Origin of the sequence: Paracoccus aminophilus JCM 7686 (assembly GCF_000444995.1) — a bacterium.
Classification (GTDB): Bacteria; Pseudomonadota; Alphaproteobacteria; order Rhodobacterales; family Rhodobacteraceae; genus Paracoccus; species Paracoccus aminophilus.
This window is the reverse complement of sequence record NC_022049.1, coordinates 396,728-438,126: the sequence shown is the minus strand read 5'-3', so window position 1 is coordinate 438,126 and position 41,399 is coordinate 396,728. Positions and strand designations below refer to the sequence as shown.

Here is a 41,399-nt window from a genome sequence, read left to right as displayed (position 1 = left end):
CGGGGAGTTGGTAGGGCGCAATCCGGTTGGAGCGGTTGATCTGCACAGATGACTTTTGAAAACAAAGAGATATCTGTGCGGGTCGCCTTGTGGCACGAAGGTGGCTCGGTCGTTCCGACACGCCCTCTCGTCAAGCCGCGATGATCTGCGGGCGGACGCGGGGCAGTTCTGAACCAAGGCCGCACGTCCCGCCGGGTTTCCCGAAAAATACCGACAATCTGAGCGGGTTTGAACGGTCACGATTTCGCGCGAGGCGAATCAAAGATCTGTGATAGGATGAAGGGCATCTTCACTCAGAACTCCCTGAACACGCCTGCCTTGTTCTCATCGGCTGTGAGTGCTGCCATGCCTATTCCGGATGATACTTCGCTGGACAAGATTTTCGGCGCGCTGTTGCCGGGAGTTTTTCGGAATATTGTCAATGGGTTGATGACGAAGGATGTTGTCTCGACGCCCTTCGGGACTGCGCCCGGACCTCACGGAACCCAGCATGTGGGCGTGCTGAAATCCGCGACCGACAAGCCGATGGATCTTGGTTTTGGCGAGCTTGATCTGCCGGGCGTGACCTCGGGCATTCCCTTCCGGCTGGCGGAATTCGACACGCCGCCCGGGAAATGGCACCTCGATCTCGTGGTTGATGGGCTGCAACTCAAGCTCAAGGATTTGCAAGGCGCGGATCTGGTCAAGGAGCAGGGCACGACGCCACGCCGTCTCATCCGCAAGGTCAAGGATACGGCGGTGGTGATCTCGGGCGAGGCGGTGATCCGCTTTGCCAAAGCCTCGGATGCCGATCCGGTCGTGCTGATGTTTGTCGACAACCCCTCGGCGCAGGATCCGCTGGCCAAGACCGGAGCCGTGGTTAATCTGCGCTGCAACCCGCCGAGCTTCTTCTTCGGCAGCTCGCAATTCGCGATGACGCTGAACCAGCTGATTTTCGACTTTTCGGACAGCTATTCGCCGCAATTCATCACCAATCTCGGCCATGGCGGCGAATGGATCGGCTTTGCTCTGGCGGAGGGCACCTTTTACGCGCCGCCGAATGCGCTGGGTCAGGGCGGATTTTCGGGCGGGGTGCGCAATCTCTTGATCGGCTCGCCGCGCGGGCTTCAGGGCGAATTCGAGGTGCAATGGGGCCGCGCGGCGCTCGATCCCGCGACCTTCCGCTTCACCCAAGACGGGATGAGCGCGATTGGCGCGACCGGCAGCGGCAACACGCGGCTGGTCGCGATCACGGCGGGCCAAGAGGAGGCGGTTCAGATCGCCGTCGGTTTGCAAAACCCGGCCCCGCCCGAGGGCGGCGCGGTTTCGGATTGGCAGGTTACCTGGCGCTGGCCCGATGGCAGCGAGACCACCGGCGACACGGCCACGGGCCGCGTGCGTCATGGCCAGATCCTGCGCGCAACGCCAGAGGAGCATCTCGCGGGCCGCCCGGTTCTGCTCCATCCCGAAATCAGCTTCCGGTTTGTGGCCTCGGGCGAGGTGCCGCTGATCGACATCACCACCGGCGCGGGGACGCTGCCCGATGCGATCCATGTGGCGGGCGGGGCCGGTGATCTGGCCGCGCTGACCTTTACCGCGCGCTCCAGCGCCCCGGCGCCCGGCAATTTCGTCTGGAAACTCGGAGAGACGGGCGCGGATCACCCGGGCGCGAGCCTGACGCTCGCCACCGCTGATCTCGCGGGCGACACCAGTTTGACGTTGAGGGAAACTGGCGCGAACGGGCGCGAGCGCGTCTCGCGCATCCGCTTGCAGGTCGCCGAGGGTAAGCCGCTTTTGATCGGCACGCGTCAGGGCGTGGTCGCGGCGAGCGCGCCCGGCGTCGCGCTGGATCCGGCGGCGGTCGAGGGCACTTTCGATCTCGTCGATTTCCGCGCCCGCGCCGCTTATCGCCCGCTGAGCGACACGGCCAAGCTCGACGCGAGCATTGCCGCCAAGGTCGATGTGCCCGATGGGGCGCTGGCGCTCGTCACCTTGTCCGATGGCGGCGCGTCTGCGACGGCGGAATATGACCGTCATGTCCAGATCGTCTTTGAATATGCCAATGGCACGCCGCTTGGCTGGGGCGGTTTGCGCCCGGCGGCGGTCGCGTCAGCCGGCAGTCCCGCCGATTTGCAGCGCCAGCTTCTGGCTTGGGCCGCGAATTATCCCGGCGCGAATTTCCTCGTCATCGGGCGCTGCGACGACATCGGAAGTGACAGCTATAACAAGACCTTGGCCCAGACCCGGCGCGACACCGGCTTGCGCTTTCTGACCACCCCTGCCCCGGGCAGCAGCCCTAGCGCGCTTGCCCAAAACCGCGTCAAGGCATGGGGCGAGCAGGATGCGGCGCTTGATGACCCCGGCACCACGCCGCTCACCCCGGCAGAGCGTGCCGCGCAGCGCCTGATCACCGCTTCCGTCGGCGGTCAGCCTTTGGTCGATCGCAGCAATTGGCCGACCGCGCCCAATGCGACGCCGCCTGTGCGCGACACCAGCCACCCGGCCGAGGCGGTGCGCGCCAGCTATCGCCGCGTTGACATCTACGCGGTCGGCGGCACCCCGGTGGAGGCCGCGATCCGCCAGCAACTCAGCCCGGCCCGCGCGCCCGAGCTGCGCCGGATGCTCGTGCCCGGCGCCAATGCCGCGCCGGTGCCCGCCGAGGCTTCGACGCCCGCGATGGATTACCGCGTCAAGCTGCTGGTCGCCTGGGACAAGCCGACGGGCGAGGGGTTCAAGGATCTCATCCCCTCGAAGGCCGAGTTCGAATTCGCCTGGAGCCCGGACAAAAACCCCCTGCCCGATCTTGGCGGCCAGCCCGTGCCGATGGGGCGCGAGGTCTATACGATTTACGGAAGCTGGGCGCATGACGACAAGACCGGCTTCACGCGCTCGCTTGTGGGGATGCGCTCGGATGGCGATCCCGAGGGGCTGGTCAAGGTCGATCAGCCCAATCTCGTCGCGACCTTTGCGCTGGGGCCGGTGCTGCTCTCGGGGGTGAATTCCACCAGCGGCACGGTCGAGAAAGCCGCGCGGATCTCTGCCATGGCGGCGGGGCTTGGGGTGGCTTCGGTGATTGTCGCGCCGGGCTCGAAAGCCATTCTCAAAAAGCTTGAGGCGATGGCCGAGATCGGCAATCTTTCCGCGCCCGGCGACGGCTACAAGATCGCGCTGCGCAGCGATTACACGACCGTGCTGCATGTCGATACCAAGGCGCTTGGCCTCAAGACCGATCCCGACCATCCCGTTGTTTTCAGGTACAAAAACGTCGGCGTGAAGTTCGATCAGGCGAAAAGCAACTGGTGGGACAAGCTGGGCATCGAATATCCGACCGATGCGATGGAGATCGAGGATCCCGGCAAATGGAAGATCGACGGGGTCTTGGGCAAGCTCTTGCGCGCGGTCGAAACCGCGCTCGGCAAGGGCTCGCTCTGGGTCGAGACCCGCTTTGCCTTTGCTTTGACCATCGGCGTCGTCGAGATTTCCGAGGCCGCGATCCGCGTGACCTTCGACGGCGCCAACCCGATCCCGACTTTCTCGCTGCGCGGGCTGGTGGCCAAGATCGACATCCCGAAAACCGTCAAGGGCGAGGGGCGGCTGCGCATCGAGGATCCGGGCGGGATGATCAAGGCCGGGATTGATCTCGAAATCATCCCGATCAAGCTCTCAGCCTCGGCGGCCTTTGCCATGGCGCAAATGCCCGGCCCGCCGCCCTTCACCTTCATCAACCTCTTCGCCAAGGTCCAATTCCCGGTCGGCATTCCGCTGGGAAGCACCGGCTGCGCCATCCATGGCTTCATCGGCCAGACCGTCATCAACGGCACCCGCGCGCTGCCGGGCGAGACCGATATCGTCAAGCGCGAGATCGGCTGGTGGATGAAAAAGCCTGAGGACAAATACACGCCGCAAAAGGACCAGCATGCGCTCGGGATCGGCGCGGTCGTGGGCACTTTGCCCGATGCTTCGTTCTGCATGTCGGCGCAGGGCATGATTGTCGTGGCCTTCCCCGACCCCGAGGTTATTTTCGGCGTCGAGGTCAAGCTCTTGAAAATGCCGGATAAAGGCGCGAAGGAAAAGGGCGGAGACCAGAATGCGACGATCATCGGGCTGATCGTGATCGACGACAGCGCCGTGACCATGGCGGTCGCCGCGCGCTATGAAATCCCGAAAGTGCTGAAGGTCACCGCGCCGATTGCGGCCTATTTTCCCTATTCCGGGCGCGGGATTTACGTCCGCATCGGCTCGGACGGGCAGGCCGGACGCGCGGGCGAGCCGGTGACGCTGACGCTTCTGCCCGAGACGCTGAATCTGCGCGCCTTTTCCTATCTGATGATCGAGCAGGACGGCCTGCCGAACCTTGGCGGGCGGCCCGATTTCTCGTTCCAGGGCTTCTCGGTCGGCTTTGGCGCAGGCGCCGAGCTTGGCTGGAGCGCCGGGCCGATCAAGCTTTCAGCCTCGGTCCTGCTGCTTGCGGGCTTTGGCACCGATCCTTTGCTCATCAAGGCCGGGCTTTTTGTCAAGGGCGAGCTCGATCTCGTCGTGATCTCGATCGAGGCGCGCGGCCAGATCATCCTGACCTATCAAAACGAGCAAATCTCGCTCGACGGAGAGTTCTGCGGCAAGGTCGATCTCTTCTTCTTCTCGATCGAGGGCTGCGTCAAACTCCGCATCGGCTCGGTCCCGGCAATCAGCCCGCCCGCCCCGCCCCCGCCGGTCGCCTCTGTGGTGCTGACCGACCGCGCGGCGCGCATCATGGGCGAGGCCGCGCCCGAGGGCACCGGCCTGCAAGCGCGCGCGATTTTCGAGATGACCGAGGTTAACGGCAAGCTGCAAAACACCGGCGCCGCGCCGCGCGACAACAACACCGTCTGGCCCGATACCGCGCCGGTCATCAACTTTGCCCATGCGGTGGTCAATGCCGCGCCTAGGGCGCAATTCGACTTTGCGGGCCAGCCCTCGGGCGAGCCGTGGTTTGGCTCGAACCGGCTGCAATATCGCTATCGGCTCGACGATGTGCGGCTGGTCCGGGTCTCGAATGGCGCGCCGGTCAGCGGGGCGAAAAAGCTCCTCTCCGCTTGGATCACCTCGCCCGCGCGCCAGCCGACCGGCGGCGACAGCGCGGCCTCGGGGGCCGAGGTGCAAAGCCTCAAACTGCTCGACTGGGTGCCGTGGGATTGGGCGCTGCCGATGTCGGATGGCGGTGCGAGCCAGCCCGGCGATCCCGCCGAAACCGTCGCCAATCTCTGCACCCCGGTGCCCGCGCCCGCGCGGTCCTGTCTCTTTGGCGAAACCGCCCGCGACGGCGGTGTGAATCGCATCCGGCTTTTGCACGAAACCCCGCCGCCCGGCCCCTATCCCAGCTGGTTCACCCTGACCGGCCGCCCCGCGATTTTCCGCGCAACCGGCCTTGTCGAGACCGCCGCGCTCTCCGCCATGGTCGCGGCGAGCGGCGGCATGGTGCTTGCGGGCGATGTCACCGATCTGCCCCAGCCGGTGGCGGGGCCGACTGGCCCGCTCACCCGCGGCTATCGCCTGCCCGCGGCGCAGCTTGCGAGCGCCTCGGGCATGACCCAGACCGCCCTGCCCTGGATCGCCGATTTCGACCGCAGGGTCCGGCGTGGGCGGCTTTTGCTGCTGATCTGCGACGGGCGCTACGCTTTGCCGTCGAACGAGCCGAAAAGCTGCGTGAGCTTCGACGGGCTGAAGATCGGCGGCGATTATACTGCGCTCGATCTGCCGGGCTACCGGCTCGAGGCGATCGAGCCGAGCCGTCCCTTCACCGTCAGCGATGATGTCGATCTGTCGCAGGCAAGCCCGATCGCGGGCGCGGACCGCCGCCCCGATCTGCTGATCCGGATGCCCGGTCTCGTGATCCTGCCCAGCACCGGCGCGACGGTGATCGAGCTCTCGCTTTTCCGGCGCGAGGCCGCAGGCACGATGATCGAATGGAGCGACCAGAGCGGCAAAAGCTACAGTTTTCTCGAGCCCGGCCAAGGGGTTGGCAGCGTGACCGTCCGGCTCGAGGCCGAGGCGCCGATCGAGAAAATCGCAATCCTGCCCCGCGCCAAGCTGATCTGGCTTTATCGCATCTGCGCCTTGGGCAGCGATCAGCTCGAATGTTTCAGCTTCGCCAAAGCCAACCCGCGCGAGGTCGCTGCGGGCCGCTTCAGCTATGGCGGGGCGAGCTTCACCGCGCTTGATCCGCAATTTGGCCTGCGCCTGAGCGATTGGGTCGATCAAGGCGCGGTGCCGCCCAAACGCGGCGCCGATGGCACGCCAGAGCTGCAATTTCCCGGCAAGGGCCTCGAAATCATCCCCGATCAGCCTTGGGGCGCGGTCAGCCTTGGCATTTTCAGCGGCGGCGGTCCGGTGACGCTTTCGGCGTTCGACGCGCGCGGCAATCTGATCGCGCAGGCGCAAGAGGCGGCGAAAGACCCGGTCGAGGTCCATCTGTCGGGCGCGGGCATGGCGCGGCTGATCCTGACCGGCGGCTCGAATGAGGCGGTGCTGTGGCGGGTCTGTCATGGCAGCGCCAGCGGGCCAAAGCGCAACGACACCGCCCCCGATCCGCGCCGCGCGCCCACCGATACGCCGACCGGCGCGCCCGAGGTGCAAAGCCGCGTCGAGGGCGCGCCGGTGGCCTGGGCCGCCAGCGAGATCGCGCGCTTCACCGGCCCCGATGGCCGCCTCTGCCGGGTCATGGCCTATGACCAGCCCACCAGCCTGCCCGATACCTCGGGTCTCGAGATCCTGACCCCGCAAGGCAGCCGCGTCACGCTTTTGGCGCTGTGCGGCATCGATAGCCGCGCCGAGGAGGCTCGCGCGCAGGATCAGGCCGCCCGCGATGCGCTCAAGGCCACGACCGGCGCGGCAGCGGCCCCGGAAAGTCCGCCGAGCCTGCGCGAGATTCTGCTTGATCCCGGGCTTGATTACCGCATCGAGATCGACTGGTCGTGGCAGGCGTGGCTCTCGAATGAGGCGGGGACGAATACGCCCTATGACAGCCCGCCGACCCTGCCTTGGACCACGGGCGGCACCCAGAAATTCAGCTTCCGCGCCGCGCGCGAAGAGCTGCCCTCGGCGGCGCCCGATGATGGGCTGAACGAATACCGTTTCGATCCGCGCGACATTGCGCGTTACCTCGACCGGACAGAGCCCGCCGACGGGCGCGATGTCGTTTTCACTGAAGATCCGCTGTGGGTCCATTTCACCGCCGGTCATGTCGAGGCTTTGCTGGACCGCTATAACCGCAAGCTCGCGCTGGAACTCAAGCGCACCGATCCGCCGCCGCAGCCCAGTCCCGCCGCCTTGATCGCAGCGATGAAAGTCAAGCAGATCAAGATCTTGAAGGCAAAGGCGCCAAGCGATCTGCAACGTCCGGCGGAAGCGCGCATCAATGCTGCCGTGGCCGCCGCGCCCTGTCTGCCGGATGGCCCGGCGCTTGGCGGGCTCTCGCTTGGCGGCACGTTCAAACTGGAACGCAATGCGATGTATGACTTCAACCTGATCGCGCCCAAAAAGACCCCCGCCGGTCAAAGCCCGGTGCAGGTCCATGCGACGCGCTTCAAGACCTCGCGCTATGCCAACCCGCGCGAGATGATGGCGGCGCTTGGCTTCCCGACGACCACGCTTTGGCCGATTTCGCCCGCCGAGATCATCCTTGCCGATACGATGGTGCTGCCCTCGGGCGCGCTCTCGGTCTCGGATCTCGACATGGGCGCGGCGCTGGCGGCGATTGGCGCGGACACCTTGCCATTGCCCGGCGAGACCGGCCGCACGATTGCGCTGTGGAAGCGCGTGGGCACAAGCTTCCGCGTCGCGGGCGTGCTGATCGACGCGCCCGAGCCGTTGCGCCGCGTCACCGGCGTCTTGAAAAACCAGCAGGTCACCGAGATGCTGCGCTGCGATCCCGAAAAGCTGACGCTTGGCACGGCCTCGTTCCTGCCGGTGCGGGCGACGCTCAATTGGACGCGGGTGCTTTTCGTGCCCCCTGCCCCGGTTTTGCCTGCCGCCACTGCCGAGCTGAAATTCCGCCTGAAAGTCGCGCCAAGCGGCACGCTGATCGGCAGGCGGATGATGGCCGCGCGGCCGGTCATCTTCGAGACGGAGGGTTTTTGACATGGTCAGCCTCGTATCCCCTGCCCTCCTGAACCTCGCGGGCCTGCCCGCTTTGCCGCTCGAGCCGCATGTCCAAAGCGGCAATCATCTGCGCATCTCGCACCACCCGCTTCTGGGCCTGCCGGTCGCGCCGTTCATCTTGCAGCGGCTGACGCTTGGCGGGCGCGGTCCGGTGGTGGCGGGGCCTGCCGCGAGCCCGGCGGCCCTGCTGCGGCGCGACGCGGTCTTTCGCAACCGCGCCGGTCAGGTCCTCAGCCTGCCGATCACGCTGAGCAAGGGCGAGGAGATCCGCGCGACGATGGCGCAAAGCGGTGAGGCGACCTGTATCTGGGTCGGCATGGTCGCCGCCGAGGCGCCGGTCGTCGTGCGGCCGGGGTTGAATCTGGCTGGCGTGAACTTGGGCGGCTCGATCGTGACCGGCCCGCGCATCACCGACACAATCGCGAAACTCGACCCAGTCAAATTGCGCGATCTCTTTGATAACAGGGCAAATTCGCTCAAGGATCTGCTGCCGCGTAAGACCGCGCTGCGGATGCAGGCCTATGGCTCAGCGATGGCGGGCGCGCCTGCGCTGCTGGCCGAGCGCCGCGCCGCGCCTTATCTGATCGCCGCCCCGGCGATTGCCGAAGTGGTCATCACCGGCACCGGCGTCATCACCGATTTCGCTTGGCTCGCGGCGCAGGATCTCAATGCGGGGGCTTGGGAGAGCATTGCCGTTCTGAACCTGCCGCGCAAACCGGGGCTGCGCTATCTCTCGGTCAGCGATGCCCGCGACCGCGCCGAGGCGGCCTTGCGCGCGCAGGCCCCGAAGCTCTCGCCCCTTCAGGAAACCAGCGGCGCGACCCCGCCCGCCGCCGCCCCCGCCTTTTCGCCCGCGCTTGAAAGCGACCGGGTCCATGACCTTGCTTGGCCGCTCGACGGCGATCTCGACGCGCTGATCGACAGCGCGACCCCGCCCCTGCTCGCGGTCGAGACGCTCGCGCTCACCGATGCCGCGGGCCAGCCTTTGGCGCAAGGGCCGGGCGAGCAAAGCGAGGTCTCGATCTCGCATCTCGCGCGGGTCTTGCAGGGCAGCCTTGATCCCGGCGTGGCGGCATGGCTGGGCTATAAGGGCTATGACAAGGATTACGGCCAGAACGAGGGGATGACGCTTTATCGTGTCTTGGGCTTTTTCCGTAATCCGCTGGCGATTGGTGCGCGCCCCGAGCAGCTTCTGACCCTGCCGCTCGCCCAGATCCCCGCCGCTGACCGCAGCCTTGGCGATGGCGAGGTGGCGAAACTTGTCACGACCTTCGCCGCGCCGGTCCTGCGCCCCGAGGGGCGGCAGATCGAGGGCGCGCTTGAGGCGGCGAGCGATTACATCGCCATTGCGGCGATTGCGGCGGTGGATCGCAGCGCGCCGCCCGCGCCCCCTGCCCCGCCGGTGATGCTCGCGCCCGAACATGTCTCGTGGCTGCCCGAAGTGCCGCCGATCGCGCGGCGCGAGGTTGAATGTCCGGTGAAAGGCGTGCTGACCGGCGCGACGCTCGCCGCCGAGCGTGAACAGCCCCCGGGCAGTTTCAACCCGATCAACCGCAAGACCGCTGGCGGCTGGCATCTGCCGCTGACTTTGGGGCTCAATGGCGGCAACAGCGGCGCGCTTCTCGCCGATCAGGACGGGCGTCAGGGCTTTGTCGCCGACCGTTTGGCCGGGCCGGAGGCCGCGCGCTATCACATCGCGCAGCAGGACCGTTTCGGGCGCTGGTCGGGCTTTGCCGCGCAGGATGCGGCGGCCGGTCCGCGTCCCAAACCCCCGCGTCCGGTGCTGCAGGGCAATTACCTCCAGCCCGCGCCCGCCGACGCCGGGATCACCGGCGGCACGCTCAAGCTGCGCGTGCCGATGCCAGAGGCCGATGCGCTCGCGCCCGGATCCTATCCGCTCTCGCATCTGCGCTTCAGCTTCGCCCATGAGGGCGTGGCCCCGCCAAGTGGCAGCGTGGCTTTGCCCGACCAGACCGCGCCGGTCTCTGCCGCCGTGGCAATCGACAGCCCGCCCGCCGGGACGGCGCCGCGCCGGGCGGTGCCGCTGGTCCTGACCGGCCCGGTGCTCCAGCCGACCGAGCAGCGCCGGATGATCGTCACTGCGGTCTGGGTCGACAGCTTCGGGCAGATCTCGGCCCCGTCCGAGCCCTTGCGGCTGATGATGACCGACCCCCGCCCGCCCGCGCAGCTCTCGATCCCGGATGTGCTGCTTTACTCCGCCCGCCCCGATGCAACCGGGCTTGCCTATGTCGAGCGGCGCTGGCCGGTCCCCGCCAATCCGCCGAGCTATGCGGTCTATTACACCGACGAGATCCGGCTGCTGAGCTGGCTGACCGAAAGCGGCCGCGCCCCCGAGGCCCAAGCGATTGCCGCCACCGCCGACCGCGCCGCGCGCGCGGGCAAGCTGCGCGCGATCCAGCAAGATTTCCCCGACCACCTCTTCGAGCGGCTCGCCGATGCGGTCGAGCCGGTCGGCACGGGCGAGCGGCGCTTTCGCCATGCGCTCTCGGGTTCGACCCGCGTGCTCAACGGCTATAAGATCGCGGTCGAGGCCCCGATCAGCGGCGCGCGCCCCGATCTCGCAGCACTCGATACCGTCTTTTACGGCGTGCCGAATTCCGACCCGCCACCGCGCCCGATGGTCGATCTGCGCATGGTCGCGCCCCTGCCCGGCGAGCCCGCCCTTGTGGCCGAGGTCACGGTCAGCGTCATGCCGGGCGTGACCCCGGCCCGGACCGCGCGGATCTATCGCACCCGCGGTGGTCCGACCGATCCGCTCTCTGCGCCGGTCGTCGGGACGATTGCTCTGCCCGCGCCCGATCCGGTCACCGGCCGTCAGGTCGCGAGCTTCCGCGACATCGGCACGGCCGAGATCGCGCCCACCGCGCGGCTGACCCCCTATGCGCGCTATCAATGGTTCGCCGATGTGCAAGGCGCGCCCGAATCCGGCTCGGCGGTGCCCGGCCTCTGGAGCCAGCCCTCCGATCCGAAAAGCCTCGCCACCGTCCCGGCCCTGCTGCCGCAAGCCCCGAGCCTGACCTGCAGCGGGACCCCGGCGGCGGGCGGCTATCGCGCGCTTGCGGTCCATGTCACCCACCCGCTCGGCCCCGCCCCGACCATGCTCGGCTATTGGCGCTATGACCTCGCGCGCGCCGAGCCCGGCGCGGCTTGGGTCGCGCTTGCCTCGGGCGAGGTGCAGACCCTGCCCCTGGCCATCACCGATCCCGAGCCCACCGGCCTGACGCTTCTCGGCTCACGGCTGCGCCTGACCCTGACCGACCCAATCGGGCGCCCGCTGCCTGCGGTCGAGCTGGTCGTGACCTGAGGGAGCGGTGGTTTTCGGGGCGGAGCTGGGTGGTTTGAGGGGCGTGTTTTAGTTATATATAATAATAACAATGTGTTATCATGTTCATGTTCTTGGTTTAGGAGTGCATGCCCCCTCACCCACAGATGGTCTCACCTGTTGCGCTGTGACGAGGCAAACCGCGCACGCTTGGGGATCGGCATCGCGTTTGGGGGGCTCGGCGCCAAGGTCTGCCCCCTCCCCTCGCCGTCAAGAAATCTCTGCCGCGAGCGCCTCGCAGCCACATCATCAAGATCACGGAAATTTTGCCGGTGAAATTGGTTGGGTTCGAGCTTCACGCCATTCCTCAGCGCTGAACCGTTTTTGCGAATAGAGAGATCAGCCGTGAAACCGAATGGGCTGCTGAGTTCCGACCTGTGTCTGGTCCATTTGCGGAGTATGCCGCGCCGCGCCGCTCGACCAAGACTCATGTTTCGAGGGATTTGATCTGGGCGAACCCCCTCCGCGCGCCTGTCAGTATCATCGAGATAGCTTAGCTGGCGCGGTGGCATCCCATTCCGACGAGCGCGCGTCCCGCCACTCGAATGAATCTTATGGCACGAGGTGCCCAACATAGAACCCGACCTCCTGCCGGCCCGCGGCGACTCGCGCACAGGCCATGCTCGCGGCGTGGTCAGTCCTGCGGCGAGTGTGAGGACGGGTTGTTCCTACACAGTGAATCACTTCGCACCGAATCCGTCGTTTTCCGTCTTATCCCAGAGAGCCCGAAACCGCCGTGATCAGAAGCCCTCAAGGCGGCCCGAATACCGCGATGCCGGCCGCTCGATGGTTCCTCGTGGCCGCATCTTCAGGCCACCTTGTACATATGGGTTTTGAGTTAGTACCGGCGAGATCATCCTTCGCCAATGACCCGATCAGAGCCGCGCGACGAGCACATACCGCGCTTCCGTTTCGGATCTTCGGTCGGCGAGAGTTTCTTTAGCGGCGATGTCTCATTTCGTTGCCGCAGTGTTTTGATAGGTGGTTCTTCCTGAGGTGGTCGTTCCATCCGTTTTGGTATCGTGAATAGCGTTGGGTTCGCGGCAATCGGCGAGTGCTTCTGCAGCCTTTCGTTAAGTTGAACTCTCAGCCACCAGCGCGGGTGAGCGGAAAGGTCCGGCAGTTTGTCACGCGAGGGCACATAGCCAAATCTGTCGCGAGCCAGCCCGAGTTGACAGCTGTCAACCGAGCTCTCTTGCGGTGTCGGGCTGGCCGAACTTCGGGTCCTTCGTTTGCAAGTTGTGATGCCTTCGACAGTTGAACTCATGCTTTGTGCCGAGGCGGTTTTGCGAGTGCTGCCGCGGAGAGATTGCGCAGAGAGGGGGAGGCGCATTTGCGGTTGTCGGATTCCGTTCACCAGCCTCGTTGACAGCTGTCAACTCGTCGCCGACGAATGGGTTCTTTAGAGTTTTTTGGCTGGGTCACAGATTGTGCGGTCGCGTGTTGGATCTCAGGCTGAGCTATGGTGTATGCGGGAGCCGCTCGCCTTGGTTGGATTGCGAGGGATGGATGCGGGGCCAGGGTGACGGCATTTGGGTTCTCATGGGTGTGGACATAAATTTAATAAAATATGATTATATCAGTATATTAGTGGTAATTATCTTTTTTATAGCGACGCTTCAACACGAGTTGACAGCTGTCAACAGCGGCGATGAATCCCATAAGACCCGCAGAGCAAACCGCCGCGCGCAACAGGGAGTGAGCTCCAAATTCCCCAATCCCCAAAATATGCGCGTATCAGAATTCCACGAGCTTCTGGAACGGGCGTTCATACCAAAACCGTGACGCCTGTTTCTCCAGTAGGGCAGGGGAGCGCGGCGGCCTGCGAGGCTAACGCCGCCAAACCCACTGCCGGGTTCGAGAGCAGCGCACGCGGACAATCATGCCAATCCCCGCAACCCACAGCCAGCGCCGTTTCGCGACGGTCAAAAACGCGCATGTCATTTACGGAAAAACGTCGATCAACCGCAGCTCTGGCGCGGGATCTGGGGCAGGCGGCCGGGTGTTCTCTGACCGGCCGCCTGCGAGATTACTTGCCGACCCAGGGCAGGAAGCGGCGTTCGATCCAGCGCAGGATCAGCTCTGAGACTGTGGCGAGCGCCGAGATCACCAGGATGCCCGCGATCACCATATCGGTGACCAGAAACTGCGCCGCGGACTGGATCATATAGCCAAGGCCGCGCGTCGCCGCGACCAACTCGGCGGCGACCAGCGTCGTCCAGCCCGCGCCAAGGGCAATGCGGATGCCGGTGAGGATCGACGGCAGGGCGGCGGGCAGCATGACCTCGCGGATAATCTGCGCGCGGCTGGCGCCGAAGCTCTGGGCCGCGCGGATCTGGCTTTCACCCGCCGCGCGCACGCCCGAAACCGTCGAGATCACGATTGGCGCCAGCATGGCGATGGAGATCACCAGCACTTTCGAGGGCTCGCCAATGCCGCACCAGATGATGATCAGCGGCAGATAGGCGAGCGGGGGCAGGGGGCGGATGAACTCGATCAGCGGGTCGAGCAGGCCGCGCCCGATCCGCGAGGTTGCGATGATCAGCCCGGCGGGGATGGCGACCGCCATGGTGAGCACGAGCGCCGAGAGCACGCGGCCGAGGCTTGCCGCCATATGCTGCCACAGCGTCGCATTGGCGTAACCGCTGGTCGAGGCGGTCACCAGCGCGCGCCAGACCTTCGCGGGCGGCGGCAGGAAGACCGGCGAGACCCAGCCAAAGCGCGAGGCGAGCGCCCAGAGCGTCACCAGCGCGCCCGCCGAGCCGAGGCCCAGAAGCAGCCCCAGCGGCAGTTTGCGCGGCTGGCTGCGCGCGGGCTCGGTCAGTCTGTTGTCGTGAAGCGAGGTCTCTGTCATCACGCGGCCTCCTTGAAATAGATGGCGTCGTTCAGCCGCTCGCGGGCGGCGATGAAGCCGGGCTCGGATTTGAGCTGGCGGGCGTCCTCTCCGGCGAGGAAGCGGCGACCGAAATCGGCCTCTTCGACATAGACGATCCGTCCGGGATTGGGCGCCAGCACCACGACCCGGGTCGAGAGAAAGAGCGCCTCTTCGATGCTATGGGTGATCAGCATCGCGCCGGCATGGCTTGCCTGCCAAAGTTGCAGCAAGAGCCCGTGCATATGGTCGCGCGTCATGGCATCCAGTGCGCCAAGTGGTTCATCCATAAGGAGAAATTCAGGATCGGCGGCAAGCGCACGGGCAATGCCGACGCGCTGGCGCTGGCCGCCCGAAAGCTGCCAGATCCGCTTTTCGGCCTCGGACCCCAGCCCGACCGCCTCGAGCAAGGCGCGCGCGCGGGTGCGGCGGGCGGCGCGGGTTTGGCCCGCGAGCTTCAGCGGCAAGGCGACATTGTCCTCGACCCGCTTCCACGGATAAAGCGCGTCGTCTTGAAAGACCACGGCGCGCTCGCGCCCGGGGCCGGTGATCTCGCGCCCGTCGATCAGCGCGCGCCCGCCGCTGGGGCGCAAAAACCCCGCCGCGAGGTTCAGCAGCGAGGTCTTGCCCGAGCCCGAGCGGCCGATGATCGAGATGAACTCGCCGCGCGCGAGGTCGAGCGAAATGCGATGAAGCACCGGCGCGCGATCCGGTGCTTCATCATAGACCAATGAGACATTTTGGAGGCTGAGAAGCGACATGGCGATCCCCGTAAGCAAGGGCCGGGCAGGGCGCCCGGCCGTCAGGTCATTTCGCCGCGGTGACGCTTTTCTGCGCCTCGGCGGCATAGGCGGGGTTCACATAGGCGCTGTAATCGGCAAGCGCCTTGGCTGCGCCCTGCTGCTCCAGAAAGCCCGCGGTGGCCTTGATCGCCTTGGCGGTGTCGCCGCCGAGATAGGCCTCGCTGGTCTGGTCCTTCAGCCCGGCGAAGGTATAGCCCTTCAGAAGCGCGGGCACGTCGGCGGCGGGGGCGCCGGTCAGCTTGGCGATCTCTTTGGCCTCTTCGGACTCGGGCCCCCAAGCCTCGGGATGGGCGAGATAGGCGTCGGTCGCCTCGCCGGTCACCTTGACGAAAGCGGTGACGAGATCGGGATGGGCGGTAGCGAAATCCTTGCGCACAATCCAGGCGTCAAAGGTCGGCGCGCCCCATTTGGCGACATCGGCGCTGTCGGCCAGAACCGTGCCGCCGGTCGTCTTGATCTGGTTCAGCACCGGATCCCAAATATAGGCGCCGTCAATATCACCACGCTCCCAAGCGGCCGCGATTTCCTGCGGGCGCAGGTTCAAGAGATTGACCTCGGAGGGTTTGATGCCCCAATGCTCGAGCGCCGCGAGCAGCGAATAATGCGCAGTCGAGACGAAGGGCGTCGCGATCTTCTTGCCCTTGAGATCCTCGGGCTTGGAGACGCCCTTGACCGCAAGCGCCTCGGCATCGGCGATATTGCCGACGATATAGATCGTCTCGATCGGCAGCTCTTGCGAGGCCGCCGCGGTCAGGGGCGCCGAGCCGACATAGCCGATGTCGATCGAGCCCGAGGCAATCGCCGCGACCACATCGGCGCCGCCGCCAAAGAGGTTCCAGGTGACATTGGCGCCGGTCGCTTTCTCATAGGCGCCGCTGGCTTGGGCCACGCGCGAGGGTTCGACGATCTGTTGCCAGCCGATGCGCAGGTCTTCGGCAAAGGCAGGGACGGCTGCGGCAGCCGCGAAGGCAGAGGCAAGAAGCAGGGAACGCAAAGACATGATCGGCACCATTTGATGAGGGGCCCGGAGCGCCCGGGCGATATACACGATCAATCTAGGCGAGATTTATTTTCGCGCCATTCCGTAGTTTTGGCGAGTCTTGGCAAAATATTTCCCCGCTCTGGCGGGAATGCAGGCGAAATATTCTCTGGTGGCGATATGTCTGTTTTCCGCAAGCGGGCAAATGGGGAAGGGCGCGAAACTGAAAATGCCCGCCAGGGGCGGGCAATCGGGGCATTTCGCTTGGGGTCTATCGCTTAAGGATAGATGAAACCCTTGACCGGATAGACCATGCCAAGCGTGTTCGGCACGCTTTCCAGACGCACGGCCGACCAGTTGTTCGCGGGCGAGACATCGACGACGCGCATCCCCAGCGACACCTTGTTGCGCGACCAATTGGCGTGATCAATGCGGATCTCGCGCGGGCTGACGACTTTCGAGACGACTGCGACATGACCTTGCGGCAGTTTGCCGGTGGCTTGGAAGGTCATCACGGAGCCGACGCGGGGCTTGTTGCCACGGCCATAAAGGCCTTCCGCTTTGCCCCACCAGGTCTTGGCATTGCCCTGCAGCTGGACGCCGCTGGCATCGCGGGCGAAGGGCACGCACCAGACGCGCTGGCCGCGGGCGTGTTTGGCGCTGGCTTCGCGCAAAGCCATGGATTTCAGCGCCGGATTGGGCGCAATCGCGGCGGCCTTGGACGAGGCTTTCGGCGCCCCTTCCCAGGTGCCCCGGGCCTCGGCTGCGAAGGCCGAAAAAATCGAAATCGCGCCGAACATGACCAGAGGCCGCGCAATGCGTGCAATTGCCTTGAAGACCATTCGTCCCTCGAACCGCTTTATTTGCGTTGTGTCGGGAAACTCCCTGATTGTTGCTAAAATGCAAAGCGCTTTGATTTTCGCTCGGCGGGAACCCGCCTAAATCTAGGCTTAAAACCAGCGGCATCCCACCAAATCCGGGGTATTTATGGCGTTGAACGGGCGGCGGGCTGTGTCCGATTTTCCCTATGGGCACAGTAATTTGGTGGCAGTTGAACAAGATTTTTTTCGCCGCGGCGGAACTTTTGCGAAACTCTGCCCGGATCCGTGGCACCGGGCGGGCGAGATCGCGGGAAACCGAGCCCCGCGCGCCGCCTCACGACCCCGCGCGATCACAATCGCTCGCGCGAATCTGATCGGATGAGAGCGGGGTCTAGCGGCGGCACAGCCATCCGCGCGGGCAAAATCCGCCGCCCCTTTCGCTCTCTGCGCGATGATCCGGCCGATCACAGAGCGCTTGCCCTGCGCCGCCCGCCCTTGCAGATTGAGCGCGACAGGCGCGCAAGCGCGACCCGGAACGCCACGATGCAGAAAGAGATGGCATGGCCGAGACGCCCAAGTTGATTATCCTGATCCCGACGCCGGGGCAGGTCGTGACCGAATTCATGAAATCTCTGATCGGTCTGACGCAAGAGCTGCAACGGCGCGGCATCACCTTCGGCATCAAGACCTATGAGTTTTCCGATATCGTGATGTCGCGGAATTACCTGCTGTCTTATTTCCTGTCGCAAAAGCCCTTCACTCATGCGCTGTTTCTCGACTGCGACCTGTCCTTCAAGCCGCCCCAGTTTTTCCGCCTGCTCGATTTCGACGCCGATTTCACCTTTGCCGCCTATCCCAGCCGCAAGATGGCCTTCCGCGATTACTACGCCGCCGTCTGCGAAAACGAGGCCCGCCCGGAGGCCGAGCGGCTCGATCCGGTCGCGCTCGCGAGCCAGAATTTCCGCTATGTCGTCCAGCCCCGCGACCGGCGTGGCCACGTGGCGCGCAAGGTCTCGGGCGATTTCGTGACGATCACCGGCGGCGGCATGGGGTTCGTGCTGCTCAAGCGCCGCGTGCCCGAGGAAATGGCGCGGCTGGGCGTGGCGCGACCCCTGCCGGTTCAGGGCCGCCTGCCGCTTTACCGCGATGCGCCCGAGTTTCACGATTTCTTCAGCCATCAGCCGGTCGATGGAACCGAGGGCGGGCTTTACGGCGAGGATCAAAGCTTTTGCCTGCGCTGGACCCATGGCGTTGGCGGCGAGATCTGGATGGACAGCAAGGCCAAGCTTGGCCATCACGGCCAATTCGGCTTTCCCGGAGATTACGGGCTGCGCGCCGCGCGCGACGGGGATTGATTTCCGCGCCAGATTGGACTAAGTCTATCGGACTAAGTTTGACCCACCGAGATCAGGAGGCGCGCATGAAGACCGTGAATATGCATGAGGCGAAGACCAATCTCTCGAAGCTGGTCGAGGCCGCCGCCAAGGGCGAATCCTTCGTGATCGCGCGGGCGGGCAAGCCCTTGGTCAAGGTCACGATGCTCGAAGGCGAAAGCCCGCGGCGGCTGGGGTTTCTCGCCGGGCAATACAGCATTCCCGACGATTTCGACCGGCTCGGCGAAGAGGAAATCCAAGGACTCTTCGACGGTGCCGAGGATGAGGCATCGGGCGCTGAGGTGATGCGGCGCGTATGAATCTGCTGATCGACACCCATCTGCTGCTCTGGTCGGCTTTCGCCCCGGAAAAAATCCCGGCGCGGGCGACGGCTTTGATGCTGGACCCCGGCAATCAGCTGTGGTTCAGCGCCGCCTCGATCTGGGAGGTCGCGATCAAGCGCGGCCTCAATCGCCCCGATTTCCGGGTCGAGCCCGGCGTTTTGCGCGCGGGGCTGTTGGCGAATGACTATTCGGAACTCTCGGTCGATGGGCGTCATTGCCTCGGGCTGGCGGCTTTGCCCGCGGTCCATGCCGATCCCTTCGACCGGATGCTGATCGCGCAGGCGGTGTCCGAGGGCATGGTGCTTTTGACCGCCGACAGCCGCATTGGCCAATATGCCGGGCCGATCGAGCTGGTCTAACCGCGAGGCTTAACGCCGCCTCAACGCCGCCGTGCGCCGAAGGGCAGGGGCAGCACGCGCGTCTCGCAACAGGCGAGCGCCAGACCCTCGGGCAGCAGCGTGCCAAGCGGCGGCTCTTCGGCCAGCATCCCGCCGGTATAGGCCCCGAAAGCGGGCAGGATCAGGTGATCGGCGCCGAGCAGAAAGGCGCGGCGGCGCAATCCGCCCAGCCGAATAGCCGGGTGATAATGTCCAGACACATCAGGACCTTGCCCGATTTCATGGCGCAGCACCAGCCCGTCGAGCGCAAGCTCTGGGCGGACCGCACCGGGCAAGGTTGCGGGCAGGGGGCCGGGATCGTGATTGCCGCTGATCCAGAGCCAGTCGCAGCCCTTGGCCAAAGCGGCGAGATCGGGGCCAAGCCTCGGCGCGAAGGCCTCGGCGGCGGCGAGATCGTCGAAACCGTCGCCCAGACTGATGATGCGGCGCGGGGCAAGGGCCGCGATTTCCGCGCCGAGACGCTCCAAAGTGGCGCGGTTTTCAAAGGGCGGCAGCAGCGCGCCGCCGCGCCGCGCCATGCGCTCGGATTTGCCGAAATGCAGATCGGCGACGATGAGCCAGCGCTCGCGCGGCCACCACAGCGCGCCCGAGACGCGCGCCTCGAATTCGACGCCGTGAAAGGCAAAGCCAAGCCCGCTCATGCCGCGCCTTGGGTGAGGTCGCGGCCAAGGTCGGGCTTGAGACTAAGCCCCGCCTCGGCCATCAGCCGCGCGGCCTCGGCCTCGGCCAGACGCTCGCGCGCTTGGCCCTTGATCGGCACCTGCCCGACCTCCAAAAGCAGCGGCGCGGCCATCGGCGGCACGCGGTCGAGCAGGCGATGGCTGCGTTCGGGCGAGCGGGCGAGCATTTCCTCGATGCGCCCGAAATCGACCAGCCCGCGTGCGGCCTCGGCCCGGGTGATGCGCATCAAGAGGTGGTCGGGGTCGTATTTGCGCAAGGTGTCGTAAAGAATATCGCTCGAAAATGTCGCCTGCCGACCCGAGCGGCGCAGCCCCGGATAATTGCGCTGAATGAGCCCGGCGACCGTCGCGATATTGCGAAAACTGCGCTTCATTACCGCGTTTTCGCCGAGCCAATCGCCAAGCCCGGCCTTGAGCCGCGCGGGGTCCAGAAGGGGGTCGATCTCGGTCACCGGATCGAGCGACCAGACCAGCAAAGCGTAATCGGTCGCGAGAAATCCCAAGGGGCCGAGGCCCGCCTCTTCCATCTCGCGCGTCAGCAAAAGGCCAAGCGTTTGCAAGGCGTTGCGCCCCGCAAAGCCGTAAAGCGCGAGATGCCAGCGGCCCTGAAACGGGAAGGTTTCCGAGAGCAGCAGCCCCGGACGCGGCAGCGCGCTGACCTCGGCCTGAAGCGCCAGCCAATCCTGCGTGTCGGGAGGCAGCACGACATGGCGCGCGGGCGTGCCGATGATGTCGAGCACGCGATGGGCGAGCTGCGTCGACATCGCGAGTTTCAGCCCGCTGAAGACCGCGATTTTCGGCTGTTTCGCGGGATTGGGCGAGACCTCGACCACCATTTCGCGCAAGGCGTCATAACGCACGGTCTGGCCGCCGATCAGGAAAGTATCGCCGGGCACGAGGGTCGCGGCAAAGGCCTCTTCGACCTCGCCCAGAGGCGCGCCGCGCCCGCGCAGACGCACTTTCAGCATCTCGGCCTCGACGATCGTGCCGATGTTCATGCGCAGATCGCGCACCGCGCGCGGGTCGCGCAGACCCCACATCCCGTCGCGCTCTTTCAGGCGTTGCCAGCGGTCATAGGCCTTGAGCGCATAGCCGCCGGTTGCCGCGAAATCGAGGCAATCGTCAAAGGCCGCGCGCGAGAGATCGCGGTAGGGCCCGGCGGTCTTGACCTCGCGGTAAAGGCTTGTCGCCTCGAAAGGCCCGGCGCAGGCGGTCAGCAGGATATGCTGGCAGAGCACGTCCAAAGGCCCCGGCCCGCGCGGCTCGCCATCCAGATCGCGGGCATGGACGGCCTCGAGCGCCGCGACGCATTCGATCTGCTCAAAGCGGTTCGCGGGCACGATGCGCGCGACCGAGGGCGCACCCCAGCGGTGATTGGCGCGCCCGATCCTCTGGACCAGCCGCTTGACGTTTTTCGGCGCGCCAATCTGGATCACGAGATCGACCGCGCCCCAATCAATGCCGAGATCGAGGCTGCCGGTCGCGACCACCGCCTTGAGCTGACCCGCCGCCATCGCCGTTTCGACCTTTTCGCGCGCCTCGCGCGCAAGGCTGCCGTGGTGAAGGCCGATCGGCAGATTTTTCTCGTTCGCGGCCCAGAGCGCCTGAAAGAAAAGCTCGGCCTGCGCGCGGGTGTTGATGAAGATGATCGTGGTTTGCGCGGCCTCGACCGCCGCGAGCACCTCGGGGATGGCGTAATGGCCGCCCGCGCCCGACCAAGGCGCGGGCCGCGCGGTGGCGAGCATGGCGATATCGGGGGCGGGGCCGGGATCGGCGAGGATGATCTGCGGCGCGGTCTCGGGCGGCGCCTCGGCGCGGCCCATGAAGGCGGCCAGCGCGGGCGGGTCCTCGACCGTGGCGGAAAGCCCGGTCACGCGCAGATCAGGGGCGAGCGCGCGCAGCCGCGCCAGCCCGAGCATCAGCTGATCGCCGCGTTTGGATTCGGCCAGAGCGTGCAGCTCGTCCAAGACCACGCGGCGCAGGATGGCGAAGATCTTCGGCGCTTCGGGGTAGCTCAGCAGCAGCGCGAGGCTTTCGGGCGTGGTCAGCAGGATCTGCGGCGGATCGGTGCGCTGGCGCTGGCGCTGCGCTTGGCGGGTGTCGCCGGTGCGGTCCTCGATGCGGATCGGCAGGCCGAGATCGGCGACGGGTCGCGCCAGATTGCGCCCAATATCGGCGGTCAGCGCCTTGAGGGGCGAGACGTAAAGCGTGTGCAGCCCGCTCCAGCCGCCCGCAAGCTCAATGAGCGAGGGCAGAAACCCCGCCAATGTCTTGCCGCCGCCGGTCGGCGCGATCAGAAGGCTGTCGCTCGGCGCATCCAGCAGCGCGAGCTGATGGGCATGGGGCGACCAGCCGCGCGCGGCAAACCACTCGGCGAAGCGCGGCGGCAGGCTCACAGCAGCGCCTCAAGGGTTTCCAGCCGGTCGGCCTCGGCGGCGGGCTTGTCCCAGCGGATGCGGCTGATGCGGGGGAAGCGCAAAGCCACGCCCGATTTATGGCGGGTCGAGCGGTTGATGCCCTCAAAGGCCAGCTCGACCACCAGTTTCGGCGCGACGGCGCGGACCGGACCGAAACGCTCGGTCGTATTGTCGCGCACGAAGCGGTCGAGCTCGCGCAATTCCTCGTCGGTGAAGCCGAAATAGGCCTTGCCGACCGGCACGAGATCCGCGCCCGACCACAGGCCAAAGGTGAAATCCGAATAGAACCCCGAGCGTTTGCCGTGACCGCGCTGCGCGTAAAGCATCACCGCATCGACCACCATCGGATCGCGTTTCCATTTGAACCACGGCCCGCGCGGCCGCCCGGCCTGATAGCTCGAGGCGCGGCGCTTGAGCATCACGCCCTCGATCACATCCTGCGGCGGCGCGGCGCGCAACTGGGCGAGATCCTCCCAACTGGCGAAATCAAGCAGCGGCGAGCGGGTGAAACGGGGCCCGAGATCGAGGCTTTCGAGAAGCGCGCGGCGGGTGGTCAAAGGCTTGGCGCGCAGATCACGGCCCTGCCAGAGCAGGAGGTCGTAAAGACAAAGCCCGGCCGGATGGCTGGCCAGCAGCGCCTTGCTTGCGGTCTTGCGGTTCAAGCGGCGTTGCAGATCGCCAAAGGGCGCGACGGCGCCGTCGCGGATCACGATCAGCTCGCCGTCAAGCGTGCCCTCGAAATCCATCGCGTCGAGAAGATCGGGAAAGGCCGCCGAAATATCCTCTCCGGTGCGCGAATAGAGCCGCCGCGTGCCCTGATCGGCGACCGCCTGCACGCGGATGCCGTCCCATTTCCATTCTGCGAGAAACTCGGCGGGATCGAGCGCGGCGAGCTCCTCTGGCGTGATCGGGGTCGAGAGCATGACCGGGCGAAAAGGCGCGCGCGCCGCCTGTTCGGGCCGCGCGCCGCCCGCGATCCAGTCAAACAGCGCGGTGTAAGGCGGGGCGAGCCCGTGCCAAATTTCCTCGATCTCGGTCAGATCCGGGCCGCCCATGTCAGCCAAGGCGGTGCGCGCCAGCCGGGCCGAGACGCCCACGCGCAGATTGCCGGTCGCGAGCTTCAGGAAGGCCAGCCGCTCAGAGGGCGAAAGCCGGTCGAGCACGCGGGCGATCGCGCCCGGAAGCGCGGCCTTGCCGGTCGTCTGCATCAGATGAACCGCCTCGGTCACGGTGATTTCGTGCTCCTGCCCCATGGCGTCGGGCGCGTCCCAGATCAGCGCCAGGGTCTCTGCCAGATCGCCGACGAAATCATAGCTGAGCGCGAAAAGCTGGGCGTCGATCCGGGTGGCCGCGATGCCGCGCAGAAGGCTGGGGCTGGCTTGGCGCAGCTTCAGATCGTTGGTCAAAGCGGCCAAGGCCCAGCCGCGCTCGGGGTCGGGCGTGATTGCCAGATAATGGCGCAGGATCGTCAGCTTGGCCGCGCGCCCCGCGGTAAAGGCCAGCCGTTCGAGCAAGGTGGCAAAGGCCCTCATTCGAGCACATCCCCGTCATAGCCGACCAGCCGCAAGGGCCGCGCGGGCAGTTGCGCCAGTTCACACCAGCGCAAAAGGCCCTCTTCGGCGCCATGGGTGATCCAGAGCTCGCGCGGCGCAAGCTCGGTCACGGTCGCGGTCAGCGCGGGCCAATCGGCGTGATCGGAGATGACCAGCGGCAGCTCGATCCCGCTTTGCCGCGCCCGCGCGCGGATCTGCATCCAGCCCGAGGCAAAGCCCAGCACCGGATCGGCGAAGCGCTGGACCCAAGGGCTGGCAAAGGCCGAGGGCGGCGCGATGATGAGCTGCGCCGCGAGCGGCTCGGCGGCCGCGCGATCGACCGTCGCTGGCACCAGCGGGCCAAGCGCGATGCCTTGGCTGGTGTAATAATCGCAAAGCCGCACCATCGCGCCATGAAGGGCAATCGGCGCGTCATAGCCCGCCTCGCGCACAAGGCTGATGACATGCTGGGCCTTGCCCAAGGCGTAAGCGCCGATGAGATGGGGCCGGTCGGGAAACTCGGCCATGCTCGCCAAAAGCCGCGCGATTTCCTGCGCCGGATCGGGATGGCGAAAGACCGGCAGGCCGAAGGTCGCTTCGGTCACGAAGACATCGCAAGGGACGGGCTCGAACGGGGCCGCGACGCGCGAGGGGCGGCGGGTGTAATCGCCCGAGACCACGATTGTCGGCCCGCCCTTCGCGGCAACCGCGATCTGGGCCGAGCCGAGAACATGGCCCGCCGGATGAAAGCTGACCCGCACGCCGCCCAGATCGAGCGGCGCCTCATAGGCCTGGATCTCGCGCGCGAAGCCCTCGCCCATGCGGATCGCCATAATGTCGAGCGTCTGCCGCGTCGCCAGCACCGCGCCATGTCCGGCGCGGGCGTGATCGGAATGGCCGTGGGTGATCAGCGCGCGGGCGACCGGGCGGGTCGGGTCGATGTGAAAATCGCCAAGCGGGCAGTAAAGCCCGGAATCGGTGGGAAAGAGAACATCATCGGGGCGCATCGGCCCAATATGCGTTCTCTCTCTGTTCCGATCAAGCGGGCGCGGCGTTCCTTAATGCGAGAAACGCCGCGTCAGAGGGGTCAGCAGGCGCTCGGGCAGGAACATCACCAGATTGCCGCAAAGCGCGAAGACGAGCCCCAGAACCGCGCTCGGATGCCAGTGATAGCCCTCGTAAATCGTCGACAGCGCCAGCGCGACCACCGGGAAAAGCACCGTCGCATAGGCGGCCTTGGCCGAGCCCAGACGCGCCACCATCATCAGATAGGCGGTGAAGCCCAAGACCGAGCCAATGAGCGAGAGATAGGCCAAAGCGCCCCAGTAAAGCCCCGAGGGCGGCGCGACGATTCGCGTGCCGGTGACGGCGATCAGCGCCAACAGCACCACCGCGCCATAGCACATCCCCCAAGAGGTCGCGGTCACCGGCGAAATCCCGGCCGCGCTGTTGCGCCGCGAGATCATATTGCCAAGCGAGAAGAAAAGCGTGCCGAGACAAGCAAGCCCGATCCCGGTCATCACGCCCGCGGGATGGGAGGCGGCAAGCTCGGGGCCGAAGAGCAGGACCACGCCCAAGACCCCAAGGGCACTCGCCACGACCACCCGCGAGGTGATGCGGTCGCCGAAAAAGATCCGCGCATTGACCGCATTAAAGAGCGTCGCCAGCGAGAAGATGACCGAGATCAGCCCCGAAGGCACATAGGCCGCCGCATTGTAAAAGCAGATGAAATTCAGGCTGAAGAGGCAGATCGCCTGTGCCGCGATCCACGGTTGCTGGCGCGCGCTTGGCCACGTCAGCCGCCCCAAAGCGGCCAGCACCGCGAGATAGACCAGCCCCGCCAGCGCGAAGCGGTAAAAGACCGAGACCAGCACCGGCACCGGGCCGACCTGAAAGGCAATCGCGATCCAGGTCGATCCCCAGATCAGCACGGTTGCGGCGAAAAGCAGAATATTCATGACAGGCGTCCTTCTTAGACCCCCGTCCTAGCCCGCGCCGCGCGGCGGCTTTTGCACAATCTTGCGGCAAAATGCGCGGCGGGTCTGGGCCGAGGGTGTGTAAAAACCTGGCGGCGGTGGCTGTTTGTTGGTGGTTTTCTCTGTTGCCCGGAATACCTGCGTCAGATCGTGCCTTTTCGCGCGGATTATGGCCCACCAATAAGCCTTGCCGGACGCCGTGCTGCGTCAGCAGTGAGGCGGCCGAGCCCTAGTCAGGCCGAAAATGCCTGCATCAAGCGCCGGATGCCGATCAAGGAGATCAACCGCTTGATATTATAGGCCAGAACGTTCAGTGCCATCTCGGTACGGACGTTCTTCAGCCTTCGCGTCAGCAAATGGGTATGCCCCATCCAAGCCTTGATTGTGCCGAAAGGATGTTCGACCGTGCAGCGGCGGAGCGTCATCGGATCGGTGTCCCTGCTCAGCCTTTCGTGCATCGCGTCGATCAGATGCTCATGTTCCCATCGGGTGATCCGGCGCTCTGTGCCAGTGGTGCAGCGGCTTTTTAATGGACAGCTCTGGCATGCGTTGATCCAGTATCGCCGGACCTGAAGGCCACCTTCCTCGCGGGTGTAGCGGTAGATCAGTTCCTCGCCAGCAGGACAGACATAGACGTCGCGTTCCGGATCATAGGCGAAATCGGCCTTCACATACATGCCCTTGGCCGCATTGCCCGAGGTGGCGGGGCGCGGCACGGTCGTGGTGATGCCCGCCTCATGGCAGGCGAGGATCTCGGGGCCGCTGAAGTATCCCTTGTCTGCGATGGCGTGCAGGTCTTCATGCTGAAGGGCATCCTTTGCCGAGATTGCCATCGGGCTGAGCTGGTCGCGATCAAAGCCCTGGTTCGTGACTTCGTGGGTGACGATGATATGGCTCTCGGTATCGACGGCGGTCTGGACATTATAACCAACCATACCGCTGTGGCGGGCGCTGGTCGCCATGGCCCGAGCGTCGGGATCGGTCAGGGAGATCTGCCCGTCGGGGGTATCGGCCAGGGCTTTGTCCATCGCCTTCAGCCGATCAATCTCTTGGCGGATGCGACCATAACGCCGAGCCAGATCCCGGACTTTCCGGGTATGGGTCTCGCCTTCCTCCTGCCGGTCGATGCGCACCATATCGTCGATATAGCGCTCGACATCAGCTTCGAGATGGGTGAGGCGGCTGGCAATCTTGTTCTTCGTGAAGTTGCGATCACGGTTGTTCACCGCCTTGAACTTACTGCCGTCGACCGCAACGCAATCGCCCTTCAAAACGCCAATCCGACGACACAGGTCGACGAACTGTGCGCAAGTCTTGCGGATCGCCAGGCCGTTCGCGCGGCGGAACTCGGCGATGGTCTTGTGGTCGGGCGCGAGCCGGCCAATCAGCCACATCACTTCAACATTGCGCTCGGCCTCGCGTTCCAGCCTGCGGCTCGACGGGATCCAGTTCAGGTAGCCATAGATGAACAGCTTCAGCAGAACGGCGGGATAATAGCCGGGTCGGCCGGTGCGCGCCGAGGTCGAGCGGATGAAACCCAAGTCTGCCAGATCAAGCTCATCGACGAACAGGTCAACCACGCGAACAAGATCATCCTCGCCGATCCAGTCTTCCAGCCGGTTCGGGAAAAGCACCGTCTGGCTTCGCTGAACTCCCTCGATGAAACCCGCCATGCCGCTCCTCCCGCCATCACGGAATGGTAGCACTGCAGCCAGTTTTGACACACCATCGGCCGCGCCTTGTCTGTCGTTGGGAGAGGCAGGGCTGACCGCGCCAAACCTGCCGGTTGCCGTGTCGCGGCATGTCGATCGGAGCCCCCAGCTGACGGTGGCTCCCGGTCGCAGCGAATGCAGTTGCAACGTGAGTGTCCGGTCCACCGCTCCGGTTACACCTAACGTAGCGCACTGCGGCTTTAGGGCTCGTCGTTGGGTAATCCTCCCCATGGTTAAGGGGCTGCATAAGTAGAATTTTCTCGTAGCGTGAGCTGAGGAGATTCGAATGAGAAAGAGCCGTTTCACCGAGCCGCAGATCATGGCCGTGCTTCGTCAGGCCGAGAGCGGCGTGGCCGTGCCTGAACTTTGCCGCGAGCATGGGATCAGCACAGCGAGCTTTTACAAATGGCGCTCGAAGTATGGCGGCATGGACGCGTCCATGATGAGCCAGATGAAGACGCTTGAGGACGAGAACCGGCGGTTGAAGCGCATGTTTGCGGACCTGAGCATGCAGGCCGAACTGCTCAAGGAAGCACTAGGAAAAAAATGACACGGCCAGTTCAACGCCGGGAGCTGGCCGAGAAGGCTGTGGCGACGAAGGGGGTCAGCATCGCGCTGGCCTGCCGGGCCTTTGGCGTGAGCGAGACCTGCTTTCGCTACAGCCCGAAGCGCGATGCCGAGAACGAGTTTATCGCGGACCTGTTGGAAGGGCTGACCAAGGTGCACCGGACCTGGGGCTTTGGGCTATGTTTCCTGCACATGCGCAACGTCCAAGGGCATCCTTGGAACCACAAGCGCGTCCATCGGATCTATTGCGAGTTGGAACTGAACCTGCGGATCAAGCCGCGGCGGCGGATCAAGCGTGACAAGCCTGAAGAGCTTAGCGTCCCTGACGCGCCGAACACGGTCTGGTCAATGGACTTCATGGCTGATCGATTGGCCGATGGCCGTCAATTCCGCCTCTTGAACGTGCTGGACGACTTCAACCGTGAGGGCCTCGGCATTGAGGTCGACTTCTCGCTCCCGGCCGAGCGGGTGGTCCGGTCCCTCAATCAGATCATCGAGTGGCGCGGAAAGCCCCTGGCCATCAGGGTAGACAATGGCCCTGAATACATCAGCTCCACGCTGATGATCTGGGCCGAGAAGCAGGGCATTGCCCACAACCACATCCAGCCTGGGAAACCACAGCAGAACGCCTACGTCGAGCGTTACAACAGGACAGTCCGCAATGAATGGCTGGACCTATACATCTTTGAAACCATCGAGGAGGCGCAGGAGATCGCAACCGACTGGCTATGGACTTACAACAATGAGCGCCCCAACATGGGCATCGGCGGCATCACACCCGCCCAGAAACTGAAGATGGCTGCCTGAAGTCTACTTCTGCACCCCGTTAAAACGGGGAGGATTACCCGCCGACGCGGGTTGTAGAAGCGTTCTATGTAATCGAAGACATCGGCACGTGCTTCGTTTCGGGTGCGATAGACCTTGCTGGCTGTCCGTTCGGTCTTCAGCGTTGAGAAGAAGCTCTCCATTGCGGAGTTATCCCGGACTTTACCCCCGCGGCTCATCGAGCAGGTGATCCTATTGTCGGCCCAAAGCCGCTGGAACTGCTCGCTGATGTATTGCGATCCCTGGTCCGAATGATGAAACAGGGTGTCGGCCTTGCCACGACGCCAGACCGCCATCATCAATGCGTCCATGATCAATGAGGCATCCCGATCAGCCTTCATCGACCAGCCCACTGCGCGCCGGGAAAAGAGATCCAGTACGACAGCGACGTAAAGCCAGCCCTCAGCGGTCCAGATGTAGGTAAAGTCGGCCAGCCACTGCTGGTTTGGCCGGTCGGCCAGGAAGTCACGGTCCAGAATGTTATCGACGATGACCGAGCGTTCTCCATCATCCTTCGGCTTCCCACGGCGCCTGGGTCTTGCCCGCAAGGCACTGGTCCGCATCAGCCGTTCGATCCGGTGAAGCCCGCAGGCAAGCCCCTCCTCGAGAACATCGCGCCAGACGCGACGGGCACCATAGGTCCGGTCACTGGTCTTGAAGCTCGTCTTGATCGCTGCAACGAGCTTCGCTTCATGGATCTCGCGGGTGCGGGGTGGGCGGCGGAGCCACGCATGAAAGCCGGACCGCGAAACCTCAAGAACCTCGCAAAGCCAGATGACCGGCCAGATGTGGCGGTGTTTTACAATGAAGGCGAACCTCATATCGCCTCGCGCGCGAAAAAACTGATGCTTTCTTCAGAATATCACGCTCCGCCCGCAGCCGAGCGACCTCTTTTCAGCGCTGCAATCTCGGCCAGATTGGCCCGCATCTGACCGTTGCCGGGAATCGCCGTGATGGGGTCGCTGTCAGTTCCTGCATCCAGCGACGCAGCACGCTCTCCGCAACGTCAAGGTCTCGGGCCGCCTCCGCTACTGCAAGCCCCGGTCCGTCACCAGCCTCACGGCCTCGACTTTGAACTCGCAGCTGAATTTGCGTCCCGTCATATCTGCACTCCAGTTCCTTGGTCACAATCTTATCTTCGTGTCCACGAAACCAGCAGCAGCTCAAGCACGGCGCCTATGAGCCGCATGATTGAGGCCTCGCTGGGGAAGATCCCCACGACATCAGCCCGCCGTTTCGCTTCTTTGTTGAGGCGCTCGATGGGCTTCGCGCTGTAAGCTTGGTCCGATGCTGGTGCAGAAAGGTCATGTAACCGGCTCACTCTCAAACCTGAATCCGTCTGCAGAAAGAATAGTGCGACAAAGCCCCCAAAAGGCAAAGGGCGCATCCCAGTTCTTGCGGTATATTGGCTGTCGCTTTACGTTTTCCTGACTAACTGTTCGGTCTTCGACTTTATTTTTCTTGATTTGTGGACAGGTTTTCGTGGTTCGATGGTTTGATGACGAAGTTGAAACGATATGGTTGAAAAACCTAACTCCTTCTCGCGAAGGGGAAATTCCGGACGCTCTTGCAGAACATATTTTCGGCGGGCCGCAACGAACCTATGCCATTTTCGACATAGCAATGCTCCGCGAAGGCCTTGCCCTTATTGAAGCAGAGCCCGGCTACCACGGATCTTTGCTCGAGGGGGATGCGGCTCGAGGGCTCGCCGACGTTATGCCCTCCCTCGTGGAGCTATCTCCGGATGCAAGACTGACCCGAAAACTGTTTCGCGAAGTCCCCGGTTATGATGCCGCATTGGGCACGCTGCACTTATGGCCCGCAAATCCCGCGCTCTTCATTCGCAGCACCTTCGACCCAGCCACGCTGCGCAATCACCTTCGCCGTTTCCTGAAGCCGATGGATTTCAAGGGTCAGCGTAGATATCTGCGGCTTTGGAACCCTTCGGTCGCTTACGACTATCTTCACAACAGCAGCGAGGTCACCCCGTTCCTGCGACTATATCTCGGCTTGCCGGGCGACAATATGATCCTGATCGCACGGAACGGGAGCGCCGCAGTCATTGCACGCGCCGTCTCACCGCCACGACGTGACGATCGGCCAATTTTGTCGCAAGCCGATCTTCATGCACTGACGTTTAGGGTAAAACGTGATTTTCACGAGAAGCTGGTCAATCGTGTCATCTCTCGAGCACAAAGTCGCGGCTATGCGTTCGAGCTTGCTCGGGTCGGACATGTTGCCGGCCTTGTGATGGCGGTGATGGAAGACCATGAACCGGGAGACGTGCCCAAAATGAAAGATCATGAAAGGCTTACGTTGGTGCTCTTGATGATGCACGACGATGCCGCCCCGGTTGTACTCTCCGGACCTGTGATCCGAAACAAGTTGCTGCCGTGGTCGACCAGGGTGGATGTCGTGGCAAAATCCTATTTGACCGGCTTGCGTCAGATCTATGGATTGGAGGTGGTATAATGGCGGGACCAGCTGTTGCTGCAGCTCCTCTCTATGTCGGGGGGGCCGCACTTGCTTATGGTTTGATGTATGCCGTCAGCCCCGATTTTCGCGCAGCGCATACAAGCCTTGGCAATGCCATGGCTCAAGGAGTAAGCGATTCTTATGGTCAGATAAAAGACCTGATCTTTGGCGATGAAGAAGAAACTTCTGCACCGGCCACCGGGACGAATACCAAAACTGGTGCTAGCACAGATACCGCTACTGGCGAAGCGAGATGCCCGGCCGTCCCCTATTGGCATTTCACCGATCCTGCGGCAGGAAAAACCATTCTCGCGGTCCGGGCATTCTATAGTGCAAAGAACCATTTTGCAGACCGACCATGGGGGCCGCGCACGATTTTCCATTCCGTGTTCATCAGCAATCCGCTCTATGTGGATAAACCCCATTTCTTCGTTCAGATCATGGCCGATTGCACAGTACCGCTCGCGCCGGGGCAAAGCTGGGGTTTCGTTCAAGAGTTCATCCACGCCGGGCGCTTGAACGAACGCCCGCCCCACGTCACCATCGTGGCTGCGGGGCCCAATATATTTCCCGAACAACCGGGCTGGGAGAATTTTCCAATAAGATGATTACATTCACACTCCTCCCCCAGATCAGTCCTGCTGAGACCGTCGAACTGGCGCGCATGTTGTTGGTGCGCAAACTTATGCCTGAAGATAGGCGCGGGACTCTAAGCCCAATGATAAACGCGCCCCTTGCGCAGTCCGTAATTCTGCAACCAGCCATCCCTTTGCTTCTGGCTGATTGGTTGCCACGGTTAAAGCACCAGTTTTCTGAGGAGATGGCGGATGCAAGCGCGAATCCCTCGCTTCGCGGCCACCTTTACGGAATGCAGGACGAAGGCGCTCGGCAAAACCTGATATATCAGTATTTCCTGCCTTTTCAGGCCCATAAAAAGCCAGACACGTCTTCGGCAGATACGATCTCCGCCGCCTTCGACGCTCAGGCGGCTGCAGCGACGATGACCTTAGATCTGGGGCCGCTTTATCCGGCGACCCCAGAAAATGGCGCGATCAGATTACCAGTGCCGTTTCTAGGTATGATCTTCGACCAGATCCTGGTCGGCCGACATAGCCACCTTTATCTGGAAACGCGACGGAGGGGGAAGACGAACGCAGCAGCGTCAGATGCCGTCATTCATGTCTGGATGGATGTCATGGCCGCAACTGACGCCGCGCTCACGCAGCCTCCATTTCGCGCTCGCAGACTGAAACAGCGCGATTTCGCGCAGAGCTTTGCCTATACTCAGATGATGGAATTGGGATTCTCTCGGGACGACATGATAGAAGCATTGACGCCGTGGGAACTGGTAGATTGACCCGTTTCGGGTCTACACAGTCCGGGAACTGACTGAATTGGCGAGCTTTGCGCTTCCCAAGCTCTAAGCGAAAAAGCGGCGCGGCACTGCGAAAGATCAACCCTATCGGATGTCTTCGCATCCGCGTCTGCGCGTCGCGAACGGGCCACCTCAACCCAAGTCGCGAACCGCGATGCACAGCCTGATCACCTCGTAGCGCGGGATCAAATGATCGGGTCAAACAATGTTCGCGCTCCCTACTGCCAGCCTCTTTCCCGTTTGAGTTCAGCCCGCGCGTTCGATCTCGGCGGTCCCGGGGGCATTGAAGCGGTTCATGAGGGCGACACGGATTTGGACCTCGGCGGTTTGGCGGTCAGGGTCGCGTGAGGCGATGCGTTCGCCAAAGGACTTGAAGCACCGCATCCTGGCCTCGATCCGACTCCGCAGGTGGTAGCCGGACCATGTCTTCCAGTTCGCGCGGCCAAAGCGCTTGCTCGCCCGGAGGATGTCGTTTCGGGCCTTGGCTGCGGGGTAAGCTTCCTCCCAGAGGCGAGCGTTTCGACGGATCGGGAAGATGGCCGTGCCGCCGCGATCCAGGATCGCAGCATGGCAGCGACGGGTGTCGAAGGCACCGTCGTCGGTCACGGTACCGATCTGCTCAATGGGCGGGATCTGGTCCAGAAGGTCTGGCAGGACGGGGCTGCCGCCCTTGCGGCTGGCAGTGAATTCCACAGCCCGGATGTCATCAGTGGTACTGTCCATGGCGAGATGGACCTTGCGTTATTGGCGTCTGCGGTGGGTGCCGTGCTTTCTCGCCAACCATTCGCCATCGCCGAGAAACTCGATCCCCATACTGTCCACGAGCAGGTTCGGAGGCCCCGGATCACGCCGATGCGTGATCTGAACCGTGATGGCCTTTTGCCTGCGGCTGAGGGTCGAAAGGTCGGGAACCGGCCAGTCGAGGCCGGCCATCTGCAGGATGCTGGCGACCATCCCCGTCGTTTGCCGCAATGGCAGGCCGAACAACACTTTCACCATCAAGCAAAATTGCACTGCGGCATCGGAGAACATCGGCGGCCTCCCCGGCCGACGGGCCTTCGGGGCACGCCACACCATGTCCTTGTCCAGCCAGATCAGCAATGACCCACGCTGCTTGAGTGCCTCATTACAGGATTTCCCGTTCATCATACAGTAGCGGGTGGGCGCAGGCTTGTTCATGTGGCCTCTTAAGCCACTGGATTCCTCGTGTGAATCCCGCCGGAGGGAGAGTTGCGCAACAATGCCCTTTCAATGCCCGCTTTCGCGATGAAATGCTGAACGGGGAAGTCATCTACAGCCATAGTGAAGCGCAGATCCTGATCGAGCAGTAGAGAAGGCGCTATAACACGAAACGACCACACAGCGCTTCGGACTATCGCCCACAGGTTCCAGAAGCCATCGTCCCGATGGACCAAAGGCCGGTCGCGCACTAAATTTAAAAACGGATCACGCAAGTGGGGCGGATCAGACGCGTCCGGGACGCCGATCTACGATAACACGATGCAATATGCCATCCTGCGAAGGGAGTGGCGGGCAGCATTGGAGCATGAGCAAAGACGTTGAGCCGCGTGCCTCGTCACGGGGCCGGTCCCTAACGCCTGCGATCGGTGCCTGCGACTTTCTTGCAGGCAGCGGACCCTTCATCGGCATCTAAAGATCCCCACCGACCCAGTCTTAGAGCTGTTCCGTGCACAGGCTCCGCGCTGAAGCCCCGAAGATTCAGCGCCCGCAATGTCAGGATTGAACCAGAATTCCATCTGCTTCGGGCCTTGCCGCCCTTGGCTTGCGGCCCGGAGACCGGTTTTGCGCTAAAATCAGCTCCTCCAGCGACAGCCCGGTCTGCGCCTCCGCTCGCAACACGACCATGGCCGCGGCCTTCGCATCCTCGCCCGCATCGTGATGTGCGAAATCGAGCCCCAGTGCCTTCTTCAGATGGCCAAGCCCATGCCCGCCATTGCCGCGAAACGCGGGCCAGGCCCGGCGCGCAATCGTGACACTATTCGCCCAACGCCAGCTCGGATCGGGCAAACCATTGGCCCGGCACGCGCCAGTGATGGCCCTGCTGTCAAAGGTGCTGTGCTGGATGATGAGATGCCCCTCGAGCAGCGGCGAGATCAGCGACAATATCTGCGGAAATCTCGGTGCGCCGATGACGCGGTCAGGTCCGATACCGTGGAGTTGCACGTTGAAGCCCGAGAATCTCTGCGCTGGGTCAACCAACGCGCTGAACACGTCTATCGAGCCGTTATCGGCAACACAGGCGATACCGATCTGGCAAATGCTTGCGGGATCCGAATTGGCCGTCTCGACATCCAGAGCGACAAACCGAAACGGGCTGACCGGAACGATGAGGTTGAGGTCAGGCAATCGCGGCATCTCTCGCTCGTCTGGCGTCCAATCGCATGACGCGGTCCCTGTGCTAGGTTCATTTTCCGGCATCCCCCATTTCTAAGTGAAATACCGGCCCAAGAACAGAGTATCGCTTCCGCCGCAGGGGCTGGTCTACCGCGCCGTTGAACTGCCTGGCCTTCGTTATCGATTTTGCGCTGTTGGCCCAGAAGGGGCTGGGTCTGGCGGCATTTGCGGACGGAACGCTCACTTCGCCCACCAGCGTGAGCTTTGCCGTCACATCATCACGCGGTTCGACAATAGCGCAGTTTCAGGAGGTGTGGGGGTTGCGCCCGTGGAACGATCACGATTGCTCCCTGCGTTCCGGCCGGGGCCGCGAGATATGTATGGTGCCGAATAACGCTAATCTAAGCGCTGTTGGGGGGCTGCCAGGCGGGATTCCATACAAAATACTTGCAGACATATTAACCATATTGCAAAGATACCTGTATTTATCTGCTTGTGGAGTTTTTAAATGACCGGAAAAGCGAAGACCATTATTGCAATCGGCGGAAGCGGAACTGACTATATAAGGGGGCTGCTCGGGGTCAATAAATGGGGCGGTGAGATAAAATACGCGTTTCCAGAAAACGGAGCCGCCTATCGGGACGGGGGGCCGTATCCGCGGGGGAAAGCGGCTAATGGCACGACTTTACCTGACGAAACATCGAGCTTCAAGCCGGTAAACGACACAATTAAAATCGCCACAAAATTTGCGCTTGAGGGGACCAATCAAGGCAATGCCGGATTCTCGATAGAGGGATTAACGAACGCCAGTATATCTGTGGGGTCAGAAAAAAAACGCAAATATTAGAGTCGGAATGGCCGATCTTGGGAAAGATCCAGCATATGCAACACTTCCTTCCGGATCTACTAGATCAGGAGATATTTGGATGAGATCCTCCACCAGTACAGACGCCAGAATTGGTAACTCAACGTGGTGGTCCGTTCTACACGAAGTCGGCCACGCCGTTGGCCTCAAGCACCCGCATGATGGCAGCGGTTCTAAAATAATGCTGGCCAAATATGACTCATTAGAATTTACTGTAATGTCATACAAAGCCTACGTTGGGGCTGGAGGTCGTCCAAGCAATGAACAGTGGGGATTCCCCCAAACATATATGCGAGCAGATATTGCCGCTTTGCAACATATTTATGGCATAGACTGGACAACAAGGTCAGAGAATAATGAATACAAATGGACCCCAGGAAGCGGGAACACAATCATTAATGGCGTAGTTTCAATAGCGCCGGGTGCAAATAAGATATTTTTGACCATTTGGGACGCTGGAGGAAATGACACTTACAATTTGAGCGCCTACAAAACCCCGCTGCTTATCGACCTGAGAGCAGGAGCGTACTCTCATTTTGGAACAACGCAGATCGCAATTCTTGGGGCGGGTCACGAAGCTAGCGGCATGGTGTATAATGCATACAAACCTGTCGATGGAGACATTAGATCTCTAATCGAAAATGCAATTGGCGGGTCTGGTAATGACAACATAATTGGCAACGAAGTCGCGAATAAACTGTCAGGCGGTGCGGGTAATGATACGCTCATTGGCCTAAAGGGTAACGACACCCTGGACGGTGGCGACGGTAACGACATTCTTTACGGAGTTGATGGCGGGCAAGGATTGGGAAGAGATGTTATTATAGGAGGGGCTGGAGCAGATCTTGTCACCTATATAACAGCGAACATGGCTGTAGAGGTCGACCTTAATACTGGACGAGGAACATCTGGCGACGCACTAGGAGACACGTACTCCGGCGCCGAAAACGCTCAAGGATCAAACTACAACGACCTCATCACGGGGAGCGGCGGTGCGAATGGGCTATATGGCGCGAATGGCAACGATACACTTGTCGGGATGGGTGGTGACGATCATTTGTACGGTGGAGATGGGGCGGACAGATTCATCTTCGGGCCCGGGAAAACCGGACGCGACACGATTTATGATTTCAACGTAAATAGCGGAGATGTCATCTCATTTAAAGGGAACAGTCAATTCGCCAGATATGCTGATTTGGCGGGCTCAATGAAACAGTCTGGGAGCGATGTTTTTATAACGTCCAGCGATGGAGATATCATCATCTTGAAGAACGTTCTCCTCGCGAGCTTAAGCAGTAATGATTTTATCTTTTAGACGAATGGTTTCGCTTGCGGCTTAGCTTTGCGGCCAAGGTTGCATTTACTTTGGCCGCAATTTAATTAATTTTCTGGAGGCCCGATTTGGGTTGGCGTGTATACGAAAGATGGAAAAAAAGCTTTATACCATACCTCAGGGTAAGTCGACGCACATGCGCAGTCGGAACGCGATGGCTGCTCAAGCTTCACGCGCCCGAAAGAGAAATTAGCTTCCTTGTAGGAGCCGGACTTCCTATAAAGGGATTTCGGGCTCAGGTTCGGAGATGTCGAATTTATGGATATTACCAAGTTGTATAGATTTTCCATGGCGCCAGGCATTGATATGATTGTCGCGGTCGCTGACTTGCAGTCCAGAAGGGCATACCGCACCTCTTGCTCGCCTCCTTTCTGTACTATTTGACTAAATAGGGAAACTTTATTATTGCCGGAATCATACACTTGGTATTCGTACTTCGTGTAATCGTCGCCCTTTTCAATAGATGCGCACGGGTCGGTCATCTCAAACTTTAATACGAGCGGCAACTCATTGGCAGCCACCGAAACTGTTGACAGGAGGCAAGTCGTAATTGCAATGAGCAGAGGTTTTGTTTTTCTCAATTGCGTTCTCCGAGAGTGAAGATTGACTCTATCGTATATCGTACTTTTCTATTATTGGTAAGCGTCATGCGCTTGCGTTCATAGGTGGATTCTCCCCGTTGCATTCGGGTCGCGATCGGTCCTCAGGCAGCCGTTATCAATTCTTAACCAGCAGATATACCGTTATCGCTTATAATGGAGCGTCCGCTGCTGGGAGTCCACAACAAGGTGATATATGAACTCATTGGTTCAGCCTACCCCCCGTCGGCGCCTATGGCACGGATTTGAGGTTGTGATTTAAGGATGTTTTGGGCTTCGTCGTAGTGACGCAGGAGCGAAGATGAAGCCCAAATCCTTCAATACAAAATCGTCGGTGAAGCCCCCTGCGGAGCGGGCTGTGAAAGACATCCGTCGGGAGACGCGTCGCCACTTCTCGGCCGACGACAAGATCCGCATCGTACTGGAAGGCCTGCGCGGCGACGACAGCATCGCCGAGCTGTACCGTAAAGAAGGGATCGCGCAGAGCCTGTACTACACCTGGTCCAAGGAGTTCATGGAAGCGGGCAACGCCGGCTCGCCGGTGACACCGCCCGTGCCGCGACCACTGGTGAGGTCCAGGACTTGCGCCGCGAAGCCCGTGCCCTGAAGGCCCGCGCCCTGAAGGAATGTGTGGCAGACCTGACGCTGGAAACCGCTTGCTTAAAAAAGCATGATCGCGAATGGGGGCGACGACGAATGAGGTATCCTGCATCCGAGAAGCTCGAGATCATCCGGATCGTCGAGCCGTCGCACCTGCCAGCCAAGCTTACGCTGGACCAAATCGGCATTGTCCGCCGAACCTTCTAGCGTTGGGATGATCGTTCCCTCGAAGGCGGGCCGGAAACGCTGGCGGACAAACCTTCGGCGCCGAGCCGGGTCTGGAACCGCATCGGCAAGGATATCCAGGACCAGATCGTCGAGATGGCGTTGGAGGCGACCGACCTCAGCCCGCGCGAACTGGCCGTCCGCTTCACCGACGAAAAACACTACTTCGTGTCGGAAGCCACGGCCTACCGGTTGCTCAAGGCGCATGACCTCGTCACGAGCCCGGCCTATGCGATGATCAAGGGCGAGGCCTTGTCCGCCATTGGTCCGAGGACAATGGTCGAGCGAACAGTTCCATACCAAGACCACGCGGCCGAACGAGATGTGGCAGACCGAATTCGCTGCTACGCGCGGACCTTCGGTTCACCTCCTTCAAGATCATCGGGTGGGGCTGGATGTATCTGTCGACGGTGCTTGACGACTTCTCGCGCGACATCATCGCCTGGAAGCTGTGCACCAGCATGCGGGCCGAGGACGTGACCAACACGCTGGACCTCGCACCCGCCGCCTCGGGTTGCGACAGCGCCACGGTGCTGCACAAGCCCAGGCTGCTATCGGACAATGGCCCAGCTATATCGCAGGCGATCTGGCCGCATACATCGAGGCCAACAAGATGAGCCATGTGCGCGGCGCGCCGTGCCACCCCCAAACCCAGAGCAAGATCGCGCGCTGGCATCAGACCCTGAAGAACCGCATCCTGTTGGAGAACAACTTCCTGCCCGGCGACCTCGAAGTCCAGATCGAGGCCTTCGTCGAGCACGACAACCACCAGCGTTACCACGAGAGCTAGGCCAACGTGATGCCTGCCGATGCCTCCTTCGGCAGGGCACCGGCCATCGTCAAACAGCGCGAAAGGATCAAACGGCAGACCATCGAATATCGCCGCTTGCAGCACCGCAAGCTCGCCGCAGCACATCAACCCCAAGACGAGGCACGCTCTCCGCTAATTTACACCCCGAGCTGCGCAAAATGTCCTGACGACGGATAGATAGAGGCACGGCTTGCAGGGTCGCGGCCATATATGCACTATAGATCTGCGTATTGAGTAAAAAGAGTTTCGATCGTGCAGGATATCTATCGCGATGATCCCTGGATGGATTTTCCTGTCACCGAGGCCATCGCCGAGCCTGCGGCTGTGCCGGGCCTCTGCGCCAAGGCCATCGCCAATGTCGCGCCGCTCGATGCGCAATTGGGGATATCGCCAAAGAAAACGGTTCCGGACGCGCTTTGGGATGCATTGTTTGGTCAACCGGAGCCGCAGGCCGTCGAAATCGCCGATCTGCCACGATTGCAGACCTTTGCCATTCTCGATGCCGCCAAGGTCACCCATCTGCCTGAGCTTCTGGAAGACAGCGGGCTGGAACATCGCTGCCTCTTCAAGGGCAGTGCTTATGACGCGCTGAAAAACGTCTCTCCGTGGATCGTGCGCCTAGAGGACGATAACAGCTTCACCCGCAACCTGTTTACCTGCGGCGAGGCCTATTGGCATCTCTGGGGCAGCCTGCCGGGTTTCTATGTCAGGTCGCACGAGAGCCTCCATGACATGTGGCGGCATTTCAGGAAGTTTACCCGCGTCGAGGATAACGAGGGGCGAGGCTTCTATCTGCGCTTCTGGGACCGCTCGGTACTCAACGCGGCACGGCGCGGGAGCAGCGACACAGCGCTTTACCACGCGCTCATCGGCGATATGCGTATCATCTGGCATAGTCCCGAACCGGATGCGCCCCATCGTGTTTGGCAACTGTCGCGTGCCGCAGCATGAGCCTGAAAATCTCAACCGAAGCTCTCGACGAAATCCGGTTCGAGGCCAATTACGATACATATGAGTCCATGCTGATGCGGCTGGACCCAACCCGGTTTCGTGGTCTTGGACCCAAGAACCGCGAGGCGTTCATTCGCCACGCCGTAAAGACCTGCGACACATGGCAGCTGCATTTCGTCAATGACGTCGCTTATGTGATGTTCGTGATGAGCTTTCTCGGCTCATATTTTCACGAAGACATACGCTACCTCGGCCTGACGGCTGAACTCGAGACGATCCCGGATGGTGCCGACACGCGGATCGAGCGGCTTCGGTCACGTTTCATTGCTCTGGGAGAGCGTTTCATCGGGCGCGACATGGCGCTTTACCGCCGTGATCTTGCCTATTTCAGCGACAAGATCCTGCCGGAAGCCAGAAGATACGATGCACCCTCGATGCTCGCCGCTTTGACGGCCTCTCATGGCGCGCGCAGCTATGAGCTGCATTCGGCGCAAGGCAGCGTCTACCTGCAGCAAGCTCAGGCAGCGAGCGCCGGATTGGGGTTTGACGGCGGCGAAGGGCTGACACTTGCCACGGCGTTTGCCTATTGGCTGGGGACCGGGTTCTGGAAGGACCCTCTCTACCCTTGGATTCCCGAAAAAGCCGCGCAAGGTGGCGAAACTGCGGTGATGGCTTATGCGCTGCACCGTCTGAAGCGGCAATTAACGTTGAGCGAGGGCTCAGATGGGTAAGAATCCGACAGCCGACTACGACCTCCCCGCGGATGAGCTGACCGAACTGCGCTCCAAATCGAATTCGGCGAAAGCAGCTTGCTGCGATTGCGTCTATCGCAAGGACGGCATTCACGGACCCAGTGGAAAGATCAGCCAGCTGCGCTTCGACGGCGTGACGAAGAATGGCCAGAGCGATACCGGTTTCAAAGCCGAGATCATCATCGACAGCCAATCGGCGGACAAAAAGGTCTATGTCTCGACGCGGATGAAGGCGGTGAACAAGACTGCTGACACCGCGCGCTATCCCTCGACGGTGGCGCTTTCCGACGCAGATCTAACC

The 41,399-nt window shown here is 62.6% G+C and carries 29 protein-coding genes and 4 pseudogenes (1 of these 33 cut by a window edge); 19 read left to right on the top strand and 14 right to left on the bottom strand.

What is annotated here, in order from left to right:
• The first annotated feature begins 429 nt into the window (after positions 1 to 429).
• Together JCM7686_RS20050 and JCM7686_RS20045 are read left to right on the top strand one after the other, a co-directional pair.
• Complete coding sequence (locus JCM7686_RS20050; protein ID WP_020952543.1) at positions 430 to 8,094, top strand: OmpA family protein; 7,665 nt, start codon at positions 430 to 432, stop codon at positions 8,092 to 8,094.
• A gap of 1 nt (position 8,095) precedes the next feature.
• Complete coding sequence (locus JCM7686_RS20045) at positions 8,096 to 11,440, top strand: hypothetical protein (RefSeq protein WP_020952542.1); 3,345 nt, start codon at positions 8,096 to 8,098, stop codon at positions 11,438 to 11,440.
• Between the two features lie 2,047 nt (positions 11,441 to 13,487).
• On the opposite strand, the gene JCM7686_RS20035 is transcribed toward JCM7686_RS20045, so the two are convergent.
• The 4 genes from JCM7686_RS20035 to JCM7686_RS20020 form a co-directional block, all read right to left on the bottom strand.
• Complete coding sequence (locus tag JCM7686_RS20035) at positions 13,488 to 14,312, bottom strand: ABC transporter permease subunit (RefSeq protein ID WP_020952541.1); 825 nt, start codon at positions 14,310 to 14,312, stop codon at positions 13,488 to 13,490.
• A complete protein-coding gene (locus JCM7686_RS20030) occupies positions 14,312 to 15,091 on the bottom strand; it encodes a taurine ABC transporter ATP-binding protein (RefSeq protein ID WP_020952540.1) in 780 nt (259 codons plus the stop codon). The genes JCM7686_RS20035 and JCM7686_RS20030 overlap by 1 nt, the downstream gene beginning before the upstream one ends.
• 46 nt (positions 15,092 to 15,137) lie before the next feature.
• Positions 15,138 to 16,133, bottom strand: a complete 996-nt coding sequence (gene tauA, locus JCM7686_RS20025) for a taurine ABC transporter substrate-binding protein (RefSeq protein WP_020952539.1) — start codon at positions 16,131 to 16,133, stop codon at positions 15,138 to 15,140.
• A gap of 257 nt (positions 16,134 to 16,390) precedes the next feature.
• Positions 16,391 to 16,954: a CHAP domain-containing protein gene (locus tag JCM7686_RS20020; protein WP_020952538.1), complete on the bottom strand. Its 564-nt coding sequence runs from the start codon at positions 16,952 to 16,954 to the stop codon at positions 16,391 to 16,393.
• A gap of 539 nt (positions 16,955 to 17,493) precedes the next feature.
• On the opposite strand from JCM7686_RS20020, the gene JCM7686_RS20015 reads away from it, so the two are divergent.
• The 3 genes from JCM7686_RS20015 (at position 17,494) to JCM7686_RS20005 (ending at position 19,009) form a co-directional block, all read left to right on the top strand.
• Complete coding sequence (locus tag JCM7686_RS20015) at positions 17,494 to 18,288, top strand: hypothetical protein (RefSeq protein WP_020952537.1); 795 nt, start codon at positions 17,494 to 17,496, stop codon at positions 18,286 to 18,288.
• Between the two features lie 65 nt (positions 18,289 to 18,353).
• The gene (locus JCM7686_RS20010) at positions 18,354 to 18,626 is read left to right on the top strand and encodes a type II toxin-antitoxin system Phd/YefM family antitoxin (protein WP_020952536.1); all 273 of its coding nucleotides are present in this window, start codon (positions 18,354 to 18,356) and stop codon (positions 18,624 to 18,626) included.
• The gene (locus JCM7686_RS20005) at positions 18,623 to 19,009 is read left to right on the top strand and encodes a type II toxin-antitoxin system VapC family toxin (protein WP_020952535.1); all 387 of its coding nucleotides are present in this window, start codon (positions 18,623 to 18,625) and stop codon (positions 19,007 to 19,009) included. Before JCM7686_RS20010 ends, JCM7686_RS20005 begins: the two co-directional genes overlap by 4 nt.
• 20 nt (positions 19,010 to 19,029) lie before the next feature.
• Here JCM7686_RS20005 and pdeM read toward each other — a convergent pair whose 3' ends face one another.
• The 6 genes from pdeM to JCM7686_RS19975 form a co-directional block, all read right to left on the bottom strand.
• A complete protein-coding gene (gene pdeM, locus JCM7686_RS20000; protein ID WP_020952534.1) occupies positions 19,030 to 19,689 on the bottom strand; it encodes a ligase-associated DNA damage response endonuclease PdeM in 660 nt (219 codons plus the stop codon).
• On the bottom strand, positions 19,686 to 22,124 hold the full coding sequence (locus JCM7686_RS19995) for a ligase-associated DNA damage response DEXH box helicase (RefSeq protein ID WP_020952533.1): 2,439 nt from the start codon (positions 22,122 to 22,124) through the stop codon (positions 19,686 to 19,688). The genes pdeM and JCM7686_RS19995 overlap by 4 nt, the downstream gene beginning before the upstream one ends.
• Positions 22,121 to 23,677: a cisplatin damage response ATP-dependent DNA ligase gene (locus tag JCM7686_RS19990; RefSeq protein WP_020952532.1), complete on the bottom strand. Its 1,557-nt coding sequence runs from the start codon at positions 23,675 to 23,677 to the stop codon at positions 22,121 to 22,123. Before JCM7686_RS19990 ends, JCM7686_RS19995 begins: the two co-directional genes overlap by 4 nt.
• Complete coding sequence (locus JCM7686_RS19985; protein ID WP_020952531.1) at positions 23,674 to 24,684, bottom strand: ligase-associated DNA damage response exonuclease; 1,011 nt, start codon at positions 24,682 to 24,684, stop codon at positions 23,674 to 23,676. Before JCM7686_RS19985 ends, JCM7686_RS19990 begins: the two co-directional genes overlap by 4 nt.
• A 51-nt stretch (positions 24,685 to 24,735) precedes the next feature.
• Positions 24,736 to 25,635 (bottom strand): DMT family transporter, encoded by a 900-nt coding sequence (locus JCM7686_RS19980; protein WP_020952530.1) that lies wholly within the window; start codon positions 25,633 to 25,635, stop codon positions 24,736 to 24,738.
• 251 nt (positions 25,636 to 25,886) lie between these two features.
• Positions 25,887 to 27,326, bottom strand: coding sequence for an IS1182 family transposase (locus JCM7686_RS19975; protein ID WP_020952529.1), 1,440 nt, complete (start codon positions 27,324 to 27,326; stop codon positions 25,887 to 25,889).
• Between the two features lie 325 nt (positions 27,327 to 27,651).
• Here JCM7686_RS19975 and JCM7686_RS19965 point away from each other — a divergent pair.
• Positions 27,652 to 28,739, top strand: a protein-coding gene (locus JCM7686_RS19965) for an IS3 family transposase (RefSeq protein ID WP_148292561.1) whose coding sequence is annotated in 2 segments (ribosomal slippage) — positions 27,652 to 27,913 and positions 27,913 to 28,739 — 1,089 coding nt in all. Because the reading frame shifts where the segments join, the coding sequence is not laid out codon by codon here.
• Here the strand turns inward: JCM7686_RS19965 and JCM7686_RS19960 are convergent.
• Positions 28,667 to 29,860: pseudogene (locus JCM7686_RS19960) on the bottom strand (IS3 family transposase). The gene JCM7686_RS19965 and the pseudogene JCM7686_RS19960 overlap by 73 nt on opposite strands.
• A gap of 62 nt (positions 29,861 to 29,922) precedes the next feature.
• Positions 29,923 to 30,068: pseudogene (locus JCM7686_RS24165) on the bottom strand (transposase); the annotation flags it as partial.
• Between the two features lie 171 nt (positions 30,069 to 30,239).
• On the opposite strand from JCM7686_RS24165, the gene JCM7686_RS19950 reads away from it, so the two are divergent.
• The 3 genes from JCM7686_RS19950 (at position 30,240) to JCM7686_RS19945 (ending at position 32,589) form a co-directional block, all read left to right on the top strand.
• Positions 30,240 to 31,229 (top strand): DUF4123 domain-containing protein, encoded by a 990-nt coding sequence (locus JCM7686_RS19950; RefSeq protein ID WP_148292697.1) that lies wholly within the window; start codon positions 30,240 to 30,242, stop codon positions 31,227 to 31,229.
• Positions 31,229 to 31,840, top strand: a complete 612-nt coding sequence (locus JCM7686_RS24535; protein WP_148292696.1) for a hypothetical protein — start codon at positions 31,229 to 31,231, stop codon at positions 31,838 to 31,840. Before JCM7686_RS19950 ends, JCM7686_RS24535 begins: the two co-directional genes overlap by 1 nt.
• 212 nt (positions 31,841 to 32,052) lie before the next feature.
• Complete coding sequence (locus tag JCM7686_RS19945) at positions 32,053 to 32,589, top strand: hypothetical protein (RefSeq protein ID WP_148292695.1); 537 nt, start codon at positions 32,053 to 32,055, stop codon at positions 32,587 to 32,589.
• Positions 32,590 to 32,853: 264 nt separating this feature from the next.
• On the opposite strand, the pseudogene JCM7686_RS19940 reads toward JCM7686_RS19945, so the two are convergent.
• Positions 32,854 to 33,786 (bottom strand): annotated as a pseudogene (locus tag JCM7686_RS19940) (IS5 family transposase).
• Positions 33,787 to 33,854: 68 nt separating this feature from the next.
• Here JCM7686_RS19940 and JCM7686_RS24160 point away from each other — a divergent pair.
• Positions 33,855 to 34,040, top strand: a pseudogene (locus tag JCM7686_RS24160) (integrase core domain-containing protein); the annotation flags it as partial.
• A 301-nt stretch (positions 34,041 to 34,341) separates the two neighbouring features.
• Here JCM7686_RS24160 and JCM7686_RS19935 read toward each other — a convergent pair.
• Positions 34,342 to 34,974 carry a 3'-5' exonuclease gene (locus JCM7686_RS19935; protein WP_236635906.1) on the bottom strand — a complete coding sequence of 211 codons (633 nt, stop codon included), beginning with the start codon at positions 34,972 to 34,974 and terminating at the stop codon, positions 34,342 to 34,344.
• Positions 34,975 to 35,470: 496 nt separating this feature from the next.
• Here JCM7686_RS19935 and JCM7686_RS24530 point away from each other — a divergent pair, with 496 nt between their 5' ends.
• The 9 genes from JCM7686_RS24530 to JCM7686_RS19905 all read left to right on the top strand — a co-directional run.
• A complete protein-coding gene (locus JCM7686_RS24530; RefSeq protein WP_148292694.1) occupies positions 35,471 to 35,809 on the top strand; it encodes a hypothetical protein in 339 nt (112 codons plus the stop codon).
• Between the two features lie 79 nt (positions 35,810 to 35,888).
• Positions 35,889 to 37,142 carry a M10 family metallopeptidase C-terminal domain-containing protein gene (locus tag JCM7686_RS23665; RefSeq protein ID WP_158442388.1) on the top strand — a complete coding sequence of 418 codons (1,254 nt, stop codon included), beginning with the start codon at positions 35,889 to 35,891 and terminating at the stop codon, positions 37,140 to 37,142.
• Positions 37,143 to 38,060: 918 nt separating this feature from the next.
• The gene (locus JCM7686_RS25080) at positions 38,061 to 38,366 is read left to right on the top strand and encodes a transposase (RefSeq protein ID WP_020952520.1); all 306 of its coding nucleotides are present in this window, start codon (positions 38,061 to 38,063) and stop codon (positions 38,364 to 38,366) included.
• Between the two features lie 239 nt (positions 38,367 to 38,605).
• On the top strand, positions 38,606 to 39,064 hold the full coding sequence (locus JCM7686_RS25140; protein WP_328286687.1) for a helix-turn-helix domain-containing protein: 459 nt from the start codon (positions 38,606 to 38,608) through the stop codon (positions 39,062 to 39,064).
• Positions 38,962 to 39,201 carry a DDE-type integrase/transposase/recombinase gene (locus JCM7686_RS25070; RefSeq protein WP_328286686.1) on the top strand — a complete coding sequence of 80 codons (240 nt, stop codon included), beginning with the start codon at positions 38,962 to 38,964 and terminating at the stop codon, positions 39,199 to 39,201. The genes JCM7686_RS25140 and JCM7686_RS25070 overlap by 103 nt, the downstream gene beginning before the upstream one ends.
• Positions 39,198 to 39,374, top strand: a complete 177-nt coding sequence (locus JCM7686_RS25065) for an integrase core domain-containing protein (protein WP_268935172.1) — start codon at positions 39,198 to 39,200, stop codon at positions 39,372 to 39,374. Before JCM7686_RS25070 ends, JCM7686_RS25065 begins: the two co-directional genes overlap by 4 nt.
• A 273-nt stretch (positions 39,375 to 39,647) precedes the next feature.
• Positions 39,648 to 40,346 carry a DUF4123 domain-containing protein gene (locus JCM7686_RS19915; RefSeq protein ID WP_020952517.1) on the top strand — a complete coding sequence of 233 codons (699 nt, stop codon included), beginning with the start codon at positions 39,648 to 39,650 and terminating at the stop codon, positions 40,344 to 40,346.
• Positions 40,343 to 41,077 carry a hypothetical protein gene (locus JCM7686_RS19910; RefSeq protein ID WP_020952516.1) on the top strand — a complete coding sequence of 245 codons (735 nt, stop codon included), beginning with the start codon at positions 40,343 to 40,345 and terminating at the stop codon, positions 41,075 to 41,077. Before JCM7686_RS19915 ends, JCM7686_RS19910 begins: the two co-directional genes overlap by 4 nt.
• Positions 41,070 to 41,399: the 5' end (the start) of a hypothetical protein gene (locus tag JCM7686_RS19905; protein ID WP_020952515.1), read on the top strand. It continues 549 nt past the right edge of the window; 330 of the gene's 879 nt are visible here — the first part of the coding sequence; it begins with the start codon at positions 41,070 to 41,072; the stop codon falls past the right edge of the window. Before JCM7686_RS19910 ends, JCM7686_RS19905 begins: the two co-directional genes overlap by 8 nt.

Excerpts from the sequence above, each read along its gene's own strand:
- JCM7686_RS20050 (WP_020952543.1), top strand. The coding sequence starts at position 430 with ATGACGAAGGATGTTGTCTCGACGCCCTTCGGGACTGCGCCCGGACCT.
- JCM7686_RS20045 (WP_020952542.1), top strand. The coding sequence starts at position 8,096 with ATGGTCAGCCTCGTATCCCCTGCCCTCCTGAACCTCGCGGGCCTGCCC.
- JCM7686_RS20035 (WP_020952541.1), bottom strand. The coding sequence starts at position 14,312 with ATGACAGAGACCTCGCTTCACGACAACAGACTGACCGAGCCCGCGCGC.
- JCM7686_RS20030 (WP_020952540.1), bottom strand. The coding sequence starts at position 15,091 with ATGTCGCTTCTCAGCCTCCAAAATGTCTCATTGGTCTATGATGAAGCA.
- tauA (WP_020952539.1), bottom strand. The coding sequence starts at position 16,133 with ATGTCTTTGCGTTCCCTGCTTCTTGCCTCTGCCTTCGCGGCTGCCGCA.
- JCM7686_RS20020 (WP_020952538.1), bottom strand. The coding sequence starts at position 16,954 with ATGGTCTTCAAGGCAATTGCACGCATTGCGCGGCCTCTGGTCATGTTC.
- JCM7686_RS20015 (WP_020952537.1), top strand. The coding sequence starts at position 17,494 with ATGGCCGAGACGCCCAAGTTGATTATCCTGATCCCGACGCCGGGGCAG.
- JCM7686_RS20010 (WP_020952536.1), top strand. The coding sequence starts at position 18,354 with ATGAAGACCGTGAATATGCATGAGGCGAAGACCAATCTCTCGAAGCTG.
- JCM7686_RS20005 (WP_020952535.1), top strand. The coding sequence starts at position 18,623 with ATGAATCTGCTGATCGACACCCATCTGCTGCTCTGGTCGGCTTTCGCC.
- pdeM (WP_020952534.1), bottom strand. The coding sequence starts at position 19,689 with ATGAGCGGGCTTGGCTTTGCCTTTCACGGCGTCGAATTCGAGGCGCGC.
- JCM7686_RS19990 (WP_020952532.1), bottom strand. The coding sequence starts at position 23,677 with ATGAGGGCCTTTGCCACCTTGCTCGAACGGCTGGCCTTTACCGCGGGG.
- JCM7686_RS19985 (WP_020952531.1), bottom strand. The coding sequence starts at position 24,684 with ATGCGCCCCGATGATGTTCTCTTTCCCACCGATTCCGGGCTTTACTGC.
- JCM7686_RS19980 (WP_020952530.1), bottom strand. The coding sequence starts at position 25,635 with ATGAATATTCTGCTTTTCGCCGCAACCGTGCTGATCTGGGGATCGACC.
- JCM7686_RS19975 (WP_020952529.1), bottom strand. The coding sequence starts at position 27,326 with ATGGCGGGTTTCATCGAGGGAGTTCAGCGAAGCCAGACGGTGCTTTTC.
- JCM7686_RS24535 (WP_148292696.1), top strand. The coding sequence starts at position 31,229 with ATGGCGGGACCAGCTGTTGCTGCAGCTCCTCTCTATGTCGGGGGGGCC.
- JCM7686_RS19945 (WP_148292695.1), top strand. The coding sequence starts at position 32,053 with ATGGCGGATGCAAGCGCGAATCCCTCGCTTCGCGGCCACCTTTACGGA.
- JCM7686_RS24530 (WP_148292694.1), top strand. The coding sequence starts at position 35,471 with ATGACCGGAAAAGCGAAGACCATTATTGCAATCGGCGGAAGCGGAACT.
- JCM7686_RS23665 (WP_158442388.1), top strand. The coding sequence starts at position 35,889 with ATGAGATCCTCCACCAGTACAGACGCCAGAATTGGTAACTCAACGTGG.
- JCM7686_RS25080 (WP_020952520.1), top strand. The coding sequence starts at position 38,061 with ATGAAGCCCAAATCCTTCAATACAAAATCGTCGGTGAAGCCCCCTGCG.
- JCM7686_RS25065 (WP_268935172.1), top strand. The coding sequence starts at position 39,198 with ATGAGCCATGTGCGCGGCGCGCCGTGCCACCCCCAAACCCAGAGCAAG.
- JCM7686_RS19910 (WP_020952516.1), top strand. The coding sequence starts at position 40,343 with ATGAGCCTGAAAATCTCAACCGAAGCTCTCGACGAAATCCGGTTCGAG.